General features: G+C 63.3%; 53 protein-coding genes and 3 pseudogenes (1 of these 56 only partly in view). 25 read left to right on the plus strand and 31 right to left on the minus strand.

Annotation, left to right across the window (positions count from 1 at the left end; translation table 11 throughout):
- From ABDV78_RS11670 to ABDV78_RS11680, 3 genes are all read left to right on the plus strand, one after another.
- A partial coding sequence (locus ABDV78_RS11670) for an ATP-binding cassette domain-containing protein (RefSeq protein WP_343527599.1) occupies positions 1–401 on the plus strand: 401 nt, incomplete at its 5' end.
- A gap of 416 nt (positions 402–817) precedes the next feature.
- The gene (locus ABDV78_RS11675) at positions 818–1324 is read left to right on the plus strand and encodes a hypothetical protein (RefSeq protein ID WP_035386282.1); all 507 of its coding nucleotides are present in this window, start codon (positions 818–820) and stop codon (positions 1322–1324) included.
- Positions 1325–1408: 84 nt separating this feature from the next.
- Positions 1409–2317 (plus strand): retropepsin-like aspartic protease, encoded by a 909-nt coding sequence (locus ABDV78_RS11680; RefSeq protein ID WP_170170561.1) that lies wholly within the window; start codon positions 1409–1411, stop codon positions 2315–2317.
- Positions 2318–2370: 53 nt separating this feature from the next.
- Here the strand turns inward: ABDV78_RS11680 and ABDV78_RS11685 are convergent.
- Positions 2371–2499 (minus strand): annotated as a pseudogene (locus ABDV78_RS11685) (recombinase family protein); the annotation flags it as partial.
- On the opposite strand from ABDV78_RS11685, the pseudogene ABDV78_RS11690 reads away from it, so the two are divergent.
- The 5 genes and pseudogenes from ABDV78_RS11690 to ABDV78_RS11710 all read left to right on the plus strand — a co-directional run.
- Positions 2482–3309, plus strand: a pseudogene (locus ABDV78_RS11690) (Tn3 family transposase); the annotation flags it as partial. The pseudogenes ABDV78_RS11685 and ABDV78_RS11690 sit on opposite strands and share 18 nt — an antisense overlap.
- Positions 3310–3611: 302 nt before the next feature.
- Complete coding sequence (locus ABDV78_RS11695; protein ID WP_035386284.1) at positions 3612–4088, plus strand: sigma factor-like helix-turn-helix DNA-binding protein; 477 nt, start codon at positions 3612–3614, stop codon at positions 4086–4088.
- Between the two features lie 52 nt (positions 4089–4140).
- Positions 4141–4485, plus strand: a complete 345-nt coding sequence (locus ABDV78_RS11700; protein ID WP_016509467.1) for a hypothetical protein — start codon at positions 4141–4143, stop codon at positions 4483–4485.
- A 39-nt stretch (positions 4486–4524) separates the two neighbouring features.
- Positions 4525–4971, plus strand: a complete 447-nt coding sequence (locus ABDV78_RS11705) for a hypothetical protein (RefSeq protein WP_051121484.1) — start codon at positions 4525–4527, stop codon at positions 4969–4971.
- A gap of 125 nt (positions 4972–5096) precedes the next feature.
- Positions 5097–5327 (plus strand): winged helix DNA-binding protein, encoded by a 231-nt coding sequence (locus tag ABDV78_RS11710; RefSeq protein ID WP_170170567.1) that lies wholly within the window; start codon positions 5097–5099, stop codon positions 5325–5327.
- Between the two features lie 71 nt (positions 5328–5398).
- Here ABDV78_RS11710 and ABDV78_RS11715 read toward each other — a convergent pair whose 3' ends face one another.
- On the minus strand, positions 5399–5656 hold the full coding sequence (locus tag ABDV78_RS11715; RefSeq protein WP_016509463.1) for a hypothetical protein: 258 nt from the start codon (positions 5654–5656) through the stop codon (positions 5399–5401).
- Positions 5657–6261: 605 nt separating this feature from the next.
- Here ABDV78_RS11715 and ABDV78_RS11720 point away from each other — a divergent pair.
- Positions 6262–6969: an aspartyl protease family protein gene (locus tag ABDV78_RS11720; protein ID WP_035386286.1), complete on the plus strand. Its 708-nt coding sequence runs from the start codon at positions 6262–6264 to the stop codon at positions 6967–6969.
- 201 nt (positions 6970–7170) lie between these two features.
- Here ABDV78_RS11720 and ABDV78_RS11725 read toward each other — a convergent pair whose 3' ends face one another.
- The 8 genes from ABDV78_RS11725 to ABDV78_RS11760 all read right to left on the minus strand — a co-directional run bounded on the left by ABDV78_RS11725 (position 7171) and on the right by ABDV78_RS11760 (position 12976).
- Positions 7171–7626 carry a DcrB-related protein gene (locus ABDV78_RS11725; protein WP_035386234.1) on the minus strand — a complete coding sequence of 152 codons (456 nt, stop codon included), beginning with the start codon at positions 7624–7626 and terminating at the stop codon, positions 7171–7173.
- Positions 7602–7997, minus strand: coding sequence for a hypothetical protein (locus tag ABDV78_RS11730; protein ID WP_170170569.1), 396 nt, complete (start codon positions 7995–7997; stop codon positions 7602–7604). The genes ABDV78_RS11725 and ABDV78_RS11730 overlap by 25 nt, the downstream gene beginning before the upstream one ends.
- Positions 7998–8065: 68 nt before the next feature.
- Positions 8066–9337 carry a PAAR domain-containing protein gene (locus ABDV78_RS11735; RefSeq protein ID WP_016509338.1) on the minus strand — a complete coding sequence of 424 codons (1272 nt, stop codon included), beginning with the start codon at positions 9335–9337 and terminating at the stop codon, positions 8066–8068.
- Entirely contained in the window at positions 9334–9960 is a 627-nt protein-coding gene (locus ABDV78_RS11740) for a recombinase family protein (RefSeq protein WP_051121477.1), read from the minus strand. The genes ABDV78_RS11735 and ABDV78_RS11740 overlap by 4 nt, the downstream gene beginning before the upstream one ends.
- A 135-nt stretch (positions 9961–10095) precedes the next feature.
- On the minus strand, positions 10096–10791 hold the full coding sequence (locus ABDV78_RS11745) for a hypothetical protein (protein WP_016509320.1): 696 nt from the start codon (positions 10789–10791) through the stop codon (positions 10096–10098).
- A 41-nt stretch (positions 10792–10832) separates the two neighbouring features.
- Positions 10833–11066, minus strand: coding sequence for a hypothetical protein (locus ABDV78_RS11750; RefSeq protein ID WP_035386231.1), 234 nt, complete (start codon positions 11064–11066; stop codon positions 10833–10835).
- Positions 11063–11737, minus strand: coding sequence for a DUF805 domain-containing protein (locus tag ABDV78_RS11755; RefSeq protein ID WP_051121476.1), 675 nt, complete (start codon positions 11735–11737; stop codon positions 11063–11065). The genes ABDV78_RS11750 and ABDV78_RS11755 overlap by 4 nt, the downstream gene beginning before the upstream one ends.
- A 621-nt stretch (positions 11738–12358) precedes the next feature.
- The gene (locus ABDV78_RS11760) at positions 12359–12976 is read right to left on the minus strand and encodes a recombinase family protein (RefSeq protein ID WP_016509344.1); all 618 of its coding nucleotides are present in this window, start codon (positions 12974–12976) and stop codon (positions 12359–12361) included.
- Positions 12977–13247: 271 nt separating this feature from the next.
- Here ABDV78_RS11760 and ABDV78_RS11765 point away from each other — a divergent pair, with 271 nt between their 5' ends.
- Positions 13248–13490, plus strand: a complete 243-nt coding sequence (locus ABDV78_RS11765) for an AbrB/MazE/SpoVT family DNA-binding domain-containing protein (RefSeq protein ID WP_170170575.1) — start codon at positions 13248–13250, stop codon at positions 13488–13490.
- Complete coding sequence (locus ABDV78_RS11770; protein ID WP_170170571.1) at positions 13487–13876, plus strand: type II toxin-antitoxin system VapC family toxin; 390 nt, start codon at positions 13487–13489, stop codon at positions 13874–13876. Before ABDV78_RS11765 ends, ABDV78_RS11770 begins: the two co-directional genes overlap by 4 nt.
- A gap of 396 nt (positions 13877–14272) precedes the next feature.
- On the opposite strand, the pseudogene ABDV78_RS11775 reads toward ABDV78_RS11770, so the two are convergent.
- The 3 genes and pseudogenes from ABDV78_RS11775 to ABDV78_RS11785 all read right to left on the minus strand — a co-directional run.
- Positions 14273–14722: pseudogene (locus tag ABDV78_RS11775) on the minus strand (integrase core domain-containing protein); the annotation flags it as partial.
- Positions 14723–15244: 522 nt separating this feature from the next.
- Entirely contained in the window at positions 15245–15871 is a 627-nt protein-coding gene (locus ABDV78_RS11780; RefSeq protein WP_170170638.1) for a hypothetical protein, read from the minus strand.
- Positions 15872–16218: 347 nt separating this feature from the next.
- Positions 16219–16593, minus strand: a complete 375-nt coding sequence (locus ABDV78_RS11785) for a nuclear transport factor 2 family protein (RefSeq protein WP_170170639.1) — start codon at positions 16591–16593, stop codon at positions 16219–16221.
- A 177-nt stretch (positions 16594–16770) separates the two neighbouring features.
- Here ABDV78_RS11785 and ABDV78_RS11790 point away from each other — a divergent pair, with 177 nt between their 5' ends.
- Complete coding sequence (locus ABDV78_RS11790) at positions 16771–16986, plus strand: hypothetical protein (RefSeq protein WP_170170640.1); 216 nt, start codon at positions 16771–16773, stop codon at positions 16984–16986.
- A gap of 137 nt (positions 16987–17123) precedes the next feature.
- On the opposite strand, the gene ABDV78_RS11795 is transcribed toward ABDV78_RS11790, so the two are convergent.
- From ABDV78_RS11795 to ABDV78_RS11815, 5 genes are all read right to left on the minus strand, one after another.
- Entirely contained in the window at positions 17124–18635 is a 1512-nt protein-coding gene (locus tag ABDV78_RS11795) for a tryptophan halogenase family protein (RefSeq protein WP_170170641.1), read from the minus strand.
- Complete coding sequence (locus ABDV78_RS11800) at positions 18632–19315, minus strand: DUF6445 family protein (RefSeq protein ID WP_170170642.1); 684 nt, start codon at positions 19313–19315, stop codon at positions 18632–18634. Before ABDV78_RS11800 ends, ABDV78_RS11795 begins: the two co-directional genes overlap by 4 nt.
- Before the next feature lie 71 nt (positions 19316–19386).
- Positions 19387–22188, minus strand: coding sequence for a TonB-dependent receptor (locus tag ABDV78_RS11805; protein ID WP_170170643.1), 2802 nt, complete (start codon positions 22186–22188; stop codon positions 19387–19389).
- A 301-nt stretch (positions 22189–22489) separates the two neighbouring features.
- On the minus strand, positions 22490–24013 hold the full coding sequence (locus tag ABDV78_RS11810) for a family 43 glycosylhydrolase (protein ID WP_051121449.1): 1524 nt from the start codon (positions 24011–24013) through the stop codon (positions 22490–22492).
- 46 nt (positions 24014–24059) lie between these two features.
- On the minus strand, positions 24060–25598 hold the full coding sequence (locus ABDV78_RS11815) for a hypothetical protein (RefSeq protein ID WP_051121450.1): 1539 nt from the start codon (positions 25596–25598) through the stop codon (positions 24060–24062).
- A gap of 167 nt (positions 25599–25765) precedes the next feature.
- On the opposite strand from ABDV78_RS11815, the gene ABDV78_RS11820 reads away from it, so the two are divergent.
- On the plus strand, positions 25766–26950 hold the full coding sequence (locus ABDV78_RS11820; protein ID WP_051121451.1) for a glycosyltransferase: 1185 nt from the start codon (positions 25766–25768) through the stop codon (positions 26948–26950).
- A 6-nt stretch (positions 26951–26956) separates the two neighbouring features.
- On the opposite strand, the gene ABDV78_RS11825 is transcribed toward ABDV78_RS11820, so the two are convergent.
- Positions 26957–27334: a hypothetical protein gene (locus tag ABDV78_RS11825; RefSeq protein WP_170170644.1), complete on the minus strand. Its 378-nt coding sequence runs from the start codon at positions 27332–27334 to the stop codon at positions 26957–26959.
- 252 nt (positions 27335–27586) lie between these two features.
- Here ABDV78_RS11825 and ABDV78_RS11830 point away from each other — a divergent pair, with 252 nt between their 5' ends.
- Positions 27587–30193: a TonB-dependent receptor gene (locus ABDV78_RS11830; protein ID WP_198010871.1), complete on the plus strand. Its 2607-nt coding sequence runs from the start codon at positions 27587–27589 to the stop codon at positions 30191–30193.
- 93 nt (positions 30194–30286) lie between these two features.
- On the opposite strand, the gene ABDV78_RS11835 is transcribed toward ABDV78_RS11830, so the two are convergent.
- From ABDV78_RS11835 to ABDV78_RS11845, 3 genes are all read right to left on the minus strand, one after another.
- Positions 30287–31453, minus strand: coding sequence for a nucleotide sugar dehydrogenase (locus ABDV78_RS11835; RefSeq protein WP_016508767.1), 1167 nt, complete (start codon positions 31451–31453; stop codon positions 30287–30289).
- Between the two features lie 170 nt (positions 31454–31623).
- Positions 31624–32643: a phytase gene (locus tag ABDV78_RS11840; RefSeq protein ID WP_035386040.1), complete on the minus strand. Its 1020-nt coding sequence runs from the start codon at positions 32641–32643 to the stop codon at positions 31624–31626.
- Complete coding sequence (locus ABDV78_RS11845; RefSeq protein ID WP_084675454.1) at positions 32640–35438, minus strand: TonB-dependent receptor; 2799 nt, start codon at positions 35436–35438, stop codon at positions 32640–32642. The genes ABDV78_RS11840 and ABDV78_RS11845 overlap by 4 nt, the downstream gene beginning before the upstream one ends.
- A 248-nt stretch (positions 35439–35686) precedes the next feature.
- On the opposite strand from ABDV78_RS11845, the gene ABDV78_RS11850 reads away from it, so the two are divergent.
- From ABDV78_RS11850 to ABDV78_RS11880, 7 genes are all read left to right on the plus strand, one after another.
- Complete coding sequence (locus ABDV78_RS11850; RefSeq protein ID WP_035386041.1) at positions 35687–36124, plus strand: DcrB-related protein; 438 nt, start codon at positions 35687–35689, stop codon at positions 36122–36124.
- A gap of 13 nt (positions 36125–36137) precedes the next feature.
- Entirely contained in the window at positions 36138–37433 is a 1296-nt protein-coding gene (locus ABDV78_RS11855) for a PAAR domain-containing protein (RefSeq protein WP_016508756.1), read from the plus strand.
- A gap of 8 nt (positions 37434–37441) precedes the next feature.
- Positions 37442–37918 (plus strand): SMI1/KNR4 family protein, encoded by a 477-nt coding sequence (locus ABDV78_RS11860; RefSeq protein WP_016508777.1) that lies wholly within the window; start codon positions 37442–37444, stop codon positions 37916–37918.
- Positions 37919–38138: 220 nt separating this feature from the next.
- Positions 38139–38696, plus strand: a complete 558-nt coding sequence (locus tag ABDV78_RS11865) for a hypothetical protein (protein WP_035386042.1) — start codon at positions 38139–38141, stop codon at positions 38694–38696.
- A 34-nt stretch (positions 38697–38730) separates the two neighbouring features.
- The gene (locus tag ABDV78_RS11870) at positions 38731–39408 is read left to right on the plus strand and encodes a hypothetical protein (protein WP_016508771.1); all 678 of its coding nucleotides are present in this window, start codon (positions 38731–38733) and stop codon (positions 39406–39408) included.
- A 244-nt stretch (positions 39409–39652) separates the two neighbouring features.
- Positions 39653–40051 (plus strand): hypothetical protein, encoded by a 399-nt coding sequence (locus tag ABDV78_RS11875; protein ID WP_035386044.1) that lies wholly within the window; start codon positions 39653–39655, stop codon positions 40049–40051.
- Positions 40048–40290, plus strand: a complete 243-nt coding sequence (locus tag ABDV78_RS11880) for a hypothetical protein (protein ID WP_016508785.1) — start codon at positions 40048–40050, stop codon at positions 40288–40290. The genes ABDV78_RS11875 and ABDV78_RS11880 overlap by 4 nt, the downstream gene beginning before the upstream one ends.
- A 44-nt stretch (positions 40291–40334) precedes the next feature.
- Here the strand turns inward: ABDV78_RS11880 and ABDV78_RS11885 are convergent, their stop codons facing one another.
- From ABDV78_RS11885 to ABDV78_RS11900, 4 genes are all read right to left on the minus strand, one after another.
- Entirely contained in the window at positions 40335–40811 is a 477-nt protein-coding gene (locus ABDV78_RS11885; RefSeq protein WP_035386045.1) for a tyrosine-protein phosphatase, read from the minus strand.
- Between the two features lie 245 nt (positions 40812–41056).
- Complete coding sequence (locus ABDV78_RS11890) at positions 41057–48502, minus strand: autotransporter outer membrane beta-barrel domain-containing protein (RefSeq protein WP_251652398.1); 7446 nt, start codon at positions 48500–48502, stop codon at positions 41057–41059.
- A 253-nt stretch (positions 48503–48755) separates the two neighbouring features.
- The gene (locus tag ABDV78_RS11895) at positions 48756–49274 is read right to left on the minus strand and encodes an RES family NAD+ phosphorylase (protein WP_035386046.1); all 519 of its coding nucleotides are present in this window, start codon (positions 49272–49274) and stop codon (positions 48756–48758) included.
- 56 nt (positions 49275–49330) lie between these two features.
- Positions 49331–49681: an antitoxin Xre/MbcA/ParS toxin-binding domain-containing protein gene (locus ABDV78_RS11900; protein ID WP_035386047.1), complete on the minus strand. Its 351-nt coding sequence runs from the start codon at positions 49679–49681 to the stop codon at positions 49331–49333.
- Between the two features lie 138 nt (positions 49682–49819).
- On the opposite strand from ABDV78_RS11900, the gene ABDV78_RS11905 reads away from it, so the two are divergent.
- Positions 49820–50806 carry a helix-turn-helix domain-containing protein gene (locus tag ABDV78_RS11905; RefSeq protein ID WP_035386048.1) on the plus strand — a complete coding sequence of 329 codons (987 nt, stop codon included), beginning with the start codon at positions 49820–49822 and terminating at the stop codon, positions 50804–50806.
- Here the strand turns inward: ABDV78_RS11905 and ABDV78_RS11910 are convergent.
- The 3 genes from ABDV78_RS11910 to ABDV78_RS11920 all read right to left on the minus strand — a co-directional run bounded on the left by ABDV78_RS11910 (position 50803) and on the right by ABDV78_RS11920 (position 52946).
- Positions 50803–51996, minus strand: coding sequence for an MFS transporter (locus ABDV78_RS11910; protein ID WP_170170646.1), 1194 nt, complete (start codon positions 51994–51996; stop codon positions 50803–50805). The two genes, ABDV78_RS11905 and ABDV78_RS11910, sit on opposite strands and share 4 nt — an antisense overlap.
- A 66-nt stretch (positions 51997–52062) precedes the next feature.
- Positions 52063–52758, minus strand: a complete 696-nt coding sequence (locus tag ABDV78_RS11915) for a hypothetical protein (protein WP_156843857.1) — start codon at positions 52756–52758, stop codon at positions 52063–52065.
- Positions 52755–52946 carry a hypothetical protein gene (locus ABDV78_RS11920; protein ID WP_170170647.1) on the minus strand — a complete coding sequence of 64 codons (192 nt, stop codon included), beginning with the start codon at positions 52944–52946 and terminating at the stop codon, positions 52755–52757. The genes ABDV78_RS11915 and ABDV78_RS11920 overlap by 4 nt, the downstream gene beginning before the upstream one ends.
- 284 nt (positions 52947–53230) lie before the next feature.
- Between ABDV78_RS11920 and ABDV78_RS11925 the strand changes: the two genes are divergently transcribed.
- Complete coding sequence (locus ABDV78_RS11925) at positions 53231–53650, plus strand: GNAT family N-acetyltransferase (protein ID WP_206378509.1); 420 nt, start codon at positions 53231–53233, stop codon at positions 53648–53650.
- Between the two features lie 6 nt (positions 53651–53656).
- Here the strand turns inward: ABDV78_RS11925 and ABDV78_RS11930 are convergent, their stop codons facing one another.
- Both ABDV78_RS11930 and ABDV78_RS11935 read right to left on the minus strand, forming a co-directional pair.
- Positions 53657–55006 (minus strand): AarF/ABC1/UbiB kinase family protein, encoded by a 1350-nt coding sequence (locus ABDV78_RS11930; RefSeq protein ID WP_051121453.1) that lies wholly within the window; start codon positions 55004–55006, stop codon positions 53657–53659.
- A 103-nt stretch (positions 55007–55109) separates the two neighbouring features.
- Positions 55110–55583, minus strand: coding sequence for a hypothetical protein (locus tag ABDV78_RS11935; protein WP_343527607.1), 474 nt, complete (start codon positions 55581–55583; stop codon positions 55110–55112).
- A 220-nt stretch (positions 55584–55803) separates the two neighbouring features.
- Between ABDV78_RS11935 and ABDV78_RS11940 the strand changes: the two genes are divergently transcribed.
- Entirely contained in the window at positions 55804–56526 is a 723-nt protein-coding gene (locus ABDV78_RS11940) for a tetratricopeptide repeat protein (protein ID WP_035386052.1), read from the plus strand.
- 95 nt (positions 56527–56621) lie between these two features.
- Positions 56622–57396, plus strand: the 5' portion of a protein-coding gene (locus ABDV78_RS11945) for a hypothetical protein (protein WP_343527608.1). Its footprint extends 86 nt past the window's final position; only the first 775 of its 861 coding nucleotides appear in the window; the start codon lies at positions 56622–56624; its stop codon lies beyond the right edge, outside the window.

A 57396-nucleotide genomic window follows, 5' to 3' on the forward strand; every position in this document is an offset into this window, starting at 1 on the left:
ATATCGCGTTTTTTCCCGAACGGATCGACATGGACCGTGTGCGTGATTGCGCACGCGCAGCTTTCGTTCACGAGGAAATCCTTGAGATGCCGATGGCTTATGAAAGCCTGGTCGGCGATATGGGGTCGAGCCTGTCCGGTGGTCAGAAGCAACGGATTATCATGGCACGCGTGCTGTACCGGAAGCCGCGAATCCTCGTCATGGACGAGGCGACAGCGCACCTGGACATCCTCAATGAACGCGCCATCACGCAGGCACTCGGGGCACTTACGATCACGCGTGTCGTCATTGCGCATCGCCCCGAAACCATCGCTGCGGCCGATCGTGTCATCTCGCTTGATCCGGAGGATCGACGCGTGGCATTTTCTGATTTTTTGCGCGAGCAAGGGGGCGTGGGCTAAATACTACGATTAAACGTGATTTCTAGCGAGATGATGTTCCTCAGTAGAACACCGGGGTGATTGACCTGATACTGTGCGACACGCTCTGCCCATTCGGAGAAGCATGTAAGATAGGCGGATTTACATTGGCTGATTGCGATAGCCGCCAAGTACCCGTTCATTTAACAATCGTGATGCTGGACGGCGGAAGATCAAGGGTATTTCCGGGCGCAGTCTACCCGGGGGATCTCCCATTATTTGGGTACTGGCTAGGTACCAAAAATACAGCGAACTTTACAGCCCGTAAGCTATTGTTATATCTAAATAAATAGAGGTATTTACCAATATACAAATAAAACAGACGTTTTGTGTATCCAAAAAACAAAAATAGTAGTATTATAGGATTGCCTTCTTTGTAAGCAAAAAGGGAGTCGACTATGAGAATCTTATCAAACTGCGAGCTAGACCGGGTATCGGGTGGCCTGATGAAAAGCAAGCGAGATGATGATCCGGTCACTTACTCTTCAGACAGTAACAGCACAATGCTCGTAAATCATGACAGCGGCATGGATATAAGCGACCATGATAACGCTGTAGTATCTCATACTGATGCTGCGAGTAGTGATAGTTCTTCAGTTATTATTCGCCCGGTTCCGGGTGGAGCCACTGTCGATGTTACCGCACAAAATCCAAATGGCTACGTTTCCTTCAATTTAGACCTCAACAGCCTCGACATTAATACTGTCGAATTGAAGCTGAAATGGCCCGCCCCGTACGGAGTACCCGGCGACAGCACATCCACTCTTTCATTCAAATTTGAAAAGAATGCCCCCCTTCAAGGACAGCAATACTTTGGCTCTGGGGGCAGTGTAATCACGAATGGCCAAACGGATCAGCAGAATAATAAATTAATGGTGACATTTACCGTGAGATTTCCACAGTAAAAGATAAACGTAAGAAATATTAACACTTCCAGCGATTGAGGGTAACTTATGAAAATCGCATCTATGCTTGTTGTGCTGCAGATCATGAGCGAACCCTCCGCCGGAAGTCTAAATATACCACAGAAGATGGTAGCAAGTAACGGTATTGCAATTACAGATGAATCTAGCGATCGGTTACCGCGTAGTACATCATACAATATTCATGCCGATTTTGCGCCAGATCGTGAATACAAAAGTTCATCCATCGAGATAAAAAATGGAAAAATTATTCTAGACATAAAGGTTAACGGTAAAAATACAAAAGCAGTGCTTGATACTGGATCAAGCGCTACTATTATAGATAATAATCTTGCGGATAGATTAGGACTTAGAAGCTCAGGAAATCCTCTTTTAATTAAGAAATTAGGCAATATTAAGACCTTAAAAACAAGCTTATCTAACATGGTATTATTAGATATACCCAGACAAGTTAACATTAAAACTAACTGCGTCTTGATGAATCTAGAAGATCTATCTAAAATTGTGGGTAATGATGTTGGTATTGTAATAGGCCGCGACATACTCATGACATCTTCGATTTATATTAACTTCGATGATAATGAGTTAATTATTAAGCCATCAGGATATATAGAAGCTAGTCATCCAGCTATAAAATCATTCATAAGCGACGATGGGCTGATAAACGTCCGGATAGGCGCGCGCAGAATAGATGCTTTAGTAGACACTGGCTACGCTGGAATACTGAAACTCAATGATAATGATTTATTGAGTGTAAAATCCTCGAATTCTTCCCTAAAAATGGGGGCATCAATCAAAATGACAATTGATGTTGCAGGAATAACCAGCGAGATACCTATTGATACCAATTCAAAATCAAACCCAACAATGACAAATTCTTTGCTTGGATTGGGTTTCCTAAGAAACGTAAATTTGATACTCGATCTTTCAAGGCATCGAATGTTTTTGGTACCGAGAAAAAAGCTAAGCTTCTAGACGGCACGGCGCAGGCGCTACGCTAAACAACACCAAGACGATGCACACACAATCTACGCTGGCCGCGCAATCCCTAGCCGTTTCATCTCGCGATAGACGGTCAAGCGCCCGATCCCGAGCTGGCGGGCCGCTTCGGTCGGCGACACGCTGGCGGCGACCAGTTTGAGCACGGCGCTTACCTTGTCACCGTCATATTCGCGGCGACGCATGAGGCGCCCTATATCCTCGACGGCCTCCTCCATCACGGCTCATCGCTCAGGATCGGCGAGCATTGTACCGATACGGGCGGCGCGACCGACCAAGTGTTCGCGCTCTGCGGGATGCTGGGATTCCGCTTCAGCCCGCGCCTGCGGGATTTTCCAGACCGGCGTCTGGCAGCCCTCGGCCCCATGGCATCCTATCGGGCAATCAGGTCGCTTCTCGGCAAGCGCGTGAAGACCGACACGATCCGCGAACATTGGGCCGAGGTCCTGCGCCTCGTTGCCTCGCTGAAGGCGGGGCACGTCGCGCCATCGGCAATGCTGCGCAAACTGGCCGCCCACGAACGCCAGAACCAGGTCGACCTCGCCCTCCAGGAAATCGGCCGGATCGAGCGGACCTTCTTCATGCTCGACTGGCTGGAAAATCCCGATCTTCGCCGGCGCTGCCGAGCCGGGCTGAACAAGAGCGAGCAGCGTCACGTTCTGACGCAGGCGATCTGCACGTTCCGCCAGGGCCGGATCATCGACCGGACCCACGAGACGCTGCAATATCGCGCGTCCGGGCTGAACCTGATCATCGCCGCGATCGTCTACTGGAACTCCACCTATATCGCCGATGCCGTCCGGAATCTGCGATCGATCGGCGAGGCACCCGATGCCGCGCTGCTCGCTCACACCACCCCGGTCGGGTGGGAGCATATTGCGTTCTCCGGCGACTTCCTGTGGGATCGCGCAGCCGAAACCGTCCGCCGCAGGCCTCTCAATATCGCGGATGACCGTCATTCCGACTGACCGCTCGCACATGTTCTCCCTTGCCGTTGTTTAGCGTCAAACCAGCGCCTTGCCCTCAACCCGCTGGTCGCGCCCAAACACCCCAAGGCTATGCCGGTCATCTTGTTGGCGGACGATCAGGAGCGGTGGCTCACCGCGCCCGTCGAGGAGGCGTTGTCGCTGCTGGCCGCCTATCCGTCCCAGCTCATGTCAGTCTCCTAGCATGGTCGCCAGCTGATCCGGCGATGACTGCCGAGGTGGGTTTCGCGAGCCGGTTGAAACGAACCGGAGATCGGTCCGATCGCGGAAGGCGTTAGCCATGTTTGTCCCGCTCCATTCCGGCGCTAAAAACGTCCGATATGGGGGACAATAGATTCGATCTTCTCACCGACGGCCAGAAGGAGTGCCTGCGCCTCCTTCACGCCCGCTGGTCGGTGAAGGACATCGCGCAGCATATCGGGCGCAGTCCCGTGACCGTGCATCAGCGCCTGACGGCCGCACGCCAGCATCTCGGTGTCGGCCGGAGTCAGGAAGCCGCACGCCTCCTCTTCGAGTATGAGGAAGGCATATATGATCCTGTCATATATGACGGAATCATACTGGCCGAGCCCCAGCGGACGGACGCATCGACCCTGAACCGGACGGCGGGTTTCCCCCTGCCGTTCCCGACCCAGGGGAGGCCGATCAATGACCTGACGCTTGCAGGCAAACTCATCTATTCGCTCGTACTGTCCGCGCTCATCGCCCTCGTTTTCGGGGGTTCGATCGCAGCCTTGAGCGGCCTTTCCGAACTATTCTGACCGGCCTGATCGGCTGGTCCATTCGTAGCGCTATCCGCGCCCCGGAGACATCATGCCGAACATCGTCCAAGAAGCCGCCCGTACCGTCGTGTCCGATCTCGCGCCGTTTGAAACCGCCGTCGACGTGGCGATCGCCCGCGCCGGCCGCTTCCTCGCCGCGCTGGCGGAAGGCACGATCGAGGCGCAGGTCGGCCCCCTCCCCACCCACTCCGCGATGATGAACACCTTCGCTACCGTGGCGGCGCTGGCCGAGGTCCGCAACAGCATGGCGGCAACCCGCCGCGATCTCGTCCTGACGCGGGCCAAGCTCGGCCTTCAGGAAACAGCGATCGGAAGCCTGCCCGGCTGCCCGCCGGCCGAGGCGGTCCAGGCCGAAACCATCACGATGGCCGCCTAAGATGAATGGCGCGACGGCGATCTGGTCCCTATCTGCCCCATGCTCGCCGTCGTGCTGACCTTCGTCCCCCTCCTCTACCTCTGCATTCTTGCCGCATCGCTGGTCTATATCGGCGTGAGAGGCGAGCGCGCGGAACGCGCGTGCATCATCGCCATCACCATCGGTTCGCTTGCCACCGGGCTCGCAGCGAACAAGGGGCCGGCTTGGTATGAAGCAGAGGTGGGGATCTTCGTGGTCGATGTCGCGACCCTGGTCGCGTTCATCGTTATCATGGCAAAAAGCACGAGATTTTGGCCGTTATGGATCACAGCCCTTCAGAACATCGCCGTGATGACCCACCTGGCGCGTTTTCTAAAACCACAAACGGTGCCCATGGCCTACGCCGTGGCGGAACAGCTGTGGGTCTATATAATGCTCTTGATCCTGATCGTCTCAGTGCGGCAGCAGCGATCACGCAGCGCATCGATGAGCTCAGCGACCTCGTAAGGGACTATCTCGAACTGCCGCCATGCACGGCCAAGCGGCTGAGCACGATCGAGGGGGTCATCCAGGCCAGAGCCAAGCGGCGCCACTATCTGCGGCCGGACCTGTTCGTCGAGCCGCGCTGGGACATGCTGCTCGATCTGTATGTCGCGCGGCTCAAGGGAGCCAGGGTGTCGGTGTCGTCGCTATGCGTGGCGGCCAATATCCCGCCGACGACCGCGCTTCGCCACATCGCAGACCTGGTCGAGAACGGCGAGATCGACCGTACCCCCGATCCGGCGGATCAGCGCAGGGCCTTTCTCGAACTTTCCGACGCCGCCTTCGCTCGGATCAACGAATGGATTGACCACTGCCTCTGAATGATGGTCGGCTTGGGAATGACGCGTATGGCAGCGTGAGCGGACCGTCCGTTTCCGCCCACTTGCGGACGTCAGCCTGCGCAAAGTTTGGCGTGAATAGCCCGCAATAGATCATTGCCGTTGACTGAATGTGAGATCAAACATGGATCATCCCATTCGTTCTGAAACGTGAAGTTTTCACCTCCGAATGCCACGACTGTCACGATCCCGACCGCCTTGCCGCTCACCTCTCCGTAAAGCTCCTGGATGCACAGCCGCAGCGCGTCGAGGTCGGATGTGTCGAACTCTAGCGAGACGTGACCATCGACGTTGAGGAGAGAGAAAGGCATAACCGCACGATAGCTCTGGCAACGTCCGCTAACCACCCCACTCGGACGCTCAGGCGGACGATCTGTGTTTCCGAAAGCAGACATTGGTCAGCCCGACCATTCCCGTTTTCCCATCCTCGAGGGCCAATTTCGGGAAAGAGCAATCGGGAACGGATTTTGGGAAAGTCGATGCTCCGGACGCCTCTCGGCGCGATCGGCAGAGCCGCATTTCCCACAACGGGTTCGCAAACGGGAAAGGACTTGCCGTCAGACATACGGCAAGTGTCTCACACCTAAGTCCTTGCTTTGACTAGCATTGTCGAGGCCGTGCTACACAGCCCTTGCTTCACCAGTGCGAGAGCGCAACAATATGCCGATCGATTACAGAAGGGGAGGAGTTTTTGCGTATTAACGTACTTGCCTCATTGGTAGCGCTGTCCTCGGCGGCTAGTCTTCAGGCGCAGGCTCCAGTTCGGCAAGCCACTTCACCCCGAAACCCCTCGGTTTCCCATTTTGAGCATACCGTTAACATATTGCCGGTTCAGCAATGAGCACCGACGCCGTTCCATATTTTCAAGGGCATTATTTTACTTGAGGTCAAGATAAACGGGCGGGCCGGTTGGGCCATGCTCGACAATGGTTTCGCGCACACCGTAATAGACCTCAGTTTTGCTAAGACTGCCGGTTTAAAGATCGGAACTGTCGTAAACAATATTGATCTCGGACCAGTATCGGCTCCGGAACGACTTGTTGAGGGCATGAGGATTGATGTGCCGGGCCAGCTCATACTGTCTGGGGCGGCTATGTCAGTTGATCTAAAGTCATTTTCGAATACCGTAGGTCATCCGATTGATGCAGTTATCGGAGGAGACTATCTCGACAAACTTTGCGTATTAGTTGCGTCCAGTAACAAAACACTCATCTTTGCAAAAACTGGCGACATAACTCCGAAGGGCCGGGCTGCGATTATTCCACTGGAAAATGGCGCTCAATTGACGGCCGAGGTCAACGGCAAGCCCGTGATTCTAGCTATCGACTTGGGCTTCAATGGTGTCGTACAGCTTAAGGAAGAAGCGTGGAAAAGGGTGGTCCCATCCGGGTCGCCAACAAATGAGGGCATGATCAGTTCTGCTGATGGAGTCCTACGTCCAAGCCGATCCGTACAAAACGCCACTCTAAAGGTCGGTCAGATCAGCGCCGATGGCGTTGGCGTTGCTGTTGGTGACCGTATTGCTACAGGTGCAGACGGCCTCTTGGGAACCGGATTTCTCGGTAAATTCGATTTCATCCTTGATGTCGGGGCAAGTCGGCTTGTTGCAATACCCTTTGGCTAGTTGCGGATAGGCCAATCGAGCAATCGCTAAATTCCCGTTTCACCATCGATTCCGGGAATGCCTTGCCTGTCTCGTTGGCCGTTCCAATCGGGACGCCCGATGGCAGTCTGCCGACATAGGGGTTCGTTAGCGTATATCCGGGTCCGTTCTATAAGCCACCCCCAATGCTGGCATATCGATCCATCGTTACTAGCCCTTTGGTCAGGTGAGACGGAAGGTTCGGAGCATGGCCCGGAATACGGGTTCCACCGTGTCATAATCAGCACGGCCGGCGGTGCCGGTGGCGATCATCACGCTACCGTCTGGCGCATTGGCATAGGTGATCCACTGCCGGATCGGGATGCCGTTTGATATCCAGTCCAGGCGAAGTTCGGGAGCTGAGCCGGGGATATCGGCTCGGCGTCGCTGAACCTCCACCGGGGCGGGAAGCGTGTCACGCATCTGTTCGGCCTGCTGATCGGCGAAGGCTTCCAACCGTTCGAAACGATCGGCGGGTAAGTCATCCGGCGCGACCTCGCGCGTCACGACGAAGCTGGGGGCGACGCCTAGCGTCGCCGGGCCAGCCGACAGGATAAGCATCGATTTGTCCTGCCATCCCTCAGGACAGTCGATGGTCATACCTTGCACGCGGGTCACTTCGCCACCTTTGGCGGCCACTTGCCCGCCTTTTCCAGAGCCAGAACGGTGTCTGGATCGGGAGGCGGGAACGGATAGCCGCGTGCCTTGAGTTTCTCGATCACACGCAACCGCGCCTTGTCCTCGTCCGACCCGCGCAGGATGCGACTATCCAGAATGTAGAACGCAAACGTGTCACCGAACTCATCATGGGCCCAGATGTCTGCCCCATGATCCATCAGGATTTCGACCACCGGCCATTGATCCGTCTGCGCGGCATTGATCATCGGGGTGGCCTGGTCTTCGGGAGCGCGTTCGTTGAGACCGATCCCTTTGGCCGCGAGTTCGCGGACCTTGTCTGTATCGGAATACATGACGGCGCCGGTCATCGGAATGTCGGGGTAGTTGGTCACTTTGGGGTCCTTCCGGTTGCATCCGGTGGCGACAAGACACAGGGCTAGTAATAGGGCGGCAGAACGCATCATCCGCATCCATTCTTCGCAAGAGACTTTTCTATTTCTCGCCTGTGCTGGCTAAGCGACGCGTCGACATTGTCCATCATGTGAAGCAAAACGTCGTTAAGGGCGATATTGGCACCGACGTGCAACGAGCGAAGCGGCCGCCATGCCGCGCGAACCTTCCAGCGTGGATCGCTGGCCGCGCTTCTCAGGCTTGGCGGATCGAGCGGCCAAACTCGTGTCGCGGCGGCATCGGGTGCGATTGGCATCGTGTTCAGCCCGTGGAGCGGTTCTCCCTTGACGTAGACTTCGTCGATATCGCTCGTCACAGGATGCGGCACGGTCCTGGCGTTGAGGCCGGCAGGATTGAAGGTCGTGGCTGGCAATCCCGATGCGCGTGAACCCGCAGATGCCATTCCACCGCCCAGCGAGTGCCCCGTCAGACGCGCACCTTTTCCAGCAGGTGCTTTGGCGACGTTCCTGGCGATCTTCTGTGCTCTATCATAGTAGAATGTTCGGCGACCCAGCCCTTGACTGATGTTTGTCTTCCAATCAGCGCCGCTGGTCGTACCCTTATAGGCGACAAGAGGCGCACCGGTTCGATCGTTGATGAACACCGCTGCCCGAAATTCGCTTGGTTCTTTGGTATTGGGGTCAATCGGGTGTTCCAGCATATCCGGTTTCAGGCGCAGCTTGCGCAAATCCTCGAGCGTCGCGTTGCGATAGCCCTCCGGCGGCCTGCGGCTTTCCGGCGGATCGTAAACCGCACTGGCGGCCTGGGCATCGATGCGGAAACGTTCGAACGTCGCTTCCTCCCCGCGCAACGCCGTGCAGACCGGCGACTGGCGCGGCCCGCCGATGAAGACGTTTCGCGAGCCGGTCAGGATCACCGCGCCACAGTCCATTGTCTCGGTAACGCGGGCAGCAGGCCTGCCGTTGACGAACACCGTCGACGATCCGGTCGCGACGCGGCGCAGGCTACCGGGATCCTTGTAGCAGTCGCCGCCCGCCAGGTGGACCATCGCAGAGGGCAGGGCGTTGACGAACACATTGGGCGAGCCCACCGTCAGTTCGCCCGTCGCAGGCCCCATCAGCTGCTTGCCGATTGCCGCTCCGGCAAACGCAGCAGTACCGCCTGTGGCTACGGCTGCGGCGACCGCAATCGCGCCAAGGCCCCCGGTCGCAATCACGCCCACTGCCAGCAACGCGCCTACCGCGATCCCAACAGCAAGTCCTTCAAGCTGCGCATCATGTCCGAAGGTGTCGGTGACGCGCGCGGCAGGATGATCGCTCATGCGGTTGATCTTTCCCGATCGGCGCCCTCCATACCGGTCGGCTGACGGCGGTGAACTTCGCGGATGCGCATGACAGTCTGACGGCTGGTGCCGAACCTGGATGCCAGTGAATTGATGCTCTCACCCTGGTCCAGAGCTTCCAGTATCTCAGCGCGTTTGCGGTCATCTACTGATGGGGGGCGGCCAAGCCGCCTCCCCTCCCCTCGCGCTCGGGCCAAACCCGCTTGGGTGCGCTCTATGAGGAGATCGCGCTCAAACTGGGCGACCGCGTTGATCACACCCATTGTCATGCGGCCGGCCGAGCTGGTGAGATCGATCCCGCCAAGGGCCAGGCAGTGAACCCGTACCCCCATGTCGTCGAGCTGACGCACGGTTGAGCCGACGTCGATCGCGTCCCGTCCCAAGCGATCGAGTTTGGTCACTACCAGGACATCGCCCTTTTCCAGGCGGTCCAATAGGCGGGTGAATCCCTTTCGGGCGAAAGCGGCCACGCTGCCGGACACAGTTTCAGCAATGATCCGATGTGGCTCGATCGCAAAACCAGCGGACGTGATTTCCTGAACTTGGTTTTCAGCCGTTTGGCCAACGGTGGAAACCCGGACGTATGCAAAAGTGCGTGCCAAGAGAGGTTCCGCCTGTCCGTATAGGGTGTCCGCATCATACGGCATGTCCAAAAAAGCGCAATGCTATTTTCCGGACATATAGCTAACAGGTGTCCGAAACAGATCGGTTTCAAAAATACGGTAGAAATTAGTTTATCACTTAAATCGCGAAAACGCATAGCCGCGGTAGATACGGCCGATAGTCTGGCCAAGTTTTTGATTATAAATTTCGTGATGCTCATTTGCCCAGGTCACGATGCCTAGGTTCGTTTTCCAATGCGCCATGTGATGCCCTTCAAGATTTGGTGCGCTTTGTCCTGGCGGAATTTTCCATATGTCTGGTGCAACATCGGCCAAAGGCACCACGGGACCGCCTGAGCCCTTTCGGACCATGGGCTGGCGGTGCGGGTCGACTGCTACCCAATGGCGCTTGGCAAAGATGTTGGTGCTGCCACCTTGCAACAAGCTGGAGTCGATCTGCAAAATGATCCAGCTATCGCCCCAATACTTCATCAATGTCAGTGTTTCAGCCAAAGGGCTCTTGAAGAGGCCTGCGCCCATCGTGTCGGCGCGTACCGCCGCACCGGCTGCGACGAACCAGCGACGCAAGACGCGCGGGTAGGTAATCGATCCAAATTCATCGCGTGGTGTCACTGCCCCAACATCAATTGGCCGTGTCGATGCGCTCAAGCAAGACATGGTCATCCAGTCGATATCGTTGATATGCCGCCGGCGTGGTGTAGCCGTACGGGCCTGGCGCAGTTTGATAGCTGCCAGAATTTCGCCATCGGCGCTCGATAGGCTGAGTGCCGCATTGCGATTGCCAAATCGAAAATGACCGCGTTCCCACAATGAGATCGCATAGGTGACATAGATGTCCGGCCGATCATGGATCAGGCAGTATAAAAAGGCGGCAGGCCCACAATAGGATGTTTCGAGTTGATCGGGCAGCTTGCCATCAAGCCGCGCTTTAATCTGACCGGCAAAATCATCGCGGGTAATCGGCCAGCCGGCAGGACTGCGTTGTACGTGGCATGGCGTCTGATATCTTTTGCCCGGCCGATTTCAATGAAGCGCAGGAGTAAGGCTTGTGCAGCCTTCAGCCGGGCTGCGTTGCCACTGATCATGGCTTTCTCTCCCTCAGGAGATCGTCAATGCGGTTCGATAGGACGGCATTATTATGATCTAGGGAATCATGCGATCGGTCGGGTACGTCGGACGGTACTCGTGGCTTGGCAGCGACTGGCTCTGCCCGTTGAACTCGGGCTAGACGCTCTCCCGCCAAGGCTTCCTGCCAAGCCCGCACTCCGAAGCCACCGCTGATACTGACAAGAACAAGAATGGTGGCCACGAGCGCCCCCGGATAAGTTTCGCGTACATGATGTACCTCGAACTGAGGAGGCGGCGGACCGAACCGGTTGGCACTTGGGGTGCCTGGACGTCCAACCAAGACCGCACCACCGACAAGGACCAGTCCCAGCGAACTCCATACAATGGCATCATCGCCATGACCCAGCCATCGAATCCCCGCAGTGGTCAACAATGCTGCGATGCCCACACCAACTGCGAGCACCAGCCAGCCGTTCTGATCGCAATCATGAACGCGCCGGACGGTTTCAGTGATGAGTTTCGCCGCGATCAATCCCAGCGCAGCATAGATACCGACAACAGCGTAATCACCGAAGTGAGTGAGCATGATGGCGGCGATCATGCTCAGTCCAAGCGCCAAGGCGAACCACGCCATCCAACGTATCCGAGAGGTGCGCGCGGCAAAGGAGAAAAACCGGATCAAACCCAATGCCCTGCTCCTTACACCAGCTTCTGGGGCAGAACGTATAGCATATCAAAGGGACGCAAGGACTGTGCTATCGATAACTAATCGTTACGATCATCGACGCCATCAGCTCTGATAATCGATTGCAAATTGTCGGTGCCGTTTCGGATCGATTATTAAAGTAGCCTTGGATCGTCGAGCATGCTGGCAGGCGTGGGCGTGATCCAGTCGGCACCGCGTAGCGGATAGGGCCCGTAGAAGAGGTCACCCAACGCGCGCCGATAATAAGCATTCATCCAGCGACGTCGTCGATGCTCAGATGCATCGTGAATCATATGGCAGCGCTGGCAAAGCGCGGCGAGCTTTTCGAACCGGCTATCGCTCGGATCATGGTGAAGGTGCGCGCATGCGAGCACGACCGGCGTCCATCTGCCGGCCGCAAGTATGTCTTCGGCCGGGCGGCGGACCCGGCGCCCCTGCCCGCTTCGCCAATAGAGGCGCTGTGCATCCCACCAGCGCCCATCACCAAGGTGGAAGACCCTTTTGCCATGCGGTCTTCCGCAGTGCTCACAACATCCCGTGGCCCGCACAAAGCGAACAAATCGAGAGATGTGCTTCCAGTCTATGGGATAGAGGAAGACATGCTCAGGCCGGATTGGCATCGGCCAACTCCGACGGCATCTCAGGCACGTTCGTCATAGAGCTTCCCGCGCCAGCAATCGCAGCTGGCAGAAACCGATAGACCGTTCCGCGTGATATCCCGAGCTCACGGGCAATATGCGCTGGTCGCATGCCCCTGGCCGCCAGCTGGCGAACCGCCTCCGGATCGATGCGTGGCTTGCCGCCTTTATAAACGCCTCGCGCCTTGGCTGCCGCGATGCCCTCCGCTTGGCGCTCCTTGCGCAGGTTCGTCTCGAACTCTGCGAACACCCCCAGCATGTCAAGGAACGCCTTGCCGGCGGCCGTCGCCGTATCGATCGGCTGCTCGGTAGCCTTGAGCGCTACGCCCCTGCCCTTCAACTCGTGGACGATGTCCTGCAAATCCTTCATCGAGCGCGCCAGCCGGTCGATACGCGTGACGACCAGGGTGTCGCCTTCGCGCAGGAAGTCGAGCAGGATCTGCAACTCGGTCCGCCCGCCGCGATCCGTGCCTGATTTTTTCTCCGATCGGATCGTCTGGCATCCGGCTGCGCGCAGCGCCGCTTCCTGGATACCCAGGTCCTGATCGAGCGTCGACACGCGCGCATAGCCGAAAAGCGTCATGAAGGCCCTTTCTGTTCGATCAGCTTCTAGACCCTCGGCGGCATCTGTTCAATATCGCTGCAAACGACCCTGATCGAACGCTCCTAGTGTTCCACAGGCTGTGTTCTACCAGGGTATACCCGAATTGACGATGGCATATTGAACGCAAGGTACAGGGCTAGAAGCTATTATGGCGGGTTTCCCCAACTGCGTCACGGACTATTATCATGGTCTATCAGGCATTCGTGTGGCATATCGCTACCTGGATGGCATACATTGGAGAGTGGGTCATATGACGTTACAGGTTAACATCACGCCGAATGGTCGCATGAGTCTTCCAGCTGGCATCAGAAAGCGCTTGGGGCTCGAAGAGGGTGGTGCGGTGTTGGTTGAAGAAACCTCTGATGGCATCATACTTCGAACTGTCGATCAGGCCGTGGCCAAAGCGCAGGCAATTGCCAAGCGTTACACGCACCAGCCTGGCGCGTCGGTGGATGACTTTTTGGAGAGACGGCATGAGGACAGCGGCGAATGACCCAGACCGTCCTTGATGCCTCGGCGATCCTCGCGCTTCTCAAAGGCGAACGCGGGGCTAGTAAGGTTACTAGTGTAATCGCTGATGCCTCGGTCTGCGCGATCAATCAGGCCGAAGTTGTCAGCCACTTCATCCATCTCGGCGCCCCGCTCGACGAGGTCCGCGCGATGCTGAGTGCCCTTCCCTATACCGTTATTGCGGCGGATAACGCATTAGCTTGGGAAGCTGGCGGTATGCGTGCAATGACTGCGTCAGCTGGTTTGTCGCTGGGCGATCGCTTCTGTCTCGCTTTGGCAAAACGCCTTGGCGTTCCCGCTTATACCGCCGACAAGGCTTGGCGCGATGTTGCCGCTGAGGTCGGATCGAAGGTCGTAATTATCCGCTAGGATCACGACCTCTTCGTCCGAGCGTTTCGATCTCATTTAGGCTTCGCCAAGAGGCTGGCATTGGTGACATGTTCCGGTTGAAGGATGAGCAAATAGACCCATGATCGGCCATTGGGTGTGCCTCACTAGCTTCCCGCCTTCTGTCATTCGTTCATATTGGAAACAGTGCATTCTCCGCCGTCGCGCTAGTCGAATGAACGTCCCGCGTGGGTGGTCAGCTGCCATTCGATGGACCCATTATGAACCCCTCGGTCCAATGGTCTTGACCCAACACATAGCGATCGATCTGCCAACCATCCGGGTGATCGACGAACCCTGGCTGAACTATGAGCAGCCCCCACCGGGTAGTTCGGGTGGATAGTTAGTGCATAGTCGCCTTGACGATCCCCCGGTTTCTCATCCGGGCGTGATGCGAGTTTCCGACCTGCATCCGCCGGGGTTAACCCCGGCGGATGCAGCATATTCGGCTGGCGTTAGCCAGCCAAGGGCCGTGTGAGGACGGCTCTCATTGTAGTCCCGCCGCCAGGCCTCGATCTTGGTACGAGCATCCGCCAGCGATAGGAACCAGTGGCTGTTCAGGCACTCGTCTCGCAGGCGGCCGTTGAACGATTCAACGAAGGCGTTGTCGGTTGGCTTGCCGGGCCGGCTGAAGTCGAGCGTGACGCCATTCTCGTAGGCCCAGCGGTCGAGCGCCTTTGAGATGAACTCCGGACCGTTGTCGACCCGAATGGCCTTTGGCGCACCACGCACTGACGCGATCCGCGCCACCGCCGCGACAACCTGCTCACCCTTGATGCCCTCGTCGACGTCGATCGCCAGCGCCTCGCGGGTGAATGCGTCGACTATCTATGCCAATCCCGGCTATGGATGGCAGGTAGGTGAGGTTGCAGCGAAACTTGGGCTTGGAGCTTCTACGCTCCGGCGGCAGTTGGAAACCGCAGGCACGTCGTTTCGTGAGGTGTTGCTATCAGTGCGCATGACGACGGCACGCGCACTCCTTGGATCGTCCGGCTACTCTGTTACGCAGGCAGCTCAAGCCGCCGGCTATGCCTCGAGATCACACTTCTCGCGTCGCGTGCAGGCCGCGCACGGCAAGAAACCCCGCCAGTTGAAGGCGGCATTTTAGCGCCGTCCCGAGATCGCTATGCCGTGGCTTGTTTTAAAGGTGCTCCCCATCCCGGCGCGACATGCAGCGCCTGACCATTTTTGGTGGCGACCAGAAGCTACGAGCTTCCGGACCTGAGCGCAGATCCGATCTCGTGCATTCCATCGGCTAGGACAGCTAACGATCCTGCTTGAGGAGTGCTTCGCACCTACCCCTGCAGGGGTGCCGCCTTCAACCAACACATGCCCGTCTATATCAACCTTTTATGGGCCGCAGGTCCAGTCGCCACCCGAGGTCCAGCGGCCGCTCCCGCTGCGGACAAGAGTTAGGGCAGCGGGAAGGGGCGGTGATTCACCCGTACCTTCAGGCTTGCCGGCAACTTCGATCGTGATCATCAGGTCCCGTCCGGTAAACTGCCCGCCCTTGATGATCGCGTTATATCCCCCCGATGCGTCGACCCGCTCGACCGAGCTGGCTACCTTGACCACGCCTTGCAAGGGTCCCGATGATCCAACGTTTCCTCGCGCCAGGAGCAGCGTTGAACCGTCGCGGCTGAAACTGCAGGCGAGTTCGCCGGAGAGCCTTGCTTTTGTGATGTCAGCGGGCGTCAGAGCATCGAGGTGGATGTCAGGTTTCCCACTTGCGTGCGCGCCAGCTTCTGCGCGATCGTCATTTGCAGACGGCACCTCTGCAACGGAACTCGTGGAATCTCGCGAGCTAACGGCGTTCGCGGGGGACGCCTCAGCGCTTGCTGCGTTTTGCTGCGTCTTATCCTCAATATTCGCAGGTTGCGAGCAGCCCGAGGAGGCGAGCATGGGAAGACACAGCATGCTTGCATATAGGTATTGCGAGATCATCAAATCTCCTTGATTGCGTTCGCCGATTAACACGGTGTGGTACCGTGGGTTCCTGGTTAGCAACGCGCAACAGTACCGAGGATAGCTGCAGCCGCTCCAATCTTTGTTGAGACAACCTTGGCGGCGCACGAGGCCCGCTTTCTTATGCAGGGCGCCGATCTTGAACGCTCAGGCTGTTCCCTCGATCTCTCGACAACCTGTCGTCCGTTCAATCGAATCCTTCCCGATCCCCATCTCCGACAGGCAATTTCGGGAAAGAGCAATCGCAAACAGATCTTGGGAAAGCGGACGCTCCGGACGCCTGTCCGGCGAGATCGGCAGAGCCACCTTTCCACTACGCTTTCCCATCGGGAAAGTCGCCAGCGCGGGTTGTCACACTCTTACTTGAACTCGCCCTGCCAATCGTACAGCGCAGCCGTTGTGGCATACTCGCGGAGGTGCGAGATTTTACCATCATGCAGCTTTGCGATGGTTGCGCCGTCGAAGGTCTTTTCCTCGCCACGCCACGTGTAATGGAAAGTCCATTCCGCAGTCTCCTCATCGGGTAAGGATCGTAAATCGCGGATGATCCACTCGATTACATGTCCGTCTTCAGCCAACCATGTTGAAACCCATTGTGCAACCCAATCATGCCCGCGGTAGATTGGTCCGAAGCTCTCAATGACGACGCAATCCGGGGTCAGCGTTGCAAGGATTGCCGCTGCGTCGTGTGCTCGCCAGCCGGCGATGTATTCTTCCAGTCGCGTCGTGGACATAATTGTCCTTCTATAGGTTTTTCTCTTATAAAGCATACTGCCGCTGCCTACGACCTACCAGACATGGAGCTCCACCGAACGCGGACATTCCCAAAATGCGATCTCAATGGGAACGCCCCTGCCGTCTCGCAGGCCATCGGTTTTGGACAAGGGCGTTGGACGCTGGTTGGTCGCCGGGTGAATACGATCAGCACGGATGACGCCTTGGCGTTTGATATTATCGACGCGGACAATGACACCATGTCCACACTCCTCGCCAATGGCGAAACGCAGGACTTCCGATGCTGCGCACCCAGCGAAATTCGGGCCGCCGTTCAGCCCGATCCTGCGGCCGACACCATGCCGTCTGTTGAGGCGCCCAGCGAAGGGAATCCGATGCCGGGTGGGGTGTGACGATCGGCCTAGTTTGAAAATTGGTATTTATCTCAGGCTTCCTCCTTCTGGGTAGCCCATCGACCGTGACCTCTGCATCACGGAAGGCGTGTCCAATCGGAAGGTCAAGGCCAGTATTTGAAGTGATTTCAAACGGCTCATATTACCGGTGCGGCGCAATTCCGCGCAATGAAGTCCCCATGCGCCGGCAGATGCCGTACCGCCGCGCGCGTCACTTCGGCGATCCGGTTTAATCGGGCCCTTGCGGCCTCCAGCGGGACCCCCAGTGCGATCGGGTCGAAGCTCTCCGCCGTCAGCCCCTGTCCGTCCATCACCGCCAGCCAACTGGTGCGGGTGAACAGGTCGTCGGCTTCGCGGTAGACGCGGCCGGTGCGGCGGTAGATGGCGATGCGCTCGGCCAGGCTGTCGGGGATGGGCATGACGGCCAGGTCGCGCCAATAGGCGGTTTCGCCGCGCGCATTGGCGTGGAAATGCAGGATCAGGAAGTCGCGGATGCTCTCGAACTCCGCGATCATCAGGCGGTTGTAGCGGCGGATGTCGGCCGCCCCGAAGGCGCGGGTTGGCAGCATTTCCAGCAGCCGGGCGATGCCCGCCTGGACCAGGTGGATGCTGGTCGATTCCAGCGGTTCCATGAAGCCGCTGGACAGGCCCAGCGCGACGCAGTTGCGGGCCCAGAACGCATCCCGCCTGCCGGCGCGAAAGCGCAGCAGGCGGGGATCGGCCAGCGCCTCACCGTCCAGCCCCTCCAGCAGGGTCGCGATCGCCTCGTCATCCGAGATATGCGCGCTGGCATAGACATGGCCGTTGCCGATACGGTGCTGAAGCGGGATGCGCCATTGCCACCCCGCTGGCTTCGCGGTCGATCGGGTGTAGGGTGTAGGTGGGCCGGTGATCGCACTCGGCACGGCGACGGCGCGGTCATTGGGCAGCCAGTGGCCCCAATCCTCGAACCCCGTCCCCAACGCCTCACCCAGCAGCAGCGAGCGGAAGCCCGAGCAGTCGATGAACAGGTCGGCTGACAGGCGGGCACCGTCGGCCAGCGTCACACCCTCGATGAACCCGGTTTCGGGGTGCAGGCTGACGTCAACCACCCGCCCCTCGATGCGGCAAACCCCTGCCCCCTCGGCATGGCGGCGCAGGAAGGCGGCATAGAGCGTCGCGTCGAAGTGAAAGGCATAGCCGATCTGGGCGAGCGGCGTGTTGCCCGGCTGGGGACGGCCGAAACGCCCCGCCATCGCCGCAGCGGTGCAGATCGAATAGGCGGCGAGCGGCTCGGCCTCGCCCGCTTGGTGCAGGCGGCGCCACAGCGCCTCGAACGGCACGGCTCCGGCATCGAGGCCATAGACGCCGAAGGGATGGAAATAGCGTCGCCCCTGCTTCCACCAGTCGACGAATTCGATACCCAGCTTGAAGGTGCCGCCCGTCGCGCGGACAAAGTCGTTCTCGTCGATGCCGAGCAGCGCGTTGAACGCCTGGATGGGCGGGATCGTCGCCTCGCCGACGCCGATCGTGCCGATCTCCTCGGACTCGATCAGGGTGATCGTCGGCCCCTGCGGTCCCAGCACGCGGGCCAAAGCGGCTGCCGCCATCCAGCCCGCCGTGCCCCCGCCGATGATCGCGATGCTGCGTAAGGGTGCGTCGGGGGTCATGCGATGGTCCGGCATTGCAGGAAGAGATTGCCCGTCAGCCGCCCGCGTCGCGGATCGTCGGCATGAGGCGGGACGGCGTCGATCAGGCCGCTATGGAGCAGCGCGGCGCGGTAGAGGATCAGCCGGTCGGGCCGCGCCTCGACCGTGTCGATCAGCGCGAAATGCGCGTGGTCGCCGGTGACGTAACCGCCGGGCTCCAGCGCGGCGAGTTCGGCGTCGAGATGAGGGCGATAGAGCGGCAGGCGCTCGGCATCGATCGTCTCGAACCCGGTGGCGCGGTGGCGGAAAAAGCCGGTGCCTGCGGCATGATCCGACAGATAATGAACTCCGGCAAACTGCATCCGGTCGGCCGCATCGACATGCGGTAAGCGCTGGTCGGGGGCCAGTTCGGCTGGCGGAGTCGTCACCAGCGAGAAATTGCCGCGCGCGCGGGCGGGCGCCACGGGGCCGGTGCCGAAATGCGCCGCGATCAGCGGGAGCGCGAAGCGGACCAGCCCGTCGAGATAGGCGACCGGCGCGGGCGCGAGCAGGCCCGGATAATGGCTGTCGACCGTGGCGGCCGGCGCGAAGCCCGCCCCCGCCGCGTGGCCGCGCAACGGCCCCAGCAAGCCGGTCGCGTCATCGATGACGACGACCGGCTCGCGTTCCTGCCCGACATGGCGAATGGCTATCCGGGGCATGGGGCGTACAGCGGTGTTCAACGATCGGAATCCTACCGATGGAGCCGCCATCACGACCCCATCGGACCCGGTCAATAGGTGGCGCGCAGCGAGAAGCCGAAGCGCCGGTCGTTCAGCGTATATTGCAACGGCTGGCTCATCGTGCCGATATAGGTCAGGTTCATGCGGTTGGTCAGGTTCACCGCATCCAGCGACACCGCGATATGCGTGTTCAGATTGTAACTGACCGAGGCGTCGAGCGAGGCATAGGGTTTCTGGAACTGCGGAATGCCGTTCGCGCCGCTGCCCTGGGTGGTGTCGAAATATTTGCCCCGCCAGCTCCAGGCCAGACGCCCAGTGATCGGCCCCTTCTCGTATAGGCCGACGAGATTGTAGCTGTGCTTGGACAGCTTCTCGAGCGGCACCGTCGTCGGGATGTTCGACCCCGCCGTCGCGAACGGGTTGGTCACGCTGCTGTCGACATAGGTGTAATTGGCCTGCACCCCCAGCCCGCTAAGCAGCCCCGGCAGGAAGTCGAAGAACTGCTGGTACGCCGCCTCGAAGCCCTTGACCGTGCCCTTGCCGGTGTTGACCGTCGTGCCGATCGCATAAGTGACGCCATTGAAATTCTGGAAGGTGGTGCCGCCCGCCAGGAACCCGTCGACCTTCTTGTAGAAGCCGCCGATCGTGAACGAGCCGGCCGGCGCGAAATACCATTCCGCGGTGACGTCGTAATTGTCCGAGGTGATCGGTCGCAGGAACGGATTGCCCGAGCCCCCGGTCGGATATTGCGCGATGACATTGTTGTTGCTGTCGCGCACGATGAAGGTCCGCTCGGTCGGATTGTTGAGCGAGACGTTGGTCGCCATCTGGTCGAAATTGGGCCGCGCGAAGGATTTCGAGAAGGCGAAGCGCGTCTGGAACGTATCGGTCAGGTGTGCGCGGATGTTGAAGCTGGGCAGCGCCTTGATGTACCGGCGCTCGACATCGATCGGCGCCTGGGTCCCGTCGCTGTTGAAGATGGTGCCCGCAGAGCCCGTATCGGTGCGGACCAGCCGGACCCCGGCATTGCCGTCGATCATCACGCCACCCAGTACGCCTTCATAATCCGCCGCGATATAGGCGGCGAGCGTGCGTTCGGTCTGGTGGTTCAGGTCGCCGGGCGAGAAGCTGTTCTTCGGCGTCGCGCCGAACTTCGCCTCGGTCTTGGTCAGGCTGTCCCAGAGCGAATTGCCGGGCTCGAAATTGGGATAGAGGATCCCACCGGTCAGGGTACGGTTGTCGAAGAAATGGGGCGTCGGCCCCTTCAGCGCCAGCTCGGGGAATTGCGACAGCCGCACGAAGGGCTGGCCCGCAGCCGACGAGCAGCTTGGGTTCGGCCCCGAGGGCAACAGGCAGAAGCCGTTCCAGGTGCCGCGCAGGTCGATCGTGCTGTCCGAATAGCGAAGCCCCCCGCGCAGCTTCTGGAGGAAGCCGCCCTCGACATCATATTCCAGGTCGTATTTCAGCGAAAGCTGGTCGGCATCGTTGCGGGTGAGCGCGTCCGCCATATAGGTGAAGGCGTAATTGTTCGGATCGGACAGCAGCGCGGGGTTGCGCACGTTCCAGACGGGGCGCGATCCGCGCAGGTCGAAATCGACGACGCTCTGGTTCTTGGCATTGTACGGCGTCTGCCCGGTCTGGTCGTAGAGCGAGATGACGAAGCCGTTGCGATCGGCATTATAGCTCGACTTCAGATACTGGCCGTCGAAGGTCGCGTGCAGCCGGTCGGACACGTCCCATTTGGCGTTGAGCGTATAGTTTCCGGTGGTGTTGGTCAGGTCCTGGTCGAAGCGCGCGGATTCGAACACCTGATTGGCCAGCGAGCCCGAAGTCGCGTACCCTGCGCTGTCGAAGGTGAAGGCCGCACCGTTCAGCGGCGTCGTGACCGTGTTGCCATTATTGTTATAATAGAAGTACTTGCCCTGGCGGTAGAACTTGTACCGTGAATAGAGCGCTTGGGCGGTGACCAGCAGATTGTCCGCCGCCTGCCACTGCCATGCACCCGCCAGGCCCAGCCGCTTCCGGTCGCCGCCATCGTCATAGATCTGCTCGCCATAGGGCACCTGCGCATTGGCGGGGGCGCCGGGGATCGTGATGCCTGAGGGAATGGGGCCGAACGCGCCGATCAGGATCGCATCCTGTCGGTACGAGCTGCGCGCATAGCTGGCGTTGAGCAGAATGCCCATCTCGCCGATGCCAGTCTGGAAGCGGTTGCTGTAGAGCGCCGAGCCCGATCCGCCGAACTTGTCGGCGCGGTCGTAATAATTGCCCTTCAGCGTGGCGCTGATGAGCTGCCCCGGCTGGTCGAAGGGCAGGCGGGTACGGATATTGACCACGCCCGCAATATCGCCCTCGATCGTGCTGGCGGGCGGGTTCTTATAGACGTCGATGCCAGCGAGCAGTTCGGGCGGGATCGCCTCCAGGTCGAGCGTGCGGCCACCCGAGGCTGAGATGGCGGCGCGCCCATCGATGAAGTTGCTGACCTGGGTCAGGCCGCGCACGGTGATGGCGGGGGTGGTGCGATGGTCGAAATCGGTCGCGCCCTCGCCATAGCGCCGCTGGATTTGGACACCGGTGATGCGCTGGAGCGCCTCGACCGTGTTGGCGTCAGGCAGCTTGCCGATATCCTGCGCATTGACCGAGTCGACGATCTGATTGGCGTTGCGCTTGATCGCCTGGGCCGAGCGGAGCGACTCGCGGACGCCGATGACCACGATATCCTGATCGGCGGTGACGGTGCCGGTCGCCTGGGCGGGCGGGTTCGCGGTTTGCGCGCTCGCATGGCCGCACGTACCGATCGACAACGCCGCGACCGAAGCGCCGCATAGAATGCGCGCGTAATATCCTTTCATAACCTCTCCCCTTTCGGACCAATTTCGTTGGCTTAGGAGCGGCATGGTATAGTTTTATATTGTTAGACAAATGACAAATGCGTCATATTCGTACAGGGGCAGCCAGATACCTGAGAGGGGCCGCCTGTTCCCGACGCCAGGGGATTTCTCTCTCCGCAGAGCCGAGGTAAATTGTCAGATCATAGAGATAATGATGGTCGCCAAAGCCAAGCACCCACCTCGGCGAAAGTGCAAAGCCAGGTTGGCGAGCGGGATGGTGCGGCAGGCGCTCCTTCTCACATGTGCCCTCAAGGAGTGGCCATCAGTCGCCCGAGCAACCGGCGGGCCTATCGGTTGGTCGCGGCGTCACGGTAACCTGCGCGGGCGCCAGGGCCTCCCACTCCTCCACCGCCAACCCGGCATGACGATCCTTCGTCCCCGACGCCTCGAGCACGGCGCGCAGGCAGCCGGTGGTGACGGGGCGGAAGCGGACTTCCTGAAACCCGTCGACCCCGGTCGGGTAGGGGCCAGCGATCCGTCGCCACCCCTTGTCCCAATATTCCAGATGCCAGGCCTTCGGCGGGGCGATGCCCTCGGCGGATCCGGCGGGCTGGTCGGCGAAGAAGCGAATGCGGGTCGCGTTCAGCGTGACGGGTCTGGGCCAGCGATATTCGATCCAGGCGGTGGCCGGATTCTGCTTCGTCCAGTTGCTCCACATATCGGGCGGCAGTGGCGCCCTACGCACCACGCCGTCGTTCAGCGCGGCGATCCAATATTGCACCGGGACCGGCATGTTGGAGGCCGTGGCCCAGGCGCCCAGGGCCAGGTTGCGAGTGGGGCGTGGCGGCGATCCCGGGGCCTTGGTCGGCTGCACCGGGCGGATGGCGGGCGGCGAGACGCTATCGTCCCAGGCCATCGGATCGATCGCGACCGAGCGGCGGAAATGCCCGCCGCCCGTCGCATCCGCCGTGTGATAGGCGAGATACCAGCGCCCCTTATATTCCACCGAGCCGGCATGGGAGGTGGTCGACGACACGGGGCGCAGGATCACGCCGCGATAGGTCCAGGGCCCCATGGGCGACGGCGCCGAGGCATAGGCCTGGCACGCATGATAGAGCGTCGGTGTGCAGGGGCTGTCGGGCCCGGCATTGTTGGCGGCGTAGAGCAGATAATAGGTGCCCCGGCGCTTCATCAGCCAGGGCGCCTCGAAGAAACCGGCCGCGCCGGTGATGGTCCGCTCGGGCCCCTTGGGGGTGACCATGTCCGCCGCCAGTTCCATCGCACGCAACCGGCCGAAAGTCCCCCAATAGATATAGATGCGGCCGTCATCGTCGATCAGGACGGTCGGGTCGATATTCTGGATATCGTTGGCGACGGGCGTTTCCTGCGAGATGATCGGGCCCGCCGGATGCGCGTCGCGCCACGGCCCGGTCGGGCGGTCGGCGACCGCCACACCGATCGCGAATCGGTCCTTGGCCCCGCCGCCCCGCTGGAGCACCGGCGCGTAGAGATAGAAGCGGCCATCGCGTCCCTTCACCATCTGTCCGGCATAGGCGCGGCCCGGCTCGGCCCAGGCGAAGACGGATTCGGGGCGGGCGATGGCGGGATAATGGCGCCATCGCCCGCTGGCCGGATCGTTGGTCGACAGCAGCTGCCACTCGTTCATGATGAAGTCGTTGACGCCGGCCGGCGCTTCGTCGCGTCCCGCCAGGATCCAAAGCGTATCGCCATCGACCAGCGGCGCCGGGTCGGTGGAGTAGGCGCGGCCATCGGCGAGAATCGGATTGCCGCGGCTATGGATGGTCTCAGAAGCGAGCTGTGCGGCGAGGAGGATCAGCGGGATCATGCCCTATCCTGATCGACCGAACCGGGCTTGTCGATATCGTATACGGTTAGCGATCCAGCATCGCCGATGTTGGGCAATGCGTCGGCACGTGACCCGGCCCCGGGCGGTAGACCAGCCGCATCCGGCTGGGCCCCGTCGGCACACAGGCGGCCAGATGATAGTCGCGCGCCAGCACCTCGCGCAGCACGGCGCGGGTGGCGGCATTGCCAAAGGCGAAGCGCGGATAATCGTCGACGATCGCGCCTGGACGGGCGGCCAGAATGCGGCGAATCTCGACCACGGGATCGGTGCCGATCGCGGCTGCGCTGGCTTCGTCCTGCGTATTCAAATGGCCGGGAAAGACCCAGCGCGACGGCAGGCAGCTCCCGGTCAGCATGTAGAGCGCCGGATAGCCGTCATAGACATAGAGGCAGCCGCGCGCCGGGGTTGCCGCGCGGGCGACCGCCATCGCCTCGGCCGCGCCGCCCTTGGCGCGTTCGCTCATGTAGAGCACGATCTGCCCTGCCAGCGCGATCGTCACGACGAAGGCGACGGTCCACCCCCGCCGCCAGCGGCCGAACACCGGTGCGGCGACGAGCACGGCGGGCAGGATGATGGGCATGGCATAATGCGGGCTGCCAAACCGACCATAGAGCAGCACCGCCGCGACCGTCACCGCCAGCCAGATGAGCAGCACGGCGAAACCGTCCCGCGCTTCGGCCGGTACGCGCCGCCAGGGCCGCCCGAGCGCGATCACCAGTGCCAGCGGCGACAGGATGCCGACGCACGCCGCGAGCCCTTCCAGCTCATCGGTCAGCGGCCGCGCCGCCTGTCCCCCGACCGACAGGACATTGCCGAACAGCCAGGCGGGCCCCTGCCCCATCGCGGCATAGACGCTCCAGGCCGCCAGCGTCGGGAGCAGCGCCAGCGCGATCCATACCAGCGCCATGCCGGCCAGCCGTGTCATCGGCACCCGCGCACGCCATCCCCGCCAGAGCAGGATACAGCCGAACGCCACCCCCTCGGGCAGCACCGAATATTTGATCTGCGACGCCAAGCCGACGGCCGCCATCGCCACCGCGCCCTGGACGAACAGCCGCCCCCGCCCCTGAACCGCGCGCAGCACCGCTGCACCGGCAACCAGCATCAGCGCATTGTAGAAGACCGGCGACTGGCCCCCTTCCCCCTCCATCAGGTTCAGCCAGAGGATATAGAGGATCGCCGCGACGAGCCCGCCCACGGCGCCGGCGAAGCGCCGCGCCACTTGCTGCACGCCATAAGCGGTGGCGATGACGAAGCCGGTCGCGACCAGCTTATAGGCCAGGAACCCGTCGCCCCCCCCTGCGGCCCCCAAAGCCCGCGCAGCCGCATAGAGCAGGAACAGCCCGATCGGCTTGCGATCGAAGATATCGACATAGGGCAACGCGCCGTGGAGCATCCGGTCGCCGACCAGCAGATAGAATTGCTCGTCGAACCCGATCACCGGATTGCCGAAACTCTGCGCGCGCGCGGCGAGCGCGACGAGCGTCAGGAGCAGCAGCGCGCCCCCCTGCCCGCCCCAGCCGCGCCGTCCCGTCCACCCGCTTTGGCCCTGCCCGTCTTTCATGCCGCCAGCGGGTGAGTGGCTTTGCCGGCGAAGGCAAGCGGCAATGTGTTGGCGATGCGATGACGGGCATGTCATGGGGGGCTGTCTATTGGTGGGTGGCCCATGCTATTCGGGTGCCCTATGAGCGGGGTCATGGGCCATATCGACGATCGGGGCGGGAGGGTGATGTGCGCGTCCTGACCTTCCTGCACAGCTTCGAGCCTGGCGGGGTCGAGCGGATCGCGCTGCGCCTCGTCCATCGCTGGCGCGCGACCGGCGTCGACGCGCCGCTGTTCCTGGGGCGGACCGACGGCGCGATGGTGCAGGATGTCGGCGCTGACCTCGATTTCGTGACGCCCCGGCGCCGCTGGCCGGGCATCGCGGGTTGGGAAACGCTGTGGATGGTCGCCACGCTGCCGCGTGCGGTGCGGACGATCCGGCCGGATGTGCTGTTCTGCGCAGGCAATACCTATGCCTTTGTCGCGGTGATGCTGAAGCTGATCCTGGGGCGGAATTGTCCTCCGATCATCGCCAAGATCAGCAACAATCTGGACCGCGCCGACGCGTCCTGGTTCTACCGATTCTTCTACCGCATCTGGCTGCGGATCCAAGGGCTGGCGATCGACCATTTCGTCGGCATGGAAAAGCCGATGCGCGCCGAGATCGTGCAATGCGTCGGCGTGTCGCCGGCCCGCGTCGCGATCATCCCCGACCCTGCCTTGTCCGAGGCGCAGATCACCGCGCTGCGTCAGGCCGCGCCGGTCGTGCAGTCGCGCAGGGATGACGGGCACCGATTCGTTACGGTCGCGCGGCTGGCCCCGCAAAAGAATCTCGCGCTGATGCTGCGCGGTTTCGCGCGAGGAGCTGCCCCGGCCGACACGCTTACCGTCTTCGGCGAGGGCCCTGAGCGGGCGATGCTCGAGGCCTTGGCGACGGAGCTGGGAGTGGCCGATCGGGTCCTATTCCAAGGCTATGTCACCAACCCCGCCGGCCTGTTGTCACGCTATGACACGCTGCTCCTGTCCTCGAATTATGAAGGGGTGCCGGCGGTGATCCTAGAGGCGCTGGCCGCCAATATCGGCATCATCGCCACCGATTGCAGCCGATCGATGGCCGCGCTGCTCCAGCAGGGAGCGCTGGGCATGCTGGTGCCGGTGGGCGACGAAGCCGGCTTCGCGGCCGCCATCCGCGCCGCGCGTCCCGATGCGCAGGACGCCCGCCGCACACTGCACCAGGCGCGGCGCTTCACCATCGAGCACGGCGCGGACCATTATGCCCGCGTGATGCGCACCGTCCTGCATCGCCACGCCGAAACCCGATCCGTGCCGCTCCCGGCCTCGCTCATCACCGAACAGGCGCTGCCGACGCTGTGATCGGCGTCAGCCGACGCGGTCGACCATCACACCCCGGTTCCCCCACCCGCTGGCACCGCGCGGTTCGATCGAGGCCATAGCAGCGCCGCCCCCGTCCTTGATCGCGTTCAGCCGGTCGACCGATCCGTCGCTATAGGAAATCACCGTGATCCGCATAGTGTCGGTCTCGGTCACGCGCTCGTCGACGACGTGACGGCTACCCCCGCCGTCCCCGCCCCCGCCAGCATCAGAGGCGTGGCCATAGGCATGACCGGATTTCGCCGGAGCGACTGCATCGGTTGGGACACCAGCAACGCCGGCCTGCGGCTCCTCGGTCGCTTCGGCCTCAGGCGTGGCCAGTCCCTCAGGCTTGGGCAGCGCAAGCGACGTGGAGCGCGGAAGCACCGAAGCGGTCGGGAGCGGAGCCAGGGCCGATGTCATACCGGCCTGTACGGCCCATTATTAAATCGAACCCGCTCCGTAATGTTGCGGCGCGAGATAAGCCCCTGAACTCCGGACCTTCCTTGTCATCCGCTGGTCAGCAGAGCGCATGGACCACGCCGAAACACGGCAGCCGGCCCAATCTCCAGCCATAATTGTGACATGATTGCCACAGCATTTGCCAATCTTCACGTCGGCGATGGGAGTGGCTTGACGATGCGATACGGGAGGAAGGCGCGCCTGCCAGCGGGTGCGGCATGGACGGCGATCGTCCTGGGACTGGCGATGCCGATGGACGCCCGGGCGCAGGAGGCGCCCCCGCCCGAAACCAAGCTGCCCCAACCCCAACTGGCCGAACCCCCGCCATCCGAAGTCACCGTCACCGGCAAGCGCATCCCCGGATCCGTCATCGGCGCGGTCGAGCCGGTCGCGATACTCGATGCCCAGGCGATCGAGGCGCTGGGCGCGCCCAATCTGGCCGAGCTGCTCAAACGGGTGAAGTCGCTCAGCAGCTCGGCCGGCGGGAGCGATCCGGTGATGCTGCTGAACGGGCGGCGCATATCGGGCTTCGGCGAATTCCAGAACCTGCCCTATGAGGCGATGGAACGGATCGAGGTCCTGCCCGAACAGGAAGCGGCGCGCTTCGGCTATCCCCCGACGGTGAGGGTGATGAACTTCATCACCAAGAAGCAGTTCCGGGCCATCACGGTTCAGCTCCTGCCCGGCACCACGACCGGGGGTGGCGGCCAGACCAACATGACCGAAATCACCTCGACGCGGATCGACGGGCCGCGCCGTCTGACCTTCAACCTGTCGCACTTCCGGCACAATCCGGTGCTGCAGAGCGAACGTGACGTGCTGTCCGACCCGGAGACGTTGTTCGCCACCACGGGCAATGTCACGGGGGTGGGCGGTGCAAGCCTCGACCCGGCGCTCGATCGGCTAGCGGGACGCGCGGTGACGCTGGCGGGGGTGCCGGTCGATCCGGCCGCAAGGGCGTCGCTGGCCGCCTATGCCACGACGCCGGTCGCCGTCACCGATCTGGGGCCCTATCGCACGCTGATCCCGCGCACCGACATCATCCATGCCGAAACCGGGCTGGCCAGTCCGCTCGGCAAGGCGGTGTCGGGATCGCTGGTCCTGTCGATGGACGCGACCCAGAATCGCGGGCTGAACGGCCTGGCGCCGGCGACCTTGCGCGTGCCCGGCGGATCGGGGACGCTGCCCTTCACCGAAGACGCGCTGCTCTATCGCTATCTGCCGGGCAGCGTCCTGCGCCAGCGGACGACCAGCATGGCGCTGCATGCCGGGGGCACGCTGACCGGCGATGTCCGACGCTGGACCTGGGCGGTGACGGGCAATTACGATCGGCTGGTGTCGCGCAACAGCTCCGAGACGGGGGCGCCGCTGGACGCGCTGCAGGCCGCGATCGATGCCGGTGGCGATCCGATGGCGCCGGTCGATCCGGCGATCGCCGCGCAGCGCCTCGTCAACCGCAGCCGCTCGACATCGGACACGCTGGGGATCAAGGCCACCGCCAACGGCCCCATCGCCCGCCTGCCCGCGGGCGAGGCACAGCTAACCGTCACCACCGATTATAGCCGTATCGACAGCCAGGCGACTTCCAACCTGGCGCTGAGCAATTTGGGCGCCGATCCCGGTGTCGGGCGGACGATGCGCGGGGCCAGCGTCAACGCGACGGTGCCGATCGCCTCAGCGCGCGAAGGTTCGCTGTCCTTTCTGGGCGAGATGCAGCTTAGCGGCATGGCGGGCGTGTCGCAGGTGTCGGATTTCGGGCGGCTCAGCACGTCCAATCTGGGGCTGGTCTGGTCGCCCTTCAAACCGGTCCAGCTCCAGGCCTCGGTCAATGTCGCGCAGGCCGCCCCCGCCGTGACCCAGCTGGTCGCACCGGTGCTGACTACGCCCAACACGCCCTTTTTCGACTATGTGACCGGTCGCAGCACGCTGGTCACCACCCTATCGGGTGGCAATCCCGATCTGGCGCCCGAGCGGCGCCGGGTCATGACCCTGGGTGTCGCGGTCCAGCCGATCAAGGACAAGAATATCCGCCTCAGCGTCGATTATCTCGATACGTGGATCGACAACCAAGCCGCCTCGCTGGGCGGGGCGACTCCGGCGTTCCAGCGGGCCTTTCCCGACCTGTTCCGCCGCGACGCGCTGGGCCAGTTGATCAGCGTCGATCTGCGTCCCGTGAATCTGGCGTTCGAGCAGGAACGCAAGCTGCGCATGACGGTCGATCTGGAGGCGACGCTGGGCAAGGCCCCGCCGCCCCCGGCCGCGCCGCCTGCACCCGATGCGGCCAAGACCGCCCCCCCGCCCCGCCCGCCCAAGCCGCGATGGCGGATGCGGATGTCGGCGACGACCAATTACCGGCTGGAGGACCGGCTGAGCCTGCGCGATGGCGGGCCGGTCCTCGACCTGCTGGATGGCGCGACGCTCAGCGGCACCGGCGGACGCCCGCGCTGGGATACGGAGTTGAACGGCTCTATCGGCTATGGACTCGCCAATCTGGGATTATATGGCCGCGTCCAGGGGCCGACCCGTATCCGCAGCGACATCGCCGCGTCCGACCTGCGCTTTTCGGGGCGGACCTGGCTCGTCCTCTATAGTTTTATCGACACGCACAAGATCGTCGACAAACCTTGGACCAAGGGGTTGATGCTCCACGTCACGGTCGAAAACCTGCTCAACGACCGGATCAATGTCACCGATCGCGATGGCCGGACGCCCAACCGCTTCCAGCCCGCTTTGATCGATCCGCTCGGCCGGTCCATCCGGATCGGGGTGCGCAAGCTGTTCTGAGTCGAGGCGGCTTGGCGTCGGTCGAAGCCAAGCCCCTCCCCTTCACTGAAGGGGAGATGGGTTGACCTGATAACCCCCGCTCCGAAATGGGGATCAGTCCGATCCGAAAATGTCCCGCGTGAAGAGCTTGTCCGCGACATCGGCCAGTTCGGGGTCGTTACGGTTGGCGATGATGACGTCGCTCTCCTGCTTGAAGGCGCCCAGGTCGCGGTAGACCTTCGACCCGAAAAACGCATCCTCGTGCAGCGACGGTTCGTAGACCACGACCTCGATCCCCTTGGCCTTGATCCGCTTCATGATGCCCTGGATCGAGGATTGGCGGAAATTGTCCGACCCCGCCTTCATCGTCAGGCGGAAGATGCCGACCTTTTTGGGCCGCTTGGCGATGATCTGGTCGGCCAGGAAATCCTTGCGCGTGCGGTTGGCATCGACGATCGCGCGGATCAGGTTTTGCGGCACGCTGGTATAGTTGGCGAGCAACTGCTTGGTGTCCTTGGGCAGGCAATAGCCGCCATAGCCGAAGCTCGGATTGTTATAATGGCTGCCGATGCGTGGATCGAGGCCGACGCCCTCGATGATCTGGCGCGTGTCCATGCCGCCGGCGATGGCATAGCTGTCCAGCTCGTTGAAGAAGGCGACGCGCATGGCGAGATAGGTGTTGGCGAACAGCTTGATCGCCTCGGCCTCGCGACTGCCGGTGAACAGGATATCGATGTCGGTCTTGGCCGCCCCTCGCGCGAGCAGATCGGCGAAGATGCGCGCCCGCTCCGACTGTTCGCCGACGATGATCCGCGAGGGGTGAAGATTGTCGTAGAGCGCGCGGCCCTCACGCAGGAATTCGGGGCTGAAAATGACTTGGCTTGTGCCCAGCCGCGCGCGGACATCGTCGACGAAGCCGACCGGGATGGTCGACTTGATGACCACGGTGGCCTCTGGCGCATGGGTCTTGGCCAAGCTGATGACCGCTTCGACCGACTCGGTGTTGAAGCTGTTGGTATCGACATCGTAATTGGTCGGCGTGGCGACGATGACGTAATCGGCGCCTGACAGCCCGACCTGCGCCTCGGTGGTCGCGGACAGGTTCAGCTCGCGGCTTGCCAGAAAATCCTGCAACTCGGCATCGATGATCGGCGAGGTTCGCGCATTGACCATCGCCACCCGGTCCGGGGAAATGTCGACCGCGACGACCTCATTATGCTGCGCCAGCAGCACGGCATTGGACAAGCCGACATAACCCAGGCCGAAAACAGCGATCTTCATTCTTCACATCCCCAGACAGACAACCGTCGGTCGATCCGTCAGCTCGTGTTGCGACGTCTCCTTCGTGCCATGCATGAGCGGTTCGGCAATCGCAAATGCTGTAGCGAAAGGCAGGGGACGGCATGTCGCCCCCTGTCCCATTTCGGTCGACTGTCGACGTATCGACGATCCTACAGGCCGAGCGCCTTCACGATCTTGGCCCAGCTGACATATTTGAAATTCTGGGTGTCGGGCGCATTGTCGCCGTCCTGCGCGACGAACAGGCCCTTGGGATAATCGGGGCCGAAATCGCCCAGCGCCAGTTCGATCCCGTCGGTGTCGCTGGTCCCGTCGATCGCGCCCCCGCCAATCCGGAAGCGCCCGGCATAGGCCATGTCGGCCAAGCGGTAGAGCGTATAGGCATTGTCGCCCTGGCTGGAGACGATCAGATAGCCGCCCCTGGCCCCCTTCGACGCCAGCGCCAGCCCTTCGGCATCGGCGACGAGGGTGCGGCCGTCGACCCGCGCGATGGGGGTAGCCGTAGTCGGCGCGGCGGGGTCGGCCGCGAAGCGCCACAGCCCGACATCCTCCTCGGCCACGTAAAGCAGGCCGGTGCGGTCGTCGACGACGCAACCCTCGGCCTGGGTGCCCAGCTTCATGCTACGCACCGTCTCGACGCGCGGGGTGGGTCCGGACAGGTCGATGCGGACCTGATCGATCCGCCCGTCCTTCAGCACGATAAAGCCGAACAGCGCCTTGTCCCTGGCGCGGGTCCACAGGCACATGCCATAGGCCTCCCCCGCCCCGACCGGATAGCGGCCCATCGGTACCAAGCGGCGGGCGACGGTGTCGAGGGTGAACAGCGCGACATGCGCGTTCGCCTTGTCCGCCCGGTCGCTGGCGGCGACGATCACCCGGCCTCCCGTCTCGCGCAGATCGACATTGTTGAGCCGCGCGGCGGGGGTGAAGGACAGGCGCTTGCCCTTCAGGTCATAGACATGGATGCCCGCCTGCTTGTCGGTGCCGATGACCAGGCTCGCGGCCGGGTTGGCGGCGTTGCGCCAGATGGCGGGATCATCGGCCGCATCGGACGTGCTGTCGACCGGATCGGTCTCCGCGCTCGCGGCGATCACCGGCGCCTCGGTGGTCGGCGTGGTCGCCGGGATACTTGCGCACCCCGCGAGGAGCAGCGCCGTCAGCGCCGCCCTCACAGCTTCACCCGCACGCCACCGAACAGCGTGTAGCCGAACTTCTCATATTCATAGGTGCGGAAGCGCTCGCCGAAATAGCGCACGCCCGGCGTGTTGGTCAGGTTCTTGCCCTCCGCGAACAGATTGATGCCCTTGGCAAGCTGAACGCTGCCGGTCACGTCGAGCTGGCCGCGCCCCTCCCAATAGAGGTCGAGCGCGGGATTGTCGGCGTTGATCTCGTCCAGATAGTCGCTGCGCTTGGTATAGGCGACGCGCAGGTTGACCGGACCGCGCTCGTAGAAGACGCTGGCATTCCACATATGCGTCGACTGGCCCGGCAGCGCGAAGCGGCTGCGCCCGCCATAGACGGCGTCAAAACTCGCATGCCCCTTGGTATAGGTGTAATTGGCGAACACGCCGAGCCCGCTCAGAACGCCAGGCAGGAAGCTGAAATGCTGCTGCCAGTTCAGCTCGACGCCGTAGAGCTCGCCCTTGCGCGCGTTGATCGGGCGGCTGAGGATCGCACCGGCCACGCCGTTATAGAAGCCGGTGTTGTTCAGCGTGTAGCGATAGTCGGACAGGTCCTTGTAGAAACCGTTGACCGAGATGACGCCCAGCGGCCGGATGTAATATTCCAATCCCCCATCGACATTGTTCGACAGAGTCGGCTTCAGGTCGGGATTGCCGAACTCGACGCGCACCGTGTTGCCCTCGGTCGTCTCCAGCACACGCGGCGCGATTTGCGGGAAATTGGGGCGGTTGATCGCGCGGCTGAGCGCGGCGCGCAGGATCAAGTTGGGCGTGAAGGCCTGGCGCAGCGTCAGGTTGGGGAAGAAATCGGTATAGCCATTATGCCCGCGTGCGGTCACGACCGCGCCGGTGCGCGAGACGCTGGGTGCGCGGCTTTCGAAATCGGTGGTCTCGACGCGCAGACCCGCGATCAGGATCGTGCCGTCCTTGACGTACTTCGCCATGCCGAACAGGCCCAGGATCTTCTCCTCCGCCGTATAGTCGGCGGTCAGCGACTGGGGCAGGCGACGCTCGGACGCGGCCTTGGTCGCATCGAAATAGGCATCGGCCAGCCCGGCATCGATCCGCTTGCCGAGGTCATAGTCGAAATTGCGCGAATCCTCGTCGGACAGCAGCCCGGCCAAGCTCTGCGTCGGCGCGGCCGAGGCGCGGCGGTCGCGGAAGCGTTCCTCGTCGGCGCTGATATGCCGCTCGCGATATTTGCCCCCGGTCGAGAAGGTGACCAGATCGCCCACCGGCAGGTCGGAGCGAACCGCGACCGTCAGTTCGTCATTCTTAGTGGTGTTCGACCGATAGGTGTTCTCGCGGAAGGCGAAGGTGCCGGTCTGGAGATGCTCCTTCGTCGTGAACAGCGAATAATTGGGCAGATCGGCATTGGCGAAATCATAGGACAGCGTCGGCCGCAGCGAGGAGCGGAACAGCAGCTCGTCCCGGCGCGGATAGGTCTGCGAGCTTTCGCTATAGGCGACATCCGCGCGGATCGTCCCCTCGCCCAGCCGCTGCTCGATACCCGCGGTCGCCGACCAGATCTCGTTGACCTGTTTGCGGTGGCGCACCTGCTTTTCGATGCGGGTGTTGCGATAGGTGGCGGCGCGGTCGGTCGATCCCGACTGCAGCGTGCCCTCGCTCCAGAGGATGCCGATACGGTCGCGGAATTCGTCATCCTCGAACCGGGCATAGGTGCCGCGCACCCAGGCATGGGTCATGTCGGACGGACGCCATTCGAACGCGCCGGTGCCAGCGATCCGCTGGCGCTTGGTGTCGTAATCCTTGAACAGCGTCTCGGTGACGCGCAGCCCAGCCGGTGTCTCGGCCCAGCCATTTTCGACATTGTCGGGTTGGCGATGGGTGCGCGAATAGCTGCCCGAGAAGAGCAGGCCGAACTGGCGATCGGGGCCGAAGGTGTCGCTGACCGCGCCCGATCCGCGATAGTCGCTGCCCTTGCCATATTGGTTGTAGCTGGCGCCCGCCATGCCGGTCAGCGCGAAGCCCTTGCGATCGAAGGGCGAGCGGGTGGTGATATTGACCGCGCCCGCGATCGAGTCCGCATCCTGATAGGGAAGCAGCGACTTGGTCACTTCCAGATTGGCGACGATGTCCGAGGGCAGCGTGTCGAGGTCGACGGCGCGCGTCGTCGGGTCGACCGAGGGAATCTGGATGCCGTCGACCGAGATGGCCGACCATTCGCTGGGCGCACCGCGCACGTTGATATAGCGGCCCTCGCCCTGGTCGCGCTCGATGCCGACACCCGGCGCGCGCTGGAGCGCTTCGGCGATATTGGGATCGGGGAAGCGGCCGATCGCGTCGGACGAGATGATGGTGACGGTATTATCGGCGGTCCGCTGCTGGTTGAGCGCGCGAGCGGTATTGTCGAGCAGCGAGGCGCCGGTGACGACGATGTCGCTATCCTCGCCGCTGGCCGCGGGCAGCGTCAGCGATACCGGACGCCCGCGATCGGCCGCAGCGATGACACGGGTCACCGGCTGGCGGCCGAGATAGTCGATCAACAGGGTGACGTCGCCCGCCTCATCGGGGGTGACGACGCTGAATTCGCCCTGCAGGTTGGTGGTGGCCTGCGCTCCCGTCCCCTCGACGACGACCCGCGCCCCCGGCAGCGCGACGCCGGTCGCGTCATAGATGCGTCCCGACAAGATCGGCCCCGACACGGGCACGCCCGCCGCGCTGGTCGCATCGCCGGTTGCGGCTCGCGCCGGCAGGGCGGCAAAGCCCAATGCGATCAGAGAGGCTCCCGCGAGACCGCGGATGCCGGAACGAATGGCGTGCATGATGCTTCCCCCCTGGGTGCTGGTCGTGCCGACACCCCCCGGCGCCGGTCGTTCCCGCCCCCGTGGCGCGGCTTTGTTACGCAACGATGTGATTGCGATGACGATTGGGTGACGGTGGCGTCACAATCGATTTTGGGTGACGGCTCTCACGGTGACCTAACATAGGTCGGCCCGGCCAAAAGCGATGAACAATTGCACCATCTCACCGCTCCAGCCTAAAGTCGAATGACGGACGAGGGAGCGAGTGAATGGAAGCACCGGTGACCGTGACGGGCCAGCGCCCTGCGGGGTGGGTGGACAAGACAATGATCGTCCACTCCGCCCCCCTTCTGCCCGGACAGGCGATCGCGCCCAACATCGTCATCGCGCGCGACGCCCTGGGCGCCAGCGAGACGTTCCGCGAATATTGCAATCGCCAGATCGACGGCTTCAGGGCGGCATTGCCCCATTTCCATCGGCGCCAGGAAGGACCCGGGCGGGTCCATGACTTCGATGCCTTCCAGATCGAATTCGACTGGATGTCGGGGGCGGGGCTGCTGCGCCAGCGCGTGTTCTTCATCGCCGCGCCGGAGGGCGTCGTCGTGACCTTCACCGCGACCGCGGCCGATGCGGATTATGACGCCCATGAGCCCGTCTTCCGCCAGGGGCTGGCCGATCTGGTGATCGCACCGGCGCAGAGGCACTGACGGCGCGTCCGGCATGACCGTCAGCCCCGCGGCCCGTGTCGGCGACGAGATCGCCCACAGCAATGCCGGGACCGGCATGTTGCTGGGTGTGCTGGCGGGGGCGGCAGTCGGCGCGGTGCTGGTCGCGGCGACGGTGGCGACCGGCGGGCTGGCGCTGGTGGCGGCCGCAGGCGCTGCGGCGGGCATGGTGTCGGCGGGTGGACTGGGCGGCATGTATATCGGCGAGGCGTCGATGGGGCCGCCCTGCGGCCGGTTCACCGACGGGTCGCCCAACGTCTTCATCAACGGCAAGGCCGCGCTGTTCACGGCGGGCTCGTTTGCGTCCTGCGACAAGGATAGCGGCCGGATACCGCTGGCGACGGGATCGTCGAGCGTCTTCATCAACACCGGCATGGCGGGCCGCGAAGGCGAAAAGGTCGGGTGCAGCGCGGTGTCGGTGGCGAAGGTCTCACCCAACGTCTTCATCGGCGGAGACAGCGCCCAGGACCCGCGCGTCGAGATTCAGCCCGAGGTCCCCGCCTGGGCGGTGACGGGGTTGCAGATACTGGGCGTGGCGGGCGCGATCGCGGCCTTGCCGTTCGCCATCGCGACGGTCGGCGTGGCCGCGACGATCGGTGGTGCGGTGCTGGGCGGGGTCGGCGCCTATGGCGGCGCCAAGGGCGGCCGCGCGCTGGGTGAAGCGCTGGGCCTGTCCGAAGCGGGTAAACGCGCGCTGGAGACGGCGGGCGGCTTCTTGGGCGGGATGGTCGGCGGGGTAGCTGGGACGAAGGGCACGCAGTGGTTCAACAAGAATTATGAGATCAAATATAACCCTAATGTTCTGAGCATGAATGGTGCCGGGGCATTCTCGGTCAAGTCGCGTATTCCACCATCTGAAGGTCTTTCGCCGAACGACCCCTATATACTATTCAACAAAACCTATAAGGATGCCCGGCCACAGCCTCGCGGACAAGGGCCTGGCGGAGGTAGATTGCAAGCCAATCATGGTCTTCAAGGTAAGTGGGCTAAAGAAAATCTACGGCAATATGGCTATGATGACCGTCTTGCGCCAGCAGAGACTATCGAAACTGGCGCTACCAAGCCTTTCGAGCATACGATCATTTCGAACCGCCAAAATGCCCGCGCGGCAGCTCGGCTAGCCGATGGGAAAGGGAAATGGAGTTCTACCTTGGATGAGGAGCTGGAATTTACCGCTCAAGATTATAAAGCAGCCGGGTATAGCGATGAGACTATAAGTAAAATTTTAGACCGGCAATATAAGATGCTTGATAAATTGAATGTTCCATACACTCCAGTTGCGGGGTACTGAGGGGCGTCATGGATATAAACAAAAACTATCGCATTTTTTCCTATGGCCCGCCTGCCACGCCTAGCGATATCGCGCGCTTCGTCCAGCAATATGAACCTGTGCCGTCTGGCTACGTAGAGTTGGTGAACAAAGCGACGGGGATCGTGCTGCTATGGAATTTGCGTGGCGAATTACGCCTGTGGGGACCGGATGAAGCAATAGGCATGAACGAGGCTTACGGCGTATCCGTCAATCTGCCTGGCGCGGTCGCGATCGGTGACAATGGCGGTGGTGAACTGATCATCCATGGCGATGGGCCAAGCGGCGCGGGATTATATCTGGTCGATACTGGCTCGCTGTTCCTCGACGACGATGCCCCCTGGCTCGCGCCCGATCTGAAGGCGTTGCTCGAACAGGGGGAAGGAGCCGATCTTGTCTGTCGAAGCGAGCCGATTGATCCCGCAACATTGGGAGCGCCCATTTTCTACGAAAAGGATTATGACTGAGCGCAGGATCAGCGAACACGCGACTGACCATGCCGACGCCGTGGAGCCAATCCAGATCGATCCCCCAGAGCCTACACCGTCAAAAAGAATCTGCCGGTCGAGGAAGCCGATATCGCTCCCTGGTTCGATCAACCGGGCGGTGGCAAGCAATATTGGCTGGTCGATCCGGCTGACGTAAAAGAACGCTACAGTGTGCAGGATGCGATCGACAAATCATCATATGATTGAAATTTTGCCCTTTCTGAATGACTTCTATGCCGACCTCCTGAAGCGGACTGAGCGATTCCTGAGCATGCAAGGTGCCGGCGAGGAAGATTATGCCATCACATGGCAATCACCACCCGGAGATCATATGATGATCGTGCAATATGACGATGCACGGTTTGACGATGGAGACTACCGCGCCCGTATCACGATCCCGGCACCGAATGGGACGACCATGATTGAAACCGGCCTGCGTATGGCTCTGGGGATCGTCAGGGCGACGTTCGACCGTGTCGACAATCTTGCAATTCTGCACGAAATTTCGTCGGCTGATAAGCCCCGGTTGGAGCATTGGATCGATCGGACTCAGGTTTCGCAGGACGGCCAAACGCCAGGCCTTGCGATCAACGGGGCAGCCCGCCCGCCCCGGCTGGAAAACATCGAGGATCGCGGAGCGCGTTCCACGCTGGCGATATCGCCTAGCATTCCGGCCCTCGAATATGTCGTATTCGCCATCCAGTACCAGGCACGGATGCGGGTCGGCCAGCGTTTTGCCGCACTAAGCCATGATTGATCGGGAAACGGGAGCTTGTTCAGCCTTTTCGGCGTTGGGCACACTCCCTGATGACGATGGCGGTATCGCCGAGGAATATGCCGATGCGCTGGCGGCCATCTCGGCCCTTGAAAAGGCGCTGGCCGGGCGGGTGCCGACCAATGATACGCCGGATGGCCGATTGCTGCTGACGCTGGCATGGCTGAAGTTGGATATCCTCGCGCAGCGCCTGCCGATACCGGCGGCAGCGCGTACAGTTTTCTATCTGGTCGGATCAGGGGAATTGAATCCTATTCCGGGCGTGAAGGCCCCGCTCCACCGATTATATCTGGTGATGAAGGGGATCGGCCTCATCAAGCCGCGCCACGTTCCGCTACTCCTGTCGATGATCGACGATCTATACGCCGATGCCCAGGCGATCTGGTCCGAGTTGCCGATCGAGGAACGGGAAGTCATGGACGACCTGCACGCACGCGGCGCTGCGTTGCGGCTCAAGGGGGAATGGCCCTCTGCAAACCCCCTGCAACGCCGCCAGACGGGATTGGCCAATCCCGTGCTGGAATGTCACGTGCCGGATTTTGACAACCGGATGACGGACATCACGGCATCTTTGTTCGAGGAGTGGCGCCCTTATGCCGCCAAGAAGCCGCGGCTCGACCCGCCCCATCCAGGCCTGCCGCGTCAAGCCCCGCCAGAACCGGAACGGCCGAACCCCGGCTGGTTCCGCCCCTGACGCACTATCCTGATAGACCGGCTCTCTGTCCCTTGATGGCAATGGCCCCATGGCTTGCGCCGGATTTCTAGACGTTGCTCGAACAGGGGCAAGGTGCCAATCTCATATGTCGAAGCGAGCCGATCGACCCCGTCACACTGGGAGCACCAATTTTTTACGAAAAGGATCATGGCTGAGCACAGTCCCACCGCCTGCGCCTTTTCGACCGTGAGCCCCTGCCATGTTTCCAGGAAGGAGTCCGCGTTTGGCGCGCTATCAGGATCTTGTTCGCGACAAGGAAAATGGCGCTGTTTACGAAAGCCTGATGCCCGTATCCGGGACACGAATTGTCGCGTTGCGGGAAGAATATCCTGGGATACCGAATGATTTCATCGATTTCCTTGTCAAAGTTGGGACGGGGATTCTGGGTGGTGGCCGCTATCAACTCTATGATGGATTGGTGGGCCCCGATGATATTTACGGCGATGTCGAGGACGGGCTCGAAATGGTGGCCTTAGTCGGTGATGATCTGCAAGGATTCAACACCGGATTTGATACCCGGGATTGGCAGGTGATCGAGGTCGATCCAACCAATGCGACGTTTCGACGCATGGCCCTGTCCTTCGAGGCGTTCATTCGCGACAAGATCGCAGAACTGACATGACGATCCTCGCCCGCAATCGCGATCATATCGCGACGCTTTTCGAGCGGGACGGGCAGGCTTATCTGACCGTGGTCGTCGGGGGCGTGGGGCTGTATGAGTTCACCATCACCGTTCCGTCCGAGGACGTGGCGTTATACCTGCGGGACGAGGACGCGCTGATCGCGCTGGCCCGCGACGTTGCGACCCGGACAGCCGCCTATGTGCATCACCGGACGGACTCCGCGATCGATCCGGTCTGATGCAGCTAGCGGGCAGTGGTCGCGGCCGCCCGCCAGCCTCCGTTTCACCCCTTCGTCAAATACAGCGCCCGCAGCTTCGCGATCTCGGGGGCGCCCAGGCCCAGTTCGTCCTTCAAATACCCCATGGTCCCGCCCGGATGGCGGTCGGTCACGGCGAATACCGCGTCGATACAGCGGCGGTCGACCCCGGCGAAGGTGCGAGCGGCTTCGGGCGACAGCTTGGCCCAGAAGCCGGTCGGGTGGGCGGCCATCGGGGCCATATGCCGGTTGGAGAGGAGGCAATCCTCGATGATCGTCGCCCTCGGCACGCCCAGTGCGGTCAGCAGCAGCGCGGCCGCGACGCCGGTTCGGTCCTTGCCCGCCGTGCAGTGGAAGGCGAGCGGGGCATGGCCCGCCAGCAGCTCGGCGAACATGCGGGTATATTGCCCCTGAAACTGGTCGAGCAGCTTCGGATAGCTCGCACTCATCGCCGTCACCACCTGCGCCCTGGTCTGGGTCGAAGGGTCGCCGGGCGGCATCATGCAAAGGCGCTGGACGCAAGAAGTCGTCCCGCGAAACGCGGGTTGAACGAGAGCATGATGTGATTCCCCCCAAGAATTATCGGCCGGACCCTTGGTGCCGGATCATTGCGGGGTAATGACATTTTGAAGGATGTCGGCCGCAATCTTGATGACTTTTACATCATCTTGACCGCTGCCGGCAAAGGAAGGGGGCCGGAGCGGATACCCGCCCCGACCCCCCTGGCCCCTGCTTAGGGTCGCACGCCTCAGAAGCGCAGGCGCAGGCCCGCCGCGATCGTTTCCTGATGATCGTCGCGCCCGGTCTGGGCGCTGCCGGTGGCGTACAGGTCGACGCCGTTCGCAAAGCGATAGGCGACGCCGGCGCTTGCGGTGCCGACCAGCGGCGCACGCTGGGCGCCCAGTGCGACCAGGCCCAGCCCGCCCCCGGCATAGCCGCCCAGCGCAAGGGCGCGGGTGCCCTCGATCTGGTAGCGGGCGCCCAGCGTCACGAACGGGCGGAACGGCGCGTCCGACGTGTCGCTGCGGCCGAGCGTGAGCCCGGCATCGGCAAAGCCCGCGACATGGCGATCGCGTGCGACGCTCAGCGCGAAGGGGCTGCCCCCCGTCTCCCCCACGCCTGCGCGGATGGTGCGCAGATAGGTGAGGCCCGCACGCGGGGTCAGCGCCCAGCCCTCCGCCATCTCGGCGGTGTAATGGACCGAGATGTCGCTGGTCAGGCTGTGCAGGTCATAGCGGCCGAACGCCGGGGTCGCGGCCCCCGGCAGCGCTCGAGTGGTCCGTGCCTGCGCACCGTCATAGATGATCGATGCGCCGAAGCCGAAGCCGTTCGGCATCGAATAGCGGCCATGCACGCCGGCCACCACGCCATCGGCGCGGGTCGAGGCGGCGAGCGGGGCGATCGACTGGCGGGTGTCGAGCCAGCCACCGAACGCGCCGATCATCCACTGCTGGTCGCCGTAACCGACGCCGCCCAGGAAGCCATAGCCGCGCGTCTGCGCCGCGCTGGTCCCCTGCGCCCGGTCGGCACCCAGCGTGTGCCACTGGCCGAGCGTCTGGGCGAAGGTGAACGGACCCGCCTCGGTCCGATTGGTGGCGAAGGCGGGTCCGCGCGCCGCCTGGGTCAGGCCCAATGCATTGTCGACACCAATCTGCGTCGCCGAAGCATAGGCCTCGGGCGTCACCTGCGCGAAGCCCCGCGGATCGGACACGCCCGAGGCGGTCAGCAGCGATGGCAGCGCGGCGAAGAGCGTGCTGGTCGCCGGCTGCTTCACCAGCGTGGCGTTGGCATAGTCGACGCTGCGCGCGACCTGCGGGCTGAACCGCGCGTCGCCCAGGAACTGGCCGAGCAACTGGATGCGGTCGGCGCGCTGGACGATGAAGCCGAACAGATCGCTGGGCTTCTGGACGCTCGCATAGCTGCCGCTGATCCCGCCGCTGGCGACGATCAGGTCATAGGAGGTGCCGGGCCGAATCGCCCCGCTCGACACGATCTGCAGCGTCGATCCGCTGCCGATCGTCATCGCCCCATTGACGACCAGCTTGTCCGACACCGTCGGGGTCAGCTCGAAGTACGACAGCGACCCGCTGGCCAGCGTGACGTTGCCATTGACCGTCATCGTGCCCGGCGAGGCACCCGGGCTGAGGATGCCCGCAACCGTCACATTGCCGTTGACCGTCCCGGCCGAACCGAAGGTCGCGCCCTGGCGGACCAGGAATTGCGTCGCGCTCATCGCCGAGCCCGCCAAGCCGACCAGTCGACCACTCGAAATGTCGACCGAGCCGAACGCGGCCTGGCCCGACACGGCGGCATAGCCGCCCGTCATCGCCAGCGCCTCGATATTGGCGACATTGGTGACGGCGACCGGCGTGGCTGCGGTGCCGCCCGACAGCGCGATCGTGTCGGTGCCAGCTCCACCATCGACCGCGCCGGCGAAAGTGCCGGCGATGGTGAAGCGCCGATTGCCGCCGGTGAAGGCGACCTGGCCCGCCGTCAGGCTGCTGCCCGCCGCGATGGTCAGATCGGTCGCGGCATTGACCTGATTATAGCTTTGCGCGCCGGTCAGCGTAAGCGTGCCGGTGCCCTCGCTCGCCAGCGTCTCGAACCCGGTCAGCGTGTCCGCCGCCAGCGTCTGATTGCCCGCCAGTTCCAGCGTGGCGCTGTCATTGCCAGCACCGCCCGCGACCGTGCCCTGCAGGATCGAGCCCGCCGACAGACGCAGGGCGTCATTGCCCGCGCCCAGATCGATGATCCCGGCGAGCGTCGCGCCGCGCGCGATGGTCAGCGACTGATCGCCGTCACCGAAGCTGAGCGGCGCACCCGCCGAACCCAGCGAGCCGGTGACGATCAGCGCGTTGCCGGTCAGCGCGACATTCTCGAAGCCCGTCGCCAATCCGCTCAGCACCACCGGCGCATTGGCGGTGAAGGCAAGCGTGTCGGTGCCCGTGCCGCCCTCATAGCGACCCGCCGCGTTGGTCGTGCCCAGCGCCAGCAGGTCGTTGCCTGCGCCCATCGCGACGCTGGCGATGTCGCCATCGACGCGCAGCTGCTCGGCCGCGTCCGATCCGGTGACCGCGCCGATGCGGTTGCCCGCCAACGCCACGTTCAGGCCGGTGCCCGCCAGCGCGACCGTGTCGAAGCTCTGGTCGAGCGTCAGCGACAGCGTGCCCGAGCCGGTCACCGCCAGTTGCTGGAAATTGCTGCGCTGGCCGAGGCCCGCACGGTCGCCGCTGAGCAGTGCAGTATAGAGGTTGGTCCCCGCGCCGCCATCAACGCCGCCCACGACGCTGGCCCCTGCACCCTCGACGAAGCCGTCATCGCCATCGCCCAGGCTTATCGAGCCCTGGACCAGTCCGGCATTGACAAAGCGGTCATTGCCGCCACCCAGCACGACCGATCCGGCGATGGTGCCGTTGTTGGTCACCGTCTCGGCCGCATCGGTGCCGGTGATGGTGACCGCGCCGGTGCTGGTAAGCGTCTGCCCCGCCGCGACCGTCACCGATCCCCCCGCCAGGCTCAGCGTGTCGAAGTTGAACGCCCCGGCATAGGTGACATTGCCCTGGCCGGTCTGGCTGAAGCGTTCGAAATTGACGAACTGGTCGCCATTGACGGTCCCGCCCCCGGTCGCATCGATGACCAGGCTGTCGGTGCCCGTACCGCCATCAACCGTGCCGGTCAGCGTCGCGCTGGCGCGGTGCAGGAAGCTGTCGTCGCCTGCGCCCAGGAACACTTCGCCCTGGACCTGACCGTAATTCTCGATCCAGTCATTGCCCCCGCCCAGCGCGATCGAACCGATGATGGTGCCGGTGTTGACGATCCGGTTGTCGACCGCGCCGGTCGTCTGGATCGCGCCCGCCAGATAGGTGGTGCCGATCTGGCGGACGAGGCTGTCATTCGAGGCCAGCGTGGTACCCGCACCGCCACGGATGGTCCCGGCATTGGTCAGGTCGAGCGCCACACCGTTGGTCCTGATCGCGACGGACAGGGTACCAGTCGCCTCGATCGTGCCGCCTGCGGCGTTGGTGATCGTCGCGGTCCCCTTACCGTTGCCAAAGGCCGATACAGCCGCTGCGATATAGGTGCTCGGCGCATCGCGATCCTGCGGGACACTGGCGCCCGCATAGGGATCGACAATCGTCTGGCCGCCGCCATTGGCGCGGATCGTGCCGCTGTTGGTGATGGCGATGGCGATGGTCTGGGCGTCAGCCAAGGCGGTGCTGGTGTAGTATCCGGCTCGCACGCCATAGCCACCGACGCCAGCGGCATGGATCGTGCCGCTATTATCGAGCCGGATAGCCCCGCCTGTGCTCGCATAATCGTCGATGCCCAGCACGACAGCCGTCCGGTAATCCGAGGTGGTCGCGATCGACCCGCTGTTGGTCAGCGCGATGCTGAGCGGCTGCAAGGCGTCCGACACCGGCGCAACCAGATAGTAGCGGCTGGCATAGGCGTTGACGCCCTGCGTGACCGTGCCGCTGTTGTCGAACTGGATCGCCCCGCCCACACCCCGATAGTCGTTGAGCTGCAATAGGACGGCCGGTCGCCCGTCGGAAAGCGTGGCTGCGATGGTGCCGGTGTTGGTCAGCGCGATCTTCAGCGGCTGTGGCGCCTCAGGTGCTGTCGTGCTGTAAACGCTGTAATTCCCGGCAGACGCGTTGATCCCTTGGGCGATCGTGCCGCTGTTGGTCGCGGTGATCGTCCCTTCGGTGACCGACAGGTTGACGCTATGATTATTGCCGTCGTTCAGAATGGCGCCCGAATTGGCGAAGGTCATGTCGCCGACGGCGTTGATCGACAGGGCCGCCCGTCGCAGCGACGCGTCACCGACGGTGCCGCCGTTCGTGAAGCGCGACACCTGGCCGATGATGGCGCCCTTGACGATAGCCTGATTGGTCAGCGCCGCCAGGATGGTCTGCTGTTCCGAGCGCGGATAATAATAGGAATAGTCGACGTCACCGATGGTGATGCCGCCATCGACATTGGCGGTGTTGACGATCTGGCCATCGCCGCGGATGCCGAGCGACGCCAGCGCGGCATCGGCTCCAATGGTAACGACAGTATCGGCACCGATCGCCTGGACGTCCTCGCGCTCGAAATTGATGGCGGTCAGCTTGCCCAGTGCTGCGGTCGCCGAGCTGGTGAAGGCATGGCGGTACGTATCGGTCCCACTGCCCCCGTCAATCGTGCCGGTGACGCCTGACTGACCATCGGTCTCAACGAACAGGTCGTTGCCATCGCCGAAGCGCAGATTGCCGGTCAGCGTCCCGCCATTGTTGGTATAGACCGCACTGACGTAGGAACGACCGCCATAGGTGCTGTACCCCAGATCAACGTCGCCGGTGATCGTACCGGCATTGACGACCTGACCGCCACTGGTCCTGATGGCGAGTTGGCCTGTCGCGCCTGCGATCGTGCCCCCGGCCAGGTTGCGGATGATGTTGCTATAGCCCGAATTATAATTCTGGGTGATCGCGATGCCGCCCTTGCTGGCGATACGGCCGCTATTCTCGATCGTCGTCGAATAGCTGTTGAAATCATAGTCGAACAGGATGGCGGAGCCGCCCACCTCGATAGTGCCGCTGTTGGTGAGCAGGCCGACCCTGGTGACGCCGGTTGCCGCACGACCATTCGCAGCCTGGACGATGCGCCCGCTGTTCGTAAAGCTGCTCGCGCCCTGGACACCGACCGCGCCGTCGAGCGTGATCGTGCCCTCGTTGGTCACGGTCTTGCCGCCCGAGATCGCCGCAATCGGGTTATAGCCGTTGGTGTTCCGCCCGCTCGCCGCGATGGTGCCAGCGTTGGTGAAGATATCGCCATCGCCGAGCAGAACGACGCCGCCTAGATAGAGGTTGGTGTTGGCCGGAACCAGCGACAACGTACCGTGGCTGATGATGGTCAGGGCGTTGGCGGCATAATCCTCGCCGGGTGCCGTCGTGCGTGAGAGGGTGGAGATCGCCGCCCCCATGGTGGTGGCGATATCGGCGGTCAGGTCCACCGTGCCCTGTCCGGCCAGGGTCATCGCCCGGGCTGAGGGCGTGCCGCTCAGGGTCAGCGTCGCCTTGTCGAACAGCTCATAGCCGATCTTGGCGAATGTGGCGCTTGTCGGCAGCGTTGTGCTGACATCGCTGCGGACACGCAGGCGCAGCCCCGCCCCCGAACCCGATACCGTGCCGTTGATCCCGGCGAAGCGGTCGCCGCTGGTCCCCGCCAATTCGGCGACCAGCAGGTCGCTGTTCGATAGTGACAGATTGCCGTTCAGGACACCGCCGGGCAGCGCATAATAGATGTTGTTGCCGTAGAAATAGTCCGACGACGCCCCGCCGAAGCTCACATTGCCGTTGATCGTACCCGCATTGGCGATCTCGGCATTGAACACGGTGAAATTGCCGTTCGACGCGATGCCGCGCGTGCCCCCGGTGACGACACCGCCCGCCTTGTTGTTGAGCCGCCCATAGGAATTGATGAACAGGCCGGTCCCGGTCGCGGTGATCGTGCCGCCGTTGTTCAGGCTGCTCGACAGCTGAACCCCGGCGGTCGAGCCTTCGATCCGGCCGCTATTGGTCTGGGTGGCCCCCGACGACGCCGACAATATCGCCCCGATCCCGCCAGTCGAGCGGATCGTGCCCGAATTGGCGAAGCTCCCGATCAGCGACACGGCGGTCCCGCCCGCCGTGATGGTACCCGAATTGACGGCCCCGCCTTGCGAGGTGAACGAAAGGCCGCCCACGGTCGCGGTGATCGTGCCGCTATTCTCGAAGCTTTTCACCGAACCCAGCGATACGGCAAAGGTGTCGACTTGCGATCCCGTGCCGGTGATGCTGCCGACATTCTTGACGATGGCCGCGCGGTATGAGGCATATTCGTCGGCCAGGACGGTGCCGGCACCGCTCAGCGCGGTATTGTTGACGAGCGTGCCGTCGCCGCCAATGCGCAAGGTCCCCGTCGTCGCAAAGCCGTTCGCCAGCGTGGCGATCATCTTGGCATCGGTGACCAGGGTCAGCTGTTCGAAATTGGTCGGCAGCGTCAGGGCGGAAGACAGGGTCGTGTCGCTGGTCAGGCGGACGCGCAGCGTGTCGGTCCCCGCTCCGCCATCGATGGTGCCGCTGACCCCGGTGCGGATCGCCCCGCCCGCATAGCCGACAGTCAGCGTGTCGTTGCCCGAGCCCAGGCGAACATCGCCGGTGATCGTGCCGATACTATTGTCGATATTGCTGGTGTCATAGCCATATTGGTTGACGATCGTCGCAATGCCACCGACGATCGTGCCGTTGTTGACCAGGTCGACCCCGCCACCGCCCTGAATGGCAGTGGCGCCAGCGGTGGTGATCCGACCACCGGCCTGGTTGACCAGCGACACGCCGATGCCGGTGATGGCCGCGCCGGTGCCCGTATTGGCGATCGTGCCGCTATTGGTCAGCCTAGAGGTACGAACATTGGCCAGCGTCGCGGTGGTGCTGGCACTCCGGATCGTGCCGCTGTTGGTCCAGTTGAAACCATAGACCGCCGAGCTGTAGGTCGCGCCCGTATCCACCGCGCTACGCGAACCGCCATCGATAGTGCCCGCATTGGTAAGTGTACCGACGGGCCCGCTGATCGCGCCGATCGTCCCGCCCGTGCGGTTGGTGATCGTCGAGAAGCCCGAATAGGAGGGGTTCGTCGACAGCAGCGCATAGCCGTTCGTGCCGGTGCCCGTGCCACTGATCGTGCCGCTATTGTCGATCGTGGCGGTCGTGCTGCCATAGCCGGTACCGGTCTGGCCGATTACGACGCCGTTCGCGCCGCTGACGCTGCCGCCTGCCGCAACCGTCATGGTCAGGTTCGCGCTGGAATAATTGTTGTTGGACGACTGGCGGGTCAGCTGGACGCCCGCCTGGTTGCCGCCATCGATCTTTCCGCCAATGGTCAGCGTCGAATAGGCATAGCTGGAGTTGGTGACAGGAATCTCGATCGCGATCGCGGGCGCGCCGGTGTTAAATACAACCGCACCTGCCGCCACATCGACCGTCGTGCCCGAGGTGGTGACCTTCAACCCGTTGCTGTCGGTGCCGGTGCAGGTCGTGGTGGCATTGCTTTGCGTCGGATCGGGGGAACATTGGGCGAAGGCTGGGCCGGCCACCATCACCGCGAGCAGAATCGCGCTCGACTCCAGAGCGCGCGCCTTCACCTGCCGAACGCGCGGCATTGCCTTCATCATGTTTGAAACCCCCAATTGACGGACATTTCCTAGGATGAAGGCGCTGTCATGTCCATGGGGAAATCAGACTTGGCGGGTATGACCAAATAAAGACAATTGCGCCTGGATTATCCAATGTGGAGGATTTTCGACTTCAACGATACCTCATCAATTACCGAAAGACATCATTCATCCCATCGGGCACATGCCAGATTTTACGAACTCCAAGACATCGTCTGTTGATCGAGGAGGTCGTTGATTTTCCATGGTTTAACTAATGACTAGAGAGTAACGCGCCATCGGGGTCGAGTAATTCCAGCTTTGCCCCCTCCCCCGTCTCCCCCGCGCGGTACCAATGCCAAAGGACCAGCGCGGTCCCGCCGGGATTTTGGGCGGACGGGACCAGCGCACCTTGCGCGCCGTCCGCGATCAGCTTGGTGGCCAGGGCCCAGCTCGGCGGGGTATTGCCTTCGATCTCGGCGATCTGTTTCCAGGGAGCGGCCATGGCCTGGGTGACCCTATCGTCACACGCACCGCCCTGCCCATCGGTCAGGTCCGCGATCGCGGTGGCGTCCAGCCGATAGGGAGCGAGCGTACCGGGCTTGGCGAGGCCCTGGTAGAATTCGGCGATGGCGGTGGCGTGGTCGGCGCCCAGATAGAGCGCCGCCACGCCTCGCGGATTCCAGCGTCCGCCATGGAGCCGCGCCCCCTCCCCCGACCAGGGTTCGCGCTGATAGCGGATGGTCAGCATCCGCCAGAGCGGGCAGCGGAGGGGGCGGAGGGGATAGGTCATGGCCGAGAAGTTATGACGCGACGGACCGGCGCCTTACCGCCGTCGGTGCGCCAGGCTCACGAATACACCCCCTCGGCCATGCGATCGAGGTCGCGCAGGACGAGCGCGGCATGGCCTTCCTCGACCAGTTGCTCGGGCGTCTTGCCGAAGCCGGGCAGCGGCTGGTGCCGGAACCAGATGATCGCGCGGCCTTCGTCGCCCGACAGCTCGGCCGCGCGCGCGATGATCTGCGCGATCTCGCCCAGCCGGGCCTGCACCGCGGGACTGCCCGGTTTGGCCGCCATGGTGTTGCGATTGATCTGCGCCAGCTTGGCCAGCCGGGTCAGCGGCAGCCGCAGCCGCTCCGCCATGCGCCGGGGGGCGATCATGTCGTGGTCGCGGATATCGTCCAGAAAGGCGGCAAGCATGTGCAAACTCCTTGCCTGTTATATGCCTGTTCTGCGCCCTCGCTTCAAGGGCGGTGCGTGAGTGGCATCGGCCCGAAAGAACCCCTATTCTACCTCATTCTGTCAGGAGAGGACGGCCATGGGCGCAGGTGGAGCCGCGTGAAGGAAACCATCGGTTTTTCCAGCGAAGGCATGAATGAGGACACCGCCTTTGCAGGGTATCGGCAGCTCTATGCCCAAGGGGCCGATGTCATGCGGCTGGACGGTCCCTTCCACGCGCGCGTCACCGGCTGGCGGTTTCGCCATATGCTGCTGTTCGACCGGCATCTGTCGGGCATGGCGCACGCGCGCGAGGAGCGGGTCCAGGCCGATGGGTTCGACCATATCGTGCTCCACCATGTCCTGTCGGGGACACTGACCGGCCATGCGCGCAGCGGGTTCGAGCAGGCGGGGCCGGGCGATATCGTCTTTCTCGACACGCGGCGCGGCCACCGGACCGAGGCGCAGGGCCTGCACATGATCACCGCCAGCATCGCACGGGATCTGGTGCTGGCGGCGCTGGGCAGCCTGGGCGCGCTGCACGGGCTAGTCGTGCACGCGCCCGAGACGGCGATGCTGAGCGATTTCCTGCAATCGCTGGTCCGCCATGCCCCGACGCTCGACGATCGGCACGACGGGGCGCTTGCCCGCGCGCTGATCGAACTGCTGCCCACCGCGCTGGGGGGGCCGCGCGATGTGGCGGTGGAGGCGCGGCGGCAGGATCATCTGCGGCGCGAGGCGGTCGAGCAGTTGATCGAGCGCGAGATCGACAATCCCAATCTGACTGGCGCGGTCATCGCCGAGCGGGTCGGCGTCTCGCGCGCGACGCTCTATCGCCTCTATCAGCGCAATGGCGGGATCGCGCAGCATGTCCGCCGGCGCCGGGTGGACGCGGTGCGCCGCGCGCTGGAGGGCGAGGAGGCGGTCGCGCTGGACGAACTGGCGCGGCGTTACGGGCTGGGCGATGCCGGGGCGCTGACCCGCGCCTTTCGCGCCGATCGTGGGATCGATCCAGACGGCTATCGCCGGACCATGCGCCAGACGCAGGGAGACCGGGTGGAGACCGGCACGCGGCGCTGGAATGGCTGGATGCGCGAACTCGACTAGCGGGCGCGGCGGGCCGCGACCCAGGCGGCACCGCAGCCCAGCACACAGGTCGCGCCCAGCACCCGGCCGACCGCATTGGCCAGCCCCGCCAGCGCCTGGCTCGCCAGACCGACGAACCAGGGGCCGAGCGCCGTGCCGAGCAGGGTGACGAAGGTCAGGAAGATCGCCGTCGCCTCCACCCGCAGATCGGGATCGGTGCGCGCCTGCAGCCCGATCATGGCGTTGGCCAGCGTGATCGACAGCCCGACGACCGCGACCGCCAACGCGGCCAGCGCCATGGCCACCGACGGGCTGTGCGTCAGCGGCCAGAGCGCCAACCCGCACAGTCCCAGCCCCAGCAGCATCAAACCCGGCGCGACGCCGCCCCGCATCCCCTGCCCCAACCGGTCGGCCAGTCCTCCGCCCAGTCCGTGCCCCGCTATCCCGGCCAGCATCAACGCCAGCCCCACCTGCATGCCCGCCTGAGGCGGGGTCAGGCCATGCTGCCGGATCAAGAGGCTGGCGGACCAGCTCGTCAGCGATTGCAGCGCGAGCACGGCGCACAAGGCGGCCAGGATATGCGGGGCGAGCATGGCGCGATCGGCGATCATCGCCCGCAACGCCTGCCCCATGCGCGCGGTCGCCTGGCCGGCGCGCGGGGCTCCCTTCCGTCGGTACAGGATCGGGACGAAGGGCAGTGCCAGCAGGCCTGCCGCGATCAGCACCAGTCGCCAGGGTGCGACCCCGATCCTTGGCGCCAGTGCCGCGAACAGAGCGAGCAACCCGCCGCCCCCGATCATCGCCAGTCCCCGCCCCAGCGAGGCACCGGCGGTGAAAAAGGCGATGCCGCGCCCGCGATGCGCCGGCGCCATGGTGAGGACGATCAGGCCGATCGCGGCGGGCCCGATCGCGGCCTGGGCCAGGCCCATCAGCATCCGGGCGGCGACCAGCGCCTCGACCGATCCCGCCAGCCCGCAGGCCAGCGTCGCCACGCTCGACCCCAGCAGCGCCAGCGCGAGCAGCCGCGCCAGCGACCAGCGGCGCGCGGCCAGGATCATCGGGATCACCGCCATGCCATGGACCAGGGCGAAGGCCGGACCCTGGACGAAACCGATTGCCCCATCGCCCAGCCGCAGCGCGCTCTTGATCGGTTCAATCAGGATGGACAGCAGGAAACGGTCGCCCACCGCCAGCATATGGACCAACGCCATCAGCAGTGCGACGCCATAACCCTTTCGTGGCGCCGTTCGCGTCAAATCCTGCCCCGTCCTGTCGTGTCAGCGCCCAGCCATGGTGCGGCGCTGATTCCAGGCGCCGGCATGGCCTCTGCCGTCATAGGCAGGGATCGGCGCGTCGGAAAGCCCGATGCGGATCTGTTCGGCGGGCGGGGCGGTCTGCAACGCCAAGATGTCGTCCCAGCCCCCTTCCAGCCAGCGCGTCCGGTCCTCCGAAGCGATGATCATCGGCGCGCTCGACCAGGCGCCATGACCACTCACGCAGCCCAGCATCGCAAAGCAGCGCCCGCCGGTATGATCGCGCCACAACCCCGCCACGGTGAACAGCGGCTCGCCCGGCAGCGTGAACCAGGCAGCCCGCCCGCCCCGCTCGCCCGAGGGTGACAACGCGACACAGGCGGCGGTCACCGGGATCAGGCAACGCTGGGCCGGGCGCTCGGCGAGGCGCCGCCACCAGGGCAGCGACAGGCTGAGAATCTGGGTAGTCGGCCAGCAGGCCTCGCCCCCGCTGATGTCCCAGCGCTGCGTATCGAGGCCCAGTCCCTCGGCCCCCCGGCGCAGGACGAAGGCGGGATGGCCCGCGCGCAGATCGTGAAGCCGCGACCAGCTTCCCCAGGACCCTTGCCCGGTCCGGGTGGCGGCGAAGCTGCGGCACAGATCCTCCGCCGTCCGGCCCAGCGCCGCACGGTCCGTGGCGGGGGGCTTGATATCGCCCATGGGATGCGGTCCGATGATCACCGGACCCGGGTCCAGAGCCACCGGCGCTGGGTCATCGAATAGCGACACCGGACCGTCCGGCAGAACAGGATGTGGCGGCGATGATCATCCTGCAGCGTCACGACCCGGAACAGGACGAACATCCTCTGCCAGCCGCGCGTCCGCACGAGCGGACCGGCCAGCGACATCTTGGGGAAGCGCAGGATCACGATGGTCGACTTTTACCGATAAGGGGCGCGGGGCGAAGGAGAGGTGGTTGGGCACAACGCCCTCGCCCCGACGAAGACAATTTTAGATCAAGGGGTTCCCTGTGCCCATGCGGCAAATGCCATCGTCTCACGGATGAGACAGGGGACAGCCCCGCCCCCTCCCCTGGATTGCAAGAGGGCGGGGACCGCTTGCAGGTCATCCCGGACCATTTCATCATGGGGTATCGAACCGGGGGGGTGGCCTAATGGAAATGCGGGCGGCGTCCATCGATGATGCCGAGGGGATGAGCCGGGTTCTTCAGGCCATCATCGCGCATACGGGGCGGCAACGCCCGCACGATACGGACTTCGTCATCGCGCGGTATCTCGCAGATCCCACCAGCCTTCGCTGCACGGTCGCCGTCGATGCGTCGGGGCGGATCATCGGGTTTCAATCGCTGAAGACGGCGATGGCCGGCAATCCTTATGATACGCCCGAAGGCTGGGGCATCATCGGCACGCATATCAGCCCGCATGTCCACAGGCAGGGCGTCGGAAAGCGGCTGTTCGCCGAAACGCTCCGCGCCGCGCGCCATGCGGGACTGGCGAAGATCGACGCCTCTATCGGGGCGGATAATCCGTCGGGCCTGCGCTATTATGAGGCGATGGGATTCCAGACCTATCGTTCGTCGGACAGGATCGTCCAAAAGACCTATAGCCTGTAGGTTCGCTCAGACGGGCGCCTTCACGCCGATCGCTTCGGCCGCCAGCCCACGCACATCCACCCGCGCCTTCAGCCGGGCGCAGAGCAGCGCGGTGCCGCTGATCTTGCGCTGGACGAACAGCGTCTCGATATGCGGCACATGCCAGGTGTCGCGGTCGGCGATCATGGCCCTCGTCTCCTCGCGCACGACCGGCACGAAGGCGCGGTCGCCAAAGTCGAAGGGGCCGGGCCGCGCCATCGTATCGTCGATCGCGGCGATGATCCGGTCGACCGCCGGGCGGTGCGCGGCGACGGCCTTTTCGCCCAGGAACCCCGTCTCCACCGCGATCTCACGGATACGGTCGCGGTCATGCGCCAGCCCCGCCGCGATCAGCCGACGATAGGAGGCGGCGGTCTCGGCCGGCACGTCGCGGGTCGCACCGAAGTCGAGCAGCACAAGCCTCTTCGTGTCCGGTTGCCAGCGGTAATTGGCGAAATTGGGATCGGTCTGCATCATGCCAAAGTCGAACAGCTCGCGCAGCACCAGTGCGATCAGCGCGGTCATCGCGCCGTCGCGCGTCGGCTGATCCGCCTCGGTCAGGGTCTCGATCGGCTGGCCGGGGATATAGTCCATCGCCAGCACCAGCGGCGTGGTCAGCGCAGCCTCGGGCACCGGCACGACATAGCGCGGATCGCCCGCCAGCCGCTCGCCATAGGCGCGCATCCGCTCCGCCTCGCGGATATAATCGGCCTCTTCGGCGAGTTGGCGCTTGGCCTCTTCGAGCAGCGGCTTCAGGTCGATTGAGGGCGGGATCAGGTTGGAGACGCGCAACAGCGTCGCGACATTGTCGACGTCCGATCCGATGCTGTCCCGCACGCCGGGATATTGCACCTTGATCGCCAGCACCCGGCCATCGGGCAGCGTCGCGCGGTGGACCTGCCCGATCGAGGCGGCCGCCATCGGTGCCGCCTCGAAATGGCGAAAGCGGCGTCGCCAGTCGGGCCCCCACTGCGCCTTCAGCACCTTGTCCAGCTGCGCGGGCGGCATCCGGTATGCCTGGTCGCGCAACCGCGCGAGGATGGTCTGGAGCTCGGGCGGCAACAGGTCGCCCGCATCCATCGAGATCATCTGCCCCAGCTTCATCGCCGCCCCACGCAAATGCGACAGCCGGTCGGCGACCCGCGCAGCATTGCCGGGGGTCAGGATCAGATCGCCAAGCTTCGGTCGCTCGCCGCTGGCCAGCCTGCGCGCGCCCTCGGCCAGCATCCCGCCCGCTACCCCGCCCGCCAGCCGCCCGAACGCGCCTGCCCGGGCAAAGCGGCCGCTGGGGACGGCACGGTGGGTCACGCTGCCGGACTGGTCGTCGCCATTTGCCATGTCGACATAGCGGCGGGGGTGCGGGTTGGTTCCGTAGGCGCTTGCCTTCCGCCTGGTCAGCGTCCCTCGACCATTGCGATGGGGATGGCGGACCGGAAAACGGTCAGGCCGTACGCGCCTTTGCCAATCCGTCGCGACGCAGGGCCATGCCGGATGCCAGCCAGAGCACACCGGCGGCCATGAACCCCGCCACTTCACCGCCCGTCGGGGCCTTGACGACGCAGCCCATGATCGCAGCGACGATCAGCGCCGTTCCCAGCCCATAGAACGGACGAAAGCCTGCGGCGAAGGCGATCGGCAGGAAATGCAGCCCGACCACCAGCGCCATCGACGGCAAAAGAAGATCGGGCCGATGCAGGTTCATGACGATGTTGGCGACCAGGAAAAGACCGACGCCTTCGCCGATGCTGCTCCACATGATGACCCGTTCTTCACTCGGCGATGGCTTGATGCCCTCGCCCGGCGTGCGGATCACGCGGCTCGCGGCGATACCGGTTAGGATGAATCCCAAAAAGGGCAGAGCCAGAGCGACGCCGTGAAGGTGCCATTCCCAATACAGCGTCATCGAGGCGAACACCGCACCGAAGAAGCTCATGATCAATGCGCCCCATGCCCCCATAGACAATGTCCTTATCACGCCATGGGTCGATCCTATGTCCGCCATCGCGATTGGTCGAGACATCGGATGCCCGTCGCCTGTTTCATCTTCGTCATGATGCCGTCAGGAATCCGCCGATGCCGATGGTATAGGCTTGTCCCGAACCATGCGGGGTCTGCATGTCCAAAGCGGGGTGTCGATGAGCCTGTTGTCTTCGATCGCGGCGCTGGTGCTAGCCGTTCAGGCGGCCCCCGCCCCACCGCCTCCCGTCACCAAACCACCGTCGCTCGACGAACGGATGACGCCGCAGCTCCAGGCGGCCGCCCAGGCGGTGCGCATGCACCAGCCCCAGGCGGCACTCGACATACTGGCACCCGTCCTTGCCGCCTATGAGGCCGACCATGCGCAGGAGACCCGGCGGATCTATTGCGGCATGTCGCTGCAGGAGACGCTGCTCTATGGTATGATGGCGGCGAAGGACAAGGTCGGCGCGGTCATGCTGCCCCCCGGCTATTGCACCGCGCTCTACCTGAAGGGCTATGCGCTGGTCGATCTCGGCCGAATCGCGGAGGCCAAGCCGATCTATGAACGGCTGCTCACGCTGGCGCCGATGTATGCGCAGTACCAGACCGAATATGGCCAGCTGCTCCGCCTGGAAAAGGATTGGCCGCGGATGCTCGCGATCTGCACCAAGGCGAGCGAGGCCGCAGCGATCGCCGATCCCGCGATCAAGCCGATGCAACAAGGTGCGGCGCTACGCTGCCAAGGCTATGCGCTGACCGAGCTGCACCGTTATGCCGAGGCGGAGCAGCGGTACCGCGACGCGCTGGCGATCAATCCGAATGATGCCAAGGCGCAGAACGAACTCGGCTATATCGCCCAGCAGCGCGCCAAGGCCCCGGCCTCCACTCCGACGAGCTGATCGCGCCAGGTCGCCTTGCGGAACGCCCCGACGCCCCGCATCATCGTGGCGGGACGGTCCTGTCCCCTCGGGTGATTCCCATGCGTTTTCTGATTATGCCTGCGCTTCTTCTGAGTGGGGCCACGCCGGTCCCCACCGTGCCGATCGGCCATTTCCAGACCTGGCTGCCGTCGAGCCAGGCCCCGCTCGCCTTCACTTCGGACGGTGTGACGGTGGAGGTCGCGCCCCTCCCCTGCCCCGCGCATCCCAACGGTGACGGCGGGTGCAGCGGCGATGGCTATAACAACCAGGCGCGGGTCATGGTGCGCGCCGGCGGGGTGACGCCGTTATCGGTGACGACCGATCGGCAGAGCGGCTATGCCCGGATCGCGGTCGTCCGCTTCGGGCGCAGCGACCCCCGTCCCGGCGTCATCGTCGAAAGCCAGTCGGGCGGATCGGGCGGCAACCTGAGCGTGCAGTTCCTGGTGCCGAGCGGGGCGGGCTATCGCGTCCTTGCCCTGGGGTCGTTGCAGGGCGGGCTTTTGCAAGGCGAGATCGCCGACGAACCGCGCGACCTGTCGGGCGATGGGTATACCGACCTGAAACTGTCGGACGGCGCCTTTGACAGCGCCTTCGGCTGCAACGCCTGCACCCCCCGCCCGCCCCGGCTATTCGCGGTGGAGCACGGCCGGATCGTCGACGAAAGCCGCGACCCGGCTTTGCGCGCCGTCTTCGTCGCCGACATGGCGCGTCTGGCGCCGCGCTGTCTGTCGAAAGAACGATATCGGAACGGGGCATGCGCGGCCTATGTCGCCGATGCCGCGCGGGCGGGACGGTTCAAGGGTGCTTGGGCAAAGATGCTGGCGCATTATGAGCGGGGCGGGGATCTCT

The sequence above is a fragment of the Sphingomonas sp. genome, assembly GCF_039594485.1.
GTDB lineage: Bacteria > Pseudomonadota > Alphaproteobacteria > Sphingomonadales > Sphingomonadaceae > Sphingomonas.

Bases quoted from the DNA above. Each gene is read 5' to 3' on its own strand.
- ABDV78_RS11800 (WP_170170642.1), bottom strand. From the start codon at position 19,315: ATGCCCCGGATAGCCATTCGCCATGTCGGGCAGGAACGCGAGCCGGTC.
- ABDV78_RS11865 (WP_035386042.1), top strand. From the start codon at position 38,139: ATGATTGAAATTTTGCCCTTTCTGAATGACTTCTATGCCGACCTCCTG.
- ABDV78_RS11830 (WP_198010871.1), top strand. From the start codon at position 27,587: ATGCGATACGGGAGGAAGGCGCGCCTGCCAGCGGGTGCGGCATGGACG.
- ABDV78_RS11850 (WP_035386041.1), top strand. From the start codon at position 35,687: ATGGAAGCACCGGTGACCGTGACGGGCCAGCGCCCTGCGGGGTGGGTG.
- ABDV78_RS11890 (WP_251652398.1), bottom strand. From the start codon at position 48,502: ATGATGAAGGCAATGCCGCGCGTTCGGCAGGTGAAGGCGCGCGCTCTG.
- ABDV78_RS11710 (WP_170170567.1), top strand. From the start codon at position 5,097: ATGCTGCTCGATCTGTATGTCGCGCGGCTCAAGGGAGCCAGGGTGTCG.
- ABDV78_RS11860 (WP_016508777.1), top strand. From the start codon at position 37,442: ATGGATATAAACAAAAACTATCGCATTTTTTCCTATGGCCCGCCTGCC.
- ABDV78_RS11845 (WP_084675454.1), bottom strand. From the start codon at position 35,438: ATGCACGCCATTCGTTCCGGCATCCGCGGTCTCGCGGGAGCCTCTCTG.
- ABDV78_RS11940 (WP_035386052.1), top strand. From the start codon at position 55,804: ATGAGCCTGTTGTCTTCGATCGCGGCGCTGGTGCTAGCCGTTCAGGCG.
- ABDV78_RS11885 (WP_035386045.1), bottom strand. From the start codon at position 40,811: ATGATGCCGCCCGGCGACCCTTCGACCCAGACCAGGGCGCAGGTGGTG.
- ABDV78_RS11925 (WP_206378509.1), top strand. From the start codon at position 53,231: ATGAGCCGGGTTCTTCAGGCCATCATCGCGCATACGGGGCGGCAACGC.
- ABDV78_RS11785 (WP_170170639.1), bottom strand. From the start codon at position 16,593: ATGTCCACGACGCGACTGGAAGAATACATCGCCGGCTGGCGAGCACAC.
- ABDV78_RS11810 (WP_051121449.1), bottom strand. From the start codon at position 24,013: ATGATCCCGCTGATCCTCCTCGCCGCACAGCTCGCTTCTGAGACCATC.
- ABDV78_RS11930 (WP_051121453.1), bottom strand. From the start codon at position 55,006: ATGGCAAATGGCGACGACCAGTCCGGCAGCGTGACCCACCGTGCCGTC.
- ABDV78_RS11770 (WP_170170571.1), top strand. From the start codon at position 13,487: ATGACCCAGACCGTCCTTGATGCCTCGGCGATCCTCGCGCTTCTCAAA.
- ABDV78_RS11680 (WP_170170561.1), top strand. From the start codon at position 1,409: ATGAGCGAACCCTCCGCCGGAAGTCTAAATATACCACAGAAGATGGTA.
- ABDV78_RS11715 (WP_016509463.1), bottom strand. From the start codon at position 5,656: ATGCCTTTCTCTCTCCTCAACGTCGATGGTCACGTCTCGCTAGAGTTC.
- ABDV78_RS11705 (WP_051121484.1), top strand. From the start codon at position 4,525: ATGCTCGCCGTCGTGCTGACCTTCGTCCCCCTCCTCTACCTCTGCATT.
- ABDV78_RS11815 (WP_051121450.1), bottom strand. From the start codon at position 25,598: ATGAAAGACGGGCAGGGCCAAAGCGGGTGGACGGGACGGCGCGGCTGG.
- ABDV78_RS11805 (WP_170170643.1), bottom strand. From the start codon at position 22,188: ATGAAAGGATATTACGCGCGCATTCTATGCGGCGCTTCGGTCGCGGCG.
- ABDV78_RS11765 (WP_170170575.1), top strand. From the start codon at position 13,248: ATGACGTTACAGGTTAACATCACGCCGAATGGTCGCATGAGTCTTCCA.
- ABDV78_RS11760 (WP_016509344.1), bottom strand. From the start codon at position 12,976: ATGACGCTTTTCGGCTATGCGCGCGTGTCGACGCTCGATCAGGACCTG.
- ABDV78_RS11720 (WP_035386286.1), top strand. From the start codon at position 6,262: ATGCTCGACAATGGTTTCGCGCACACCGTAATAGACCTCAGTTTTGCT.
- ABDV78_RS11735 (WP_016509338.1), bottom strand. From the start codon at position 9,337: ATGAGCGATCATCCTGCCGCGCGCGTCACCGACACCTTCGGACATGAT.
- ABDV78_RS11855 (WP_016508756.1), top strand. From the start codon at position 36,138: ATGACCGTCAGCCCCGCGGCCCGTGTCGGCGACGAGATCGCCCACAGC.
- ABDV78_RS11895 (WP_035386046.1), bottom strand. From the start codon at position 49,274: ATGACCTATCCCCTCCGCCCCCTCCGCTGCCCGCTCTGGCGGATGCTG.
- ABDV78_RS11750 (WP_035386231.1), bottom strand. From the start codon at position 11,066: ATGATCAGTGGCAACGCAGCCCGGCTGAAGGCTGCACAAGCCTTACTC.
- ABDV78_RS11835 (WP_016508767.1), bottom strand. From the start codon at position 31,453: ATGAAGATCGCTGTTTTCGGCCTGGGTTATGTCGGCTTGTCCAATGCC.
- ABDV78_RS11880 (WP_016508785.1), top strand. From the start codon at position 40,048: ATGACGATCCTCGCCCGCAATCGCGATCATATCGCGACGCTTTTCGAG.
- ABDV78_RS11795 (WP_170170641.1), bottom strand. From the start codon at position 18,635: ATGACCCCCGACGCACCCTTACGCAGCATCGCGATCATCGGCGGGGGC.
- ABDV78_RS11910 (WP_170170646.1), bottom strand. From the start codon at position 51,996: ATGGCGTTGGTCCATATGCTGGCGGTGGGCGACCGTTTCCTGCTGTCC.
- ABDV78_RS11700 (WP_016509467.1), top strand. From the start codon at position 4,141: ATGCCGAACATCGTCCAAGAAGCCGCCCGTACCGTCGTGTCCGATCTC.
- ABDV78_RS11675 (WP_035386282.1), top strand. From the start codon at position 818: ATGAGAATCTTATCAAACTGCGAGCTAGACCGGGTATCGGGTGGCCTG.
- ABDV78_RS11900 (WP_035386047.1), bottom strand. From the start codon at position 49,681: ATGCTTGCCGCCTTTCTGGACGATATCCGCGACCACGACATGATCGCC.